The following is a 57,671-nucleotide window of genomic DNA, read 5'->3' as shown; positions in this document are numbered from 1 at the left end:
TTTAAATACATAGGCAAATACTTCATCTAATTTTTCACGCCCTACGTCGTTATATCCATAACCAGTAGTACCAGTGAAATGATAATCAGATACTTGGCATTCCTTAAAGGCTTCTAATACTTTTTTTGTATTGGCCAATGCAATAGGTTCAAATTTCTTAAATTCTGGTTCAGCCATTTCTAGGGCTTTACTGCGTATTTCTTCTAATGTCATGCTAATCCTTCTCTACGGATTAAATCCATAGCTTTATTAAATATAAAATCTTTAGATGTATTGCTATCAATATGTATCCATTCTATATATGGCATACGTTTATACCATGTAATTTGGCGCTTAGCAAAGTGACGTGTATTCTTCTTAATTAAGTCACGACACTCATCTAATGTTATATTGTCATTTATATAGTCTACAACCTCTTTATAGCCAATACCTTTAAAAGCTTGGCAATCTGGATTCACTCCAGATTTTATGAGTTGTTCCACCTCTTCAATCAAACCTGCATCAAACATCATATCAACGCGTAAATTGATGCGTTCATATAATTTATCACGATCTCTCATGAGACCGATAACAGGACCTTTATAGGATACACCATCTTTTGTCTGATTTCGCAACGAATCTACATCACCATGATGCAATATCTCAATAGCTCGATACAAACGATGTTTGTCGCTATATTGTATCTCTATATTATGCTCTTTACCTAATGTGAAAGCATATTCTCGTAAGCCTTCAATACCTTTTGTACTATAGAGCTCATCAAGTTCTGCTCGCAAATATTCGTCAGGTTTAACATCATTAAAGTTGTAGTTCTCCAATAATGATTGGACATACAGTCCTGTACCACCAGACAGAATAGGAAGAATATTTCTATCTTTTAATCTTGCAATTATTTCTTTAGCTTGATCTTGAAAAATAGATACCGAATATGAATCATTGGGTTCCAGTATATCGATGAGATAATGTTTCACCCGATTAAGTTCATCCACCGATGGTTTAGCGGTACCAATATTGAATTGTTTATAAACCTGGTAAGCATCACCAGAAATAACCTCAGCATGTAGCTGTTCTGCTAAGTCCAAGGTAAGATCTGTTTTGCCTACCGCAGTAGGTCCAACGATGGTTATTAAGGGATTCACAATAACTCCTTCATATATACTCCATAACCTATACGGCTATATTTTCCCCCCACCCATTGGTGAGGTGGATATTTCTGAAAGACAGAACTAAATGGTCGTTCTTTAATGATAACACCATAAGAGGCAACACGCATAGCTTCCTCCATAATTTTATCATCAATACGACTTTCCACAGTATGTCCACGAAGTGGTTTAAATTGAGGACTATCCTCTACAGGGACCTCAAACATAGGATCAAAATAAATAATATCTATACTTTCATCTGGTAGATTAGGTACATAGTTTTCAAAGGTATCATAACTTACCTCAATACGACGTAATGCGTCCGTCACACTTTTCACATTATGCGAATAATGAGCTAAACCATAAGATGTAGCAAGCCATATAGGTAAAGAACCTTCTAGACCTTTTATTTTAGCCTGAAGAAAAGCATAGCTCACGACGATACTGTCACTACCAAGACCAATTGTACAATCAAGAAACGAAAATTCTTCTTTATCAGTTATTTCATTAGTACTTAGTATTTTCTGAACAGCATTAATTAAATGATCTCCTTCTCCACGTTGCAAACGTAGTATACGTAATTGAGCCATGGATAAATGAAAGCTATGTTGCTGATTATCAGGAAAATGAATAGTTAAGCCATTACCAGAAAGAACAGCAATAAAATCACATGGATGAGCATTAAATAATGCTGGTATAGATAATTTTCCTCTTTTTATATAGGCCATATGCATAGAGGAAGCCAAAGCTTTGGCTTCCTCTTGAATGGCCTCATTAGATTTTTGAGCTGTAGTTAATATATTCATATTAAGACCGTAAGAATAATTTACCTAATTCATCAGGTGTAAATTTGATAATCGTAGGACGACCATGAGGACATACATATGGTTTTTCGGTACTAAATAAGTCCTCAATTAAGGTAGTCATTTGATACATATTTAAATTATGACCTGCCTTGATGGCCCCTCTACAAGATGCATAAGCTAACATTTCATGTCGTAATTGGGCCTTAGTAGGCTGTTGATGATCATGTAAGTAAGAGAATATATATTGCAGAATTTCAAATGCTTTTGACTCTACTAAATCTACTGGAGCCCCTACTAATTTTATCTTAGTAGGACCACCTAACTCTACATCAAATCCAAGATCAAGTAATGTTTCTCGTTCTTCCTCTACTAAATTCATTTCATCATCTGTGGCCTCACTATACTGAGGAACCAAAATAGATTGCATAGGAATCGATTCAGAAGACTTACACAACTTATCATAACGCACACGCTCATGTGCAGCATGTTGATCTATGATATATAGATCATCACCTTTTTTAGCTAATATATAACAAGATGCAACTTGACCCATTGGTAAAAAGCCCGAGTTTTGAATTGTACGATCTTCTATCTCTTCGTTACGAATATCGTGAGACAAGGATTTAAACTTCTCTACATCTTCCGAAGTATAACTAGTGTAAGCAGTAGGAACAGCTTCAAAACTTTTATCTACAAAAGAGGATTGTTCATAAGTAGCCTTAGGTGCAGGTGGTGTATACCCCTTTGTTTTAAGGTTTTCCACAAACTGCGAAGTTTCACCGCGCATGACTTCATAGCCTTTTGTACGGCGTCCACCAAAAACCTTATCATAATCTATAGCTGTTGCTATATGTTCAGCAGACTGCATTGAATCGTGTACAACAGTAGGTACTTGATAAGAATCATAAGTAGTATTACCAGCTAAGGATGTACTATTAGAACTAAACTTCTTAATATCACTATTACTATTACTAGCAATATCATTACCATATTTATCGGATATGTTAGCAACTGTACCAGTCATATAAGATGATGACTCTCGTTCGTATCTCTCATGGAGTGGATTATTTAAAGCATTTAAGATACCGTGATATACGGCTTTAAATATAATCTTATCATCTGAGAATTTAACTTCACTCTTGCGAGGATGTACGTTTATATCAACCATTCTCGCAGGCACAGTAATATTTAGTACCACTAAAGGATGACCATTTTTCGGCAATAGTGCATGGTATGCATTATCGATAGCCTTCATTATGGTTTTATCAGAAATCACGCGATTATTGACGATAATGGTCTGCCATATCCTTGTACTTTTAAGAAGTGTGGGCTTACTCACTACGCCATCGATATAGATAGAATCACTTTCATAAGCAACAGTAAAAATATCATCTTTGGTTTTATATCCATATAGCGTAGCTACAGTATCACTAATATCGCCATTTCCTGGTGTGATAATAGCTACCCGATCATCTATGATAAGCTTAAAAGAAATATGTGGATTACTTAGAGCTAATTTCCCTACAATATCTTGAATTTTAGAGGCTTCTGTACGCTCCGTTTTTAAGAATTTACGACGAGCCGGCGTATTATAAAATAAATCTTTAATTTCGATAGTTGTACCAGGTGCCGCACCATAAGGAATGCAATCGGTAAAAGTGCCGCCATCAACAGTAATACGAGTCCCCAAATCAGAGTCTGCTTTACGAGTAGTCAAAGAGAAATGAGATACAGAGGCAATACTAGCCAAAGCCTCCCCACGGAAGCCTAGGGACGCAATATCAAAGAGGTCCTCTACTTGTTGAATTTTAGAGGTTGCATGACGTAGAATCGCCAAACGAGCATCTTCCTCCGTCATACCGATACCATTATCAGTAATCCGCATATAGGCCACACCGCCTTCACCAATTTCAACCTCAATATTAGTGGCAGACGCATCAATAGAGTTTTCAATGAGCTCTTTAATAACTGATGCGGGACGTTCAACGACTTCACCGGCAGCTATCTTATTGATTGTCGTTTCATCCAATACGTGAATGGTTGCCATTATTTCCCGCCTCCTTTACGAGCCTCCTCTTGTAGTTCATATAATTTATTTAATGCTTCAATTGGAGTCATGCTCATTACATCGACTTCCAGTAAGCTATCTACTACGGAATGGCTAAATAAATTGCCTAGTGGAGAATCACTAACTTGCTTAACCGCTGGTTTTGCCACATTAGTAAGTTGAGCACCCATAACTCGATTATTTAAGTCACTTGCATCATGACTTTGATCTTCCAAGGATTCTAAAATCACTTCAGCTCGTTTTAATACAGAGTTAGGTAGGCCCGCCAGTCTGGCAACATGGATACCATAACTGCGATCTGCACCACCTTTAATGATACGACGCAAGAAAGCAACATCTTTCCCTTTTTCTTTAACTGCAACGGTATAATTTTTTAATTTACTATAGCTTTCTTCTAAGCAAATCAATTCATGGTAGTGCGTTGCAAATAAAGTCTTGCTATGAATATGCTTACAAATATGTTCCACTACGGCTTGTGCGATACTCAAACCATCAAAGGTACTCGTACCCCGACCAATTTCATCGAGAATAATTAAACTATTATGGGTAGCATTTTCTAAAATATACGCTACCTCTTTCATTTCTACCATGAACGTGCTTTGACCAGTAGAAATATCGTCGCTAGCACCGACACGTGTAAAAATACGATCCACAGGTGAGATAGATGCCTCACGAGCAGGGATAAAGGAACCAATCTGTGCCATAATCATTAAGATAGCCGCTTGACGCATGTAAGTAGATTTACCTGCCATATTAGGGCCTGTAATGAGTAAGAATTCCTCATCATCATGATTTAGAACGATATCATTTGGTACAAATACCTCTCGTTTTAAAAACTTTTCAATAACTGGATGACGACCATCACGAATATTGATTTGACCATTCATCACAATAGTTGGACAAATATAGTTTTCTTCGTATCCAACTAATGCTAATGAGCATAATACATCAAGGTCTGCAAGAGCACGAGCCGTTTCTTGCACATCTTTGATAACGAGTTTAATATCATTACGCAATTGTTGATATAGTTCGTGCTCTAAAGCGATGATTTTATCTTTTGCGCTGAGAATTTTAATTTCAAACTCTTTTAACTCAGGCGTAATATAGCGTTCAGCATTGGCCAGGGTTTGTTTTCGTATGAAATAGTCTGGTACTTGTTCTGATTTACTATGGGATACCTCGAAATAGTAGCCAAACACTTTATTATAACCAGTCTTAATTTTTGAAAGCCCTGTAGCTTCTTTAATATCCGCTTCCATCTTAGCAAGCCATTGCTCGCTATTAGTCGCTAAAGAACGTAGCTCATCTAAATCAGCATTAAATCCATCTTTAATAACACGACCGTCTTTTAATGTCAACGCTGGTTGCTCTGTAATAGCTCGACATAATAAGTCATAAATATCTTTATGATCTTGCATGCGCTCATTAATAGATGTTAAAGCTAGACTTGAACATGTACCTAATACATTCTTAATATCAGGTAGAACTGCTAATGACTCACGAAGAGCCGTTAAATCTCTGGGAGACACAGATCCGGTTTCAACACGACCAACGATGCGTTCAAAATCGTAAATACAATCTAAAAAGTTACGAATATGAGAACGTTCAGCACCGCGTGTAATAAGTTCTGAAACGGCTGCTTGACGACGTTGTATTTGATTTATATCAGTTAATGGACTTTCAAGCCATTGTTTTAAAAGGCGTGCCCCCATTGGTGTCAACGTACGATCTAGTACATCCAGTAAAGTACCTTTTTGTCCACCATCGCGTAAATTATGAGTAATTTCAAGGTGCCGCAAAGAAGATGTATCAAGAATAAGGCGATTACCTACACTTAATTGATGTACATAGTTGATATGAGAAATTTCAGATTTAATGATATCCTCTAAATATAAAAGCATATAACCTAATGCTTCCCATACATCCTCTTCCATAAGGCCTAAATCACCGAAATGAGTTACAGCTTTTTCAGCTACTTCACGTTGTGTATAGTATGTAGAAAAAGGAGAAAATACGACATTACTAAATTGATTTTCAATAAAATCCTGAATATCTTGCGGTAATATCGTTCCTTCAGGCAATATGATTTCACTTGGTCTATACATGCTGAGTGCATCGTACATATCACTGCGTTTTTCACAATCAGTAATGCGGTGCCAAATAACTTCCCCTGTAGATACATCAGAAAACACAAGAATCCACGTATCTTTTACCATATAAAATAATGATAAAAAGTTATTTGACCGTGCATCGTTACCATTTTCTGTCATCACTGTACCAGGAGTAACAACTTTAATGACATCGCGCTTAACAATGCCTTTAACTGCTTTAGGATCTTCTAGTTGTTCACAGATAGCAACTTTATATCCTTTTTTTACAAGCGTTTCTATGTAGCTTTCAGCCGCATGAAAAGGAACGCCACACATCGGTGTGCGTTCCTCATCTCCTGTAGGACGACCTGTTAAGGTAATATTAAGTTCACGTGATGCGACTAAAGCATCCTCATTAAATAATTCATAAAAATCACCTAATCGAAAGAACAATAATTCTTCAGAGTATCTAGATTTAATATCTAAATACTGCTCCATCATAGGTGTTTGCTTTTTACTCATATTCACCTCATATATTATGAGTCATATCACAGATTCCGCTTATATTCGTATATTCCCATACGATTATTAAACAAATATATAAACGGGTATAATAATTTATAAACAATAGGTGCTAAGGACAACATACTTCCTGTAAAATTAATCAATCCAGTCTGTTTAAGCTTAGGATTCATAACTACAATTTCATGACCGTCCTTAGTTCCCCACTGAAAAGAAACATTCATTTTACTAAGCATATCATGTTGTTTAGTGCGTTTCGCCACATATGGAGAAATCATATCAAGATATAACGTAAACTCTTCAAAAGAATCAGTCAGCAAGCCTAAAAACTGCTTCATTTCATCCAATGTAAGATACATAACTACACCTTCACTAACAAGCAGTAGTTTTCGTCCATTTATCTCAATATTTTTAGTCCACAATTCATCAGTTATAGAACTCACTAAATTATGGACTCGTTCATGAGGCTCAAAAAATTGTGTACGTGCTTCAATCACTCCGGCAAAATCGATATTATACCAATCAATATAACCGTTGTCGACTCGATAAAACATAGTATCTAAACCGGCACCTAATGATACGACGATACAATCTGGATATAGAGATATAAAGTTTCGTATCTCTTCATCGATTACTTTTGCTCGTCCTAAAATTCCATAATAAGACATCTTAACATCTTTAAATTGATCAAAATCATAATCAATATGCTTTAAAATATCCCAGGATTTCTGATCCTTTAATACAGATTGATCTGACTCATAATCTTTCGCTCTTGCATATAGTGTCAATAATGCCGTTTCGCCTACAGCGTTTAAATCAAGTTTCATAGTTACACCTTCTTTGTAAAAATACAAAATGTAAATGGTGTTCATACCTATGAATGTCTTCAATATACAACTTTTATATTATTTTATTATTATAACACATATGATTTCTAATCAGCATCTATGGTAAAAAAGAACATCGCCACCACATGTTTAGCAAACTAATTTTAGATAAAAATTCTAACCTTAGAGTTAACATAATAGTGACGAGTTCTTTTTGATTCTAATAGTTTATTTTACAATACTACCATAACAAACCCATGTTTGAGCTTTATCGATATGAGCTGGTACAGTTTGACCAATTGATAGGGAGTCATCCTTAGGGAATAAAACCATTTTATTACCAGATGTACGACCGAACCACATGTCTTCATCACGAGGACTTGGTCCCTCTACAATAATATCAAATACTTGTCCTTCCATAGGTTTATTTAATTCATAAGAGATTTCATTTTGTACATCCATCAATGTTTGTAAGCGAACGCGCTTAATCTCTTCTGGAATTTGATCATCCATAGTTGCTGCTGGCGTTCCAGATCGCTTAGAGTAGATAAACGTATACGCCATGTCATAGCGCACATCTTTTAATAATTGTAATGTAGCTTGAAAATCTTCCTCAGTTTCTCCTGGGAAACCTACAATAATATCCGTAGTCACCACCACATCTTTTATTTTTTCACGGCAATAAGAAAGTAATTCTTTATAATGCTCTACCGTGTAATGACGATTCATTTTCTTTAAAATACGATTGGAACCAGATTGAATAGGTAAATGTAAATGCGTCACAATATTGGATGACCTACCAAGAGCATCAATCATAGACTTACTCATATCTTGAGGATGACTTGTCATATAGCGAATACGTTCTATACCAGGAATACCATCAAGAGCATCAATTAATGTACCAAAATCTGTACCATCTTTAAAATCTAGGCCATAAGAGTTTACATTTTGCCCCAATAAAGTGATCTCTTTAAATCCTTTAACCCCTAGGTCTGTAACCTCTTTAACAATGGCCTCTACAGGACGGCTAATCTCTCTACCACGTACATGGGGAACAATACAATAGGTGCAAAATTTATTACAGCCATTCATAATAGGTACCCATGCATAAAAAGAGCCATTTGGTTTTGCCTCTAATTCAGGCAATACAGAGTTATCCATATCTACGCTGATTTGATGCGTATGTCCATGTTGTACTTCTTCAATCATCTCGTTAATATGTTGAATATTATGAGTACCCAATACAATATCAATATGAGGAGCTCGTTTAAACATTTCTGCTTGATTTTTTTGAGCCATACATCCTGTGACGGCGATAATCAAGTTTTTATTATTACGTTTTAGTCTTTTTAGCTCACCTATACGCCCATAAACTTTAGTTTCTGCATTTTCACGCACTGCACAAGTATTTAGCAGAATTAAATCTGCAGTTTCAACATTCTCTGTTGGTATATACCCAACAGATTCCAGCTGATGCGATAATCGCTCAGAGTCGGCGGTATTCATTTGACAACCATAGGTGTAAATATAATAAGACTTCATTCTAACTCCTACACTTTAACAATCTTACGTTTTGTTTCAATAATATTCTTAACTTTAATGGACATGCGTTCAATAGACATGCCGGTAATATATTCAATTTCATTGCGAACAGATTTTTGTACCTGTTGCATCAACGGTTTAACAGGATATCCATGTTCAATAACTACAGCCATATCAACAACAAGACCGTTTTGACCTTTGTCGCTTTTTTTAAAAGAAATTATACTGGTCTCATCGACACCAGCTACTTTTTTTAACCCATTTCTAATCAATTTAATAATTACTTCATCGTCAAAAGTGAGTCGACCATAGTAGCTAAAAGCAGGCCGTACAACAGAACGTTCAAATCCTTCAGAACCAATTTGACCTAAGGTATCTTGATCTTGTTTTTTCAAAGTCCTGCGGCGCCACATGGTTTTGATTGGATCAATCAAATACCCCCTAAAGTGTGGCTTTAATTCCATAGTCGGCACAGGAATTATATGTTTACCCTCTTTAAGACGTGCATGTTGTGCCTTTTCAATTTCCTTAGGTGTTGCAACATCTTCTATACGAATATATCGATCAGGTTCTTGTAAGCCTAAAGCTTTAGTAATCTTCTTAACCATATTATCAGAAGTGCCGATAATCATAAGCTTATTAGGTTTAATCTTATCTAATTGTTCTTGTACGGATTTAACTTGTACTTCGTCTTGAAAAATAGCACGACGAACAGCTTTTAAACGACTAGACTCTTTTTTTGCAGAAAAGCCAGCTACAATTTTATTATCATGAATCAAAATACCATCATCGATGATACATTCAATTTTATTTTCATGAGCAACTACGAGGGCACGATGACTTTTACCTGTGCCACTACTACCTACAAAAGCAACGACTTCCATAGCCTACCTCGTCATTTATAACAAACTAATAAATTCTGATACATCCTTACCAGATACTAAGTAATCACCAAATCTATCAGGTTTCTTGCCTACAATACCATGGTAATCAGAACCACCAGTAATAAATAGCTTATGCTTTTTAGCGAATTCTTTATATCGCTCCACATCATCATCATTATGCTTTGAGTGATATACCTCCATACCATCAAAATCATAATTTAACATTTCCAACACATATTCATCACTAGTAACCAATTTAGGATGAGCCATAACAGCAAGTCCTCCAGCTTTATGTATAATATCAATAATATAAGGAACCTCTACTTTTACCTTAGGAACATAGCAAGGACTATCTTTTCGAAGAATACCTTTAAATACATCATTAATATCCTTGGCATAACCACCATCAATTAAAAGTTTACCAATATGTGGGCGACCATAAGCTTTAGTATCAGGAAATTGTTTAATGAGCTCTTCTTTTGTAATATAATATCCTTCATTATTACAACGACGGATAATTTCATCGATACGTTCTTCACGTTTTCCTTTAAAAAACGTAATAAAATCGATTAAATCTTTATTATTTTCATCAAAACAATATCCTAAAATATGAATTGACTTATCTTTATAATCAGCACTAAATTCACAGCCATTTACGATTTTAATAGATTCATTAGGATCTAACTTCTTTTGAGCAGCACGCAATGCTTGAATGCCGTCTATTTCATCATGATCGGTTAAAGCCATCATAGATACATTACAGTCTATGGCATGTTGCAATAGATCTTTAGGTGTTTCAACACCATCTGAAAAGATGGAATGCATATGAAAATCTACAAGCATATAGCACCTCCATTCCAAATATTCTATCATTTAATTATGACTTATTTAATCTATTAATTCAAGTTTAGAAAGAAAAATTGCGACCCTAATGAACATTCACTAGAATCGCAATTCTATTATAAGTTTTGAAGCAATTCTGTTACTTTATCAGATACAGAATCAATAGCACATGGAAGAGCTTCTCCAGACTTACGGATTTGAATTTCTACTTCGTTATTCTCAAGAGTATTTTTACTTACTGTAATGCGAAGTGGATAACCAATCAAATCAGCATCTTTGAACTTAACACCTGCACGATCTTTACGATCATCTAACAATACATCTACACCAGCATTTTGTAATGCAGTATAAATAGTTTGACTAGTAGACATTAATGCTTCGTCTTTTGCATTAATTGGAACAATAACTGCTTCAAATGGAGCGATAGAACGTGGCCAAATAATACCATTTTCATCGTGATATTGCTCAATAGCAGCAGCTAGTGTACGAGATACACCGATACCATAGCAACCCATAATCATTGGATTAGGACGACCATTTTGATCTAAGAATGTAGCTTGTAATGCTTCAGAATACTTTGTACCCAATTTAAATACTTGACCCACTTCGATGCCTTTAGCATGTTCTAAAGCACCCCCACATTTAGGACACACATCGTCCTTCGTGATTAAACGAATTGGAGCAACAATAATATCTTCTACATTAAAGTCCCGTTTTGGATTGATATTAACGTAGTGAGCATCTTTTTTATTAGCGCCACCACAAACATTGTAAGTTTCCATAACAGATTCATCAACAACAATAGCAAATTCTTCTGTTTGTTTTAAACCAATAGGACTGATAAAACCAGCTATTAAACCTACTTTTTCCAATTCTTCAGGGGTGGCCATCTCAGGCTCTACAGCACCAAGAACGGCATGTTGTACAGCGACTTCATTTACTTCATGGTCACCACGAACAATGGCTAATACCACTTTACCATCAATAGAAAATACTACCGCTTTGATAGTTTTATGTAATGGTAAATTTAACATGTCTGCCACAGCTTCAATAGAACTTGCATTTGGTGTATCCACAACAGATAACTCATGAAGAACTTCTTCGTCTTGCTTCATGATACCAGGCTTGCCGATTTCAATGTTAGCTGCATAATCACACTTAGTACAATATACGATATCAGCTTCACCAGCTTCGGCAATGGCCATGAACTCATGCGTACCACTACCACCGATTGCACCACTATCAGCCTCTACTGGGCGGAATGTAAGACCACAACGTGTAAAAATACGTGTATATGCATCGTACATAGATTTATAGGATTCATCTAAACCCGCTTCATCTACATCAAAAGAATAAGCATCTTTCATAATGAATTCACGGCTACGCATCAAGCCATAACGTGGACGACGCTCATCACGGAATTTACTTTGAATTTGATATAAGTTGACTGGTAATTGACGATATGAGTTAATCTCATTTTTAACGAGGGTTGTAATCATCTCTTCATGTGTTGGTCCTAGACAAAACTCATTATCATGACGATCATTGATACGCATCATTTCTGCGCCATATGCGTTCCAACGGCCAGACTCTTTCCAAATTTCTGCAGGCTGTAAAATTGGCATCATAATTTCTTGAGCACTAGCACGATCCATTTCTTCACGTACAATAGCTTCAATCTTTTTAATACTTCTCCAACCTAATGGTAAAAAACTATATAAACCATTTGCAGTTTTACGCATAAAACCAGCGCGAAGCATAAGCTGTTGGCTTACTACATCAGCGTCAGATGGAACCTCACGCAATGTAGGTGCATATAATTTAGTGGCTAACATAAAGACTCCTCATCTAAATTTTCTAAATATTGGTCAATTTCTCTAAACAATGTATCTACTAATTCGGCTTCTGGTACAGTCTTAATAACTTTCCCTTTACGGAAAATAATACCTTGACCATCACCACCAGCAATACCAAAGTCGGCCTCACGCGCTTCCCCTGGACCATTTACAACACACCCCATAACGGCAACCTTAATAGGCGCTTTTATGGATGCTAGACGTTCTTCTACAATACCAGCCATATCAAATAAATTTACTTGGCAACGACCACATGTAGGACAAGATATCATAGTGGCCCCAAAATTTCTTAATCCTAAGCTACTTAAAATACTTCTACCTACTTCAATTTCGTGAATTGGATCTCCAGTTAAGGATACCCGTAATGTATCACCAATGCCATCGAGCAATAATGCACCAATCCCCATAGCAGATTTAATAGTGCCTTGTTTAATAGTACCAGCTTCTGTTACCCCTAAATGTAACGGATAAGGAATCTTATCAGATAACTTACGATATGCTTCCACCATTAGAGGTACTTCCGTGGCTTTAATGGATAATTTCATTTGACGATAATCGAGTTTTTCTAAAATTCTTACGTGTTCTAAAGCTGTTTCAACCATACCATCCGCTGTAGGATGTCCTCCATGAGCATCGAGAATATGCTTTGGTAAAGAGCCTGCATTAACACCAATGCGAATTGGGATTTGTTTAGGTTTTGCCTTTTCAATAACGGCTAAAACCTTATCTTCACCACCAATATTTCCTGGATTAATGCGCAATCCATCAACATTATTTTCAATAGCTTCTAAAGCTAATCTATAATCAAAGTGAATATCGGCGATCAAAGGAATTGAAATGCCCGCTCTAACAGCCTTTAAAGCCTTTGCAGATGCCATTGTAGGAACGGCGACACGAACCAGTTCACAACCAGCCTCTGCTAAATGATTAATTTCTGCAATTGCCTTCTCTGTATGTACTGGATCCGTAGTAATCATAGATTGAATACTTACCGGTGCATAATCGCCGATTTTAACTGTACCTACATAGATACCATTTGTTGGTTTACGTACAATCATTGTAATCTCCCATCTGTCTTATAGTAAACGGAAAATATCCTGCGTTGTTACATATAAGAATAATGCTACCATTAAGGCAACCCCAACCATTTGTATATACATAAGAGCTTTAGCAGGTAATCTACGGCCTGTTATAGCTTCCGCCAAGATAATAATCAAGTGACCACCATCTAAAACAGGTAATGGTAAAAGATTAATAACCCCTAAGTTAATACTAAGGAATGCAGCAAAACTTAATAGTGGTGCAAATCCTGATTGTGCAATAGTACCTGCCATTTGGGAAATTCCTACTGGACCAGATAATTCGGCTACTTGTGTGCCACGAATCATATCATAAATCCCACTGACCATAGCAACAATAGTTTGCCCCGTCCGACTAACAGCAAGGCTCAAAGATTCACCAATACTATAAGTTTCACGAGTAAAGCTAGGGTAGATGCCAATCTTAGGACTATCTTGTTCCATTTTAGGTATTACCGTAGTCTCTATAGTTTTTCCTTCACGCTCTACAACAACAGTTACACCATGGTTTGCTGTGCCTTGTAAACTAGGACGAATATCATCCCAAGTACTAATTTTTTTACCATCAATCGTAATAATTCTATCGTTAGCTTCTAAATGAGCCTGCTCTGCAGAACTACCCGCAATAATGTTACCAATTACAGGTTCATTTGTATATGTAAGATTTCCTACAGTCACATTTAGGCCAAAGAAAAGTACAATGGCTAATATAAAGTTAAATACAGCCCCTGCAGAAATAACAATAAATTTTTTCCACGCAGGTTTATTATAAAAGGAGCGCTCATTAAGAGGCTCGTCAGGTGTCATACCAGCAATACGATTAAATCCTCCAAGAGGAATTATACGAATAGAATATAAAGTTTCCCCTTTTTGTACTTTAAATATAGCTGGACCAAAACCTATAGCAAATTCATCAACTTGCATACCTGACATCTTAGCTGTAATAAAATGGCCTAATTCATGAATAAACACGATTAAACCAAATACAAATATTGTGGCTAATGCCGTAATCATATATTCTCCTATAACATCAACGATGTTGCCTTTTCACGGGCCCATCTATCGATGGATAATAAATTATCTAATGTAAAATCATCTTCTGGTCCCATAGATTCAAGAACAGAAGTAACGACTTTATAAATATCACCAAAGGCGATTTTATCTTCTAAAAAGGCATATACTGCCGTTTCATTAGCTGCATTAAATACAGCAGGTTTAAATCCACTAGCACGTCCCACCTCATACGCAAGTCGAAGTGCAGGAAAATCGTCATACCGTGGAGGTAAAAACTCCAATTGTAGTGCTTGACTAAAATCAAGATGATTCATACTTAAAACTTCACGTTTGGGATACGTCAAAGCATATTGAATGGGCTCGCGCATATCTGGATTACCCATTTGCGCTAATATCGCACCATCCTTCATACGTATCATAGAATGAACAATACTTTGAGGATGTACTACTACATCAATATGATCAAAATCAAAACCAAATAACCAATGAGCTTCTATTACCTCTAAGCCTTTATTGAATAAAGAGGCAGAGTCTATAGTTATTTTATTACCCATATTCCAGGTAGGATGTCGCAAACAATCTGCAGCAGTTGCAGTTTGAATTTTACTAGAATCCCATGTGCGTAAAGGTCCACCAGAAGCAGTGACAATTAAAGAATCAACATTGTCACGTTTCTGTCCTTCTAAGCACTGAAATATAGCACTATGTTCACTATCGATAGGTAGGATTTGTACGCCATGTTCTTTAGCTAAAGCCGTAATTAATGGACCTCCAGCAACAAGAGTTTCTTTATTAGCAAGACCTATAGTCTTCCCTTGTTTTATAGCTTCCACTGTAGGCTCAATTCCCGCAGCACCTACAATAGCAGTAACAATCATTGTTGCTTCTTGAATTGTAGCTGCTGCAATGAGGGCTTCCTTACCACCTATCAATTTTGTAGGACCTGTATAGCGTGCTTGTAATTCTTTAAAAGCACCTTCATCTACAAGACCAGCCACCAAAGGTTTATATTCTTTAATCTGATGTTCTAAGAGGTCAATATTATGATGTGCCACTAAGGCAACCACCTTGAATTGATCTGGATGTTGAGACACCACATCAAGCGTCTGTGTACCGATTGAGCCAGTACTGCCGATAATACTTAGGTATTTCATAAGTGTACCTCTATAAAATTAGTACGAAAATAGCAATATATATACTAATGTAATGGGAGCCGCAAATAATAAACTATCAAAGCGATCCAATACACCGCCATGACCTGGTAATAATGTACCAGAATCTTTTACATTACATAGTCGTTTAATCTTTGATTCAAACAAATCACCTAATGGTGCTAATATACCGCTAATCATACCTACATGGATTCCCATCCACCAAGGAATGCCAACGATATACGAAAATACTGCACCTGTAAGGATACAGCCGATAAATCCACCAATAAAACCTTCTAGTGTTTTATTAGGACTAATGGATGGTACTATTTTACGTTTACCAAAAGCTCGACCTGAAAAGTATGCAAAGGTATCGCTAGCCCAAGTAGTAAACAATAATAACCAAAGTGTAATAGTGCCCCAGTTATATAGTTCAAAAGGCATTGATAAATCCATGTAAATTGAGTCATGACGAATCAAGAGTAATGAAGTCATACCCATACCAATATATAATAAACCAAATACACTAAAGGATACACTAGACATCGAGTACTTAGTTTCACCAAATGTACACAACATATAATTGGCAAATAAACTTAATACTAAAATAGCTATAGCTATAATATACTGATGACATGCAAGAGCAATCATTAGCAATAAAATGCTAATATATCCCCATATAATGGATATCCGAACACGTTTAGCTTTACCAAGTAATACAAACTCACGCCACCCTAATAAAGCTAAAAGTGTAATTAGCACATCATATACTAATCCACCAAATGTAATGGCCCCTAAGGCAATAATAAAACCAATAACAGCGGTAATAACACGTGTTTTTAACATTTTTTATTCCTCATCACATAAGCCACCAAATCGGCGTTCTCGTTTCTGATATGCCGCCACAGCTTCAAGTAAAGTTTCCTTAGTAAAATCTGGCCAATGCAAATCGGTAAACCAAAATTCAGCATACGCTAGTTGCCATAACAAAAAATTACTAATTCTAAAATCACTACTAGGACGAATTAATAAATCTACATCACTAAACTCTTTAGTGAATAATTGAGAACTTACATATTCTTCAGTAATTTTGTCCATTGTAATAACGCCATCCGCAACGGATTTTACAATGTCGCGGATAGTTCTAACTATTTCATCACGCCCACCATAGTTAATCGCTAACTGTAATGTGAGGCCTGTATTATTCTGAGTTAATAATTCTGCATCTTGAATGATTTTTTGTAGGTTTTCTGAAAGCCCTCCAATAAAACCAATAAATCGAATGCGTACATTATGTTCATGCATATACTTAACATTATTATTTAAGTATTCTTTTATGAGAGACATAAGTAAAGAAACTTCCTGTTCAGGACGTTTCCAGTTCTCCGTGGAGAAACCATATACCGTAAGAGCTCTAATTCCGATCTCATCTGCGGCCATAACAATTTCTTTTAATACATCTGCACCAGCACGATGCCCCATGGAGCGCGGCATGCCTCTGCGTTTAGCCCATCGTCCATTACCATCCATAATAATAGCAACATGTTGTGGAATTATATTACGATCAATGACAGGCGTATCAGAACGTTTACGGTTAAATAATTTCTTTAGCATAGTCTACCTCGATAGAATTTCCGAAGTCGCTGGCAATCATTGGTCTATATAGTAGTATATGTAAACACTCATCAACCTTTGTAATACGTGCCACATAAAATCCTTTATCTGAAATTTCAAAGAAGCGATTAAAGGATCCACCAATCATTACCTTAAAAGGAATATGGGCAGCCTGCAAACGAGACTTTGCAAGCTGCCATGGTATTCCAATAAGGCTATTAGAATCAAACATTATACTTCTAATACGTCCTTTTCTTTTACTACTTTTAACTCATCGATTTGCTTAACTTTAGCATCGGTAAGCTTTTGGATTTGATCTAAACCGTCTTTAGCATCATCTTCAGTAATCGTTTTAGCTTTCTCTTCTTTTTTTAATGCTTCATTTACATCGCGACGAATGTTGCGCACTGCAACTTTTGCATCTTCAGCCTTTTTATGAACTACTTTAACGATTTCTTTACGACGTTCCTCAGTTAATTGAGGAATACTTAAACGAATTTGTGCACCATCATTACCAGGGTTCAAACCTAAATCAGATTGTAAAATTGCTTTTTCAATAGCACCAATCATTGTTTTATCCCAAGGTGCAATCACAATCATGCGAGGTTCAGGCACGGAGATATTCGCAACTTGATTAATGGGTGATGGACTTCCATAGTAATCAACCATTACTTTATCAAGTAGTGCTACACTAGCACGGCCTGTACGAATAGATGCGAATTCATGTTTTAAAGCCTCAATAGACTTATTCATGCGGTCTTCTGCTTGTTGTAACAATTCTTTAATTTCCATATGAATTATTCTCCTCGAACAATGGTCCCTATTTCTTCACCTTTAGCAGCTTTTGTAATATTACCAGGAATATCCATGCTAAATACAATAATAGGAATATTGTTATCTTTACATAAAGTTGTAGATGTAGCATCCATTACTTTTAATTCTTTTGTGATAATCTCGTTATATGTTAATTCATCAAATTTAACAGCATTAGGATTTGTCTTAGGGTCAGAATCATATACGCCATCTGCAAATTTCTTTGCCATTAAAATAGCATCGGCTTCAATTTCAGCGGCCCGTAATGCAGCTGTTGTATCTGTAGAGAAGTAAGGTTTACCAAGGCCAGCACCGAAGATAACGATACGTTTTTTTTCTAAATGACGAATAGCGCGACGACGAATATAAGGTTCTGCAATTTCTTGCATTTCAATAGCTGTTTGAACACGTGTATCTACACCAGCTTGCTCTAATGCATCTTGCAATGCTAAGGAGTTCATCACTGTTGCTAGCATCCCCATATAGTCAGCAGTAGCACGATCCATACCTTGATTGCTACCAGCTAAACCTCTCCATAGGTTACCGCCACCAACAACAATCGCGATTTCTAAATCAGTGGATTTTGCTAAAGCAGCAATTTCTTTTGCAAATTCTTCAACAACATCAGGATTAATACCAAAACCTTGTTCACCTGCTAATGCTTCACCACTCAACTTTAAAACAATACGTCGAAACTTTCTTTTTGCCATATTTTTACTCCTCTATTGCAAAATAAGAGAACACTGTACGGTGTTCTCTTATTGTTTATTAATTATTTACCAACAGATGCCATTACTTCTGCTACGAAGTCATCTTGGCGTTTTTCAATGCCTTCACCTAAACCATAGCGAACAAAACGACGTACGTTGATGTTTTCACCGATTTTTGCAATACTTTCATTAATGATGTCTGTAACAGTTTTATCGCCATCTTTAATGAATACTTGTTCTAATAGGCAATTTTCTTTATAGAATTTTTCAATACGACCTGCAACCATTTTTTCTAAAACAGCTTCAGGTTTTGGTTTACGACCAGCTTTAACGTCTTCTTCAGCTTCTACTTTAGCTTGTTCCAATAATACTTGTTTTTCGTGTTCAATTACTTCAGTAGGAACTTCTTCACGGTTCAAGTATGTAGGATTTACAGCTGCAATTTGCATTGCGATGTCGCGTGCTAAATTTTGGAAATCATCAGTTTTTGCAACGAAGTCAGTTTCACAGTTAACTTCCACTAAAACACCGATACGACCACCAGCATGAATGTAGGATTGTACTACACCTTCAGCTGCAATACGACCAGCTTTTTTAGCTGCCGCAGCCAAACCTTTTTCACGAAGAAGGTCAACCGCTTTATCGATATTACCGTCAGTTTCAACCAATGCTTTTTTAGCGTCCATCATACCTGCGCCAGTCATGTCGCGCAATTCTTTTACCAAAGCAGCAGTAATTGCCATTATTTTGTTCCTCCTAGTATTAATTAAGGTAAGGATATAGTCCTTACCCCAATTATATATGTTATAGATTTATCTTTCAAATGCTAATACGACAACGATTAAGCTTTACCGTCTCGAACCATTTCTGCGGAATCAGCTACCATGTTATCTAATGCTTCTTCAAAGGATTCGCCTTGACGACCTTCAAGAACAGCGTCAGCCATTTTACCAGCCAACAATTTAACAGCGCGAATAGCGTCATCATTTGCTGGGATTGGGAAATCAACTTCGTCTGGGTCGCAGTTAGTGTCAACTGTTGCAACTACAGGAATACCCAATTTTTTAGCTTCTGCAATAGCGATTTTTTCTTTTTTAGGATCTACTACGAAAAGAGCACCTGGCATTTTAGGCATATCTTTAATACCGCCAAGGTATTTTTCCAATTTATCCATTTCATGACGAAGACCGATAACTTCTTTTTTAGGCAATACTTCGAAAGTACCGTCTTCTGCCATAGCTTCCAATTGTTTTAAACGTTTAATACGAGTTTCAATTGTTTTGAAATTAGTCAACATACCGCCCAACCAACGTTCGTTAACGAAGAACATGTTAGCACGGATAGCTTCTTCTTTAATAGCTTCTTGAGCTTGTTTTTTAGTACCTACGAACAAGATTACTTCGCCTTGGGAAGCAACTTCACGCAAGAAATTGTAAGCTTCTTCTACTTTTTTAACTGTTTTAGACAAATCAATGATATAAATACCATTGCGTTCAGTGAAGATGAATTTCGCCATTTTAGGGTTCCATCTTCTAGTCTGATGACCAAAGTGTACACCAGCCTCTAATAATTGTTTCATTGATACTACTGCCATTGTGGCACCTCCTGTTAATTAACCTCCGCCGCTTCATCCTTCGGGTCACCCAAAATTAGGCACAGTACCGAAGTCCACTGACGTGCATATTTTTCATACCTAATAATTCTAACAAAAAATCATGGCAAAAGCAAGCAAGGAGTGAGGAATTCTTTAAGTATTCCTCACTCCTTATTTTAAATACATTCTCTTTCTTATTGATGTACGATCTTATGTTCAAATTTGAATTATAGAATATTATGAAAATATTTATTTAATTATTGCGAATGAATTCAATCATACTTGCACGATCTTCAGCACCAAATACTGCAGAACCAGCAACTAAAACTGTAGCCCCCGCTCTTTTAATCGGTACACAAGTAATATCGTTAATACCACCGTCCACCTCAATGACTGCCGTTGAATTGTCTACTTCTTCTAACAATATCTTAGCTTGTTTAACTTTTTTTATGGCATTTTTAATAAAAGATTGTCCTCCAAATCCTGGATTCACAGACATAATTAAAATCATATCTAAATCTGCAGCTACATCTTCTAGTAGAGATACAGGTGTACTAGGATTCAATGCTACACCAGCCTTCATCCCACACTGCTTGATATGTTGAATCAAACGATGCATATGAGGTACAGTTTCTTGATGAAAAGTAAAATATTCTACACCAATTTTTGCAAATTCTTCTACATAATCACCAGGATTAGTAACCATCAAATGCACATCAAATGGTAATTTTGTATATGGACGAATGGCTTTCACAATGGGAGCACCAAAGGTTAGATTAGGAACAAAGTGTCCATCCATGATGTCGATATGTAATAAATCAGCCCCCGCTGCTTCAATAGATTTTAATTCCTCGCTTAACACCGCAAAATTTGCGGAAAGCATAGATGGTGCAATTTTTATCATATTAAAACCTCTTTCGTTGACTTTCTATATCATTACGTATAGACATATAAGCATCATATCGTCCTTGATGAATATGACCAGCTTCTAGAGCAGCTTTAATCCCACAAATGGGTTCATGTTCATGATAGCAAGGATTAAATTTACAAGTATCAACATATTCACCAAATTCTGGGAATAATGTAGGCAATCTTTCAAGGGAAACATCATTAAATTCAATAGCACTAAATCCAGGTGTATCCATGATAAAAGAATCTGCATCTAAACTATATAAAGAAGCGTGACGAGTAGTATGTTTACCACGTTTAATCTTATCACTTACCTCCCCAGTCTGGAAGGCAAATTTGGGGTCTACCGCATTTAAAAGACTACTTTTACCAACACCAGATGGTCCTGCAAAAGCCGTTACCTTATGTTGAAGCACATGACGCAAATCATCAATGCCTGTCATATTATATGTGGATGTCATCAAAACCTCATAGCCGATTGATTTATAAAGATCAACCATAGCTTTCGTCTCTGAATCCATCAAGTCACATTTATTGATACATAGTACGATAGGTATATCCGCATGTTCAATCATAACGAGCATTTTATTGAGTAATAACTCATTAATATCTGGTTCATGGGCAGCCACAACTAATACAACTTGGTCAATATTAGCTACTGCAGGGCGAACCATCGAATTATGACGTTCATGGATGGATTCAACGAACCCATCCTCCGAAATCGTAACGCGGTCCCCTACAAGTAAACTATAGCGTCCTTGCTTAAGTCTGCCACGAACCTTACATTCATGAATGGTACCTGTATCATCTTGTACATAAAAGTACCCATTCATATTTTTGACAACAATGCCTGTAATCATAGTACCTCTTATAATGCAGTTTCTTGCACTAATGCACCATTGAGGTACACCTCAATACGTACATTACCTACACCAGACACTTTTTTAACAACACGATCTCCAGGTTTATTCGTATCATCATAGATTACGGCAGAACCTTCATCATCTTTTACGACAATTTTAAGTTCTTGATTTTTAGAACCAGCTGGTACAGTAACATCTATAGTACCAGTTGTTTTATTACCACTGTTTCCTTCTTTTTTATCGGATTTCTTTTTATCATCTTTGAACTCAGTCGTAAGATTTAATGTGGAACCTTCGTCAATTTCGTCGCCAGCTTTAATGCTTTGCTCTATAACCACAGATTTTTCTTCCACAGATCCAGATACTTGGTTTACACCTAGTTGAATATTACTCAATGTATCACGAGCATCTTTTAATGTCATACCAACAAGATTAGGTACTTTGACTTTCTTAGCCTTCGCTTTATTTACTACGAGATCAATTGTTGTCCCTTTAGACACTTTAGAATCTCCTGAAGGACTCTGAGCAATAATTACACCATCTTTTTTACCATCTACAGATTGTTGTGTTATTTTCCCCACAACTAAACCTAAATCTTTAAGTCGTTGACGGGCTTGATCGACAGTTAAATCAGTTAAATCTGGCACCGTAATATCGCCTACACCTTTAGAAACTACAAGGTGAATTGTCCGTTGCTCTTTAACCTTTTCTCCAGCCCCAGGTGTTTGAGAAATAACTTGACCAGCTGGCACATCAGGATTCGTAACTTCACTTGTAGACACACGCAAATGTTTATCTTCTAAGATATTTTTTGCTACAGAAACTTGTTTGCCTACCACATTAGGTACATCTACTGTTGTATTACTCCAGAAATTTCCGTAGCTTAAGAAAGCACCTAAAAATGCTACTAAAAAAATGACAGCAGCACCTAGAACGATGTATTTTTGTGGAATCGATGCAATTTTACTTAACATACTCTTCTTTTTACCCTCGTCTTTACGTTCTTCTTGAATAGTACTTAGATCTTCAAGTGCTTCAGGATCAACCGCAGGAATCATTTGTGTAGCAAAATCATATGGTTCATGACGTTGTGTTTTCCCCATTGTAAAACCTTGAGATAACCGCAAATCACTGATCATATCAGAGATAGAATCAAAGCGATCTGCAGGATTTTTAGATAATGCCTTCATAACAACAGCTTCTAAAAGCGGAGGGATTGATGGATTATATCGAGTTGGAGGTTCTACCTTCTCACGAACGTGTTTTAATGCTACTGCAATTGGCGTTTCCCCTTCAAATGGTACACGACCTGTAAGCATTTCATACAATACAACACCCAATGAATAGATATCTGTATTGCCGTCTACCGGTTTACCACTAGCTTGCTCTGGTGATAAATAGTGTGCTGAACCCAAAATCGAATTAGTATACATAACTGTGTTAGTTGCATTTATTGCACGAGCAATACCAAAGTCAGTTACTTTAACGCGCCCCGTATTGGTAATAATAACATTATGTGGTTTTATATCACAATGAACAATACCCATTGTATGAGCGTGTTCTAAGCCTTCAGCTATGGCAATAGTAAATTTAACAGCCTCATCTATAGACAATCTTCCATGACGAGTTATATATTTTTTTAAGGTTTCACCATCTACATATTCCATAACAATGTAATGTAAATTTTGGTCAAAACCTACATCATACATATTTACAATATTGGGATGATTTAATTTACCTGCCGCTTGTGCTTCTCGTTTAAATCGAGTCACAAATTCATCATCATTTGCAAAATTAGCATGCAATACTTTTATTGCTACTTGTCTACCTAGTAAGGTATCTTCTCCAAGGTATACATCAGCCATTCCACCAACGCCAATTTTATCAACAATACGGTAGCGGTTATCTAGAAGTATGCCTTTTATATTCATAGTACTCATTATTTCTCCATTTCTAGATTAGATTGTTCCCACCACAATGGTCACATTATCTCCTGCTCCGACTTCATATACAGCTTCCATCAATGATTCAATAACCAACATATCATCATCCGTTGATTGTAATGCAGAGGCAATTACATCATCAGATACATAGCCACTTAATCCATCAGTGCAAAGTAAAATACGATCACCGGGAAGAATAGACTCTACACCACTATCAACCTCTAAGATTTCATCAACACCGACTGCACGGGTTAATAAATTACGTTGAGGGTGATTTAGCATTTCATCCTTTGTAATCTCTCCAGCTGTTAATAATTCTTGTACCATAGAATGATCCGTAGTAATTTGTCGTAAATGACCATCTCTATATACATACAAACGACTATCACCAACACTTGCCCAGTAAAGTTGATTACCATTTATAGCTGTAACTACAGCGGTAGTACCCATACCAGCAAGTCGTTCTTCACAAGCAACGCGATTTACAATACGTTGATTAGCGTGAATGATAGCATCACATAAGTCTTGTTGACCTATCGTTTCAAGGGAGGACAAATATTCTTTTATTTCATCTACAGCATAGGTACTTGCAATTTCACCACCGCTATAACCACCCATGCCATCAGTAACAGCACAAATATGGCCATCAATGAAAAAACGGTCCTCGTTACGCTGGCGTACAAGCCCAATTTTACTTAAACCAACAAAATTATTCATGATTCTCCTTTTTCCGACCATGAGCAGCCTTTAACTGTCCACATGCGGCTTGGATTGCATCGCCCATTTCCTTTCGTACCGTTACTGATACGCCATAGGAACTAACGATGTCTTTAAATGTATTCATATTCGTAATAGATGGTTTATATAATTCAATATGTTCATTGCCATTAACTGGGATCAAGTTAACATGACAATTTGGGAAATCTTTACAGATTTTCCCCAAAGCATGAGCATCATCTATAGATGCATTTACAGAATCTATAAGAATATACTCAAAGGTAACACGACGCTGTGTCGTATTATAATAGTATTTTACCGCATCTAAGACTTCCGTCAATTCATAACGTGCCCCAACGGGCATAATACTACGACGAACTTCATTATTTGTAGCATGTAATGAAAGTGCTAAGGTTATTGGCAAACCTTCATCAGCTAATTTATAAATATTAGGAACCCAACCACAAGTGGAAATCGTCATCTTACGATAACTAATATTACAAATCATAGGATCATGTAGTAGTTGTAATGCTTGTAATACATTATCATAATTTTGTAACGGCTCCCCAGCGCCCATAACGACAACAGAGTGTATTTCCTCTTTAGTAAGAGCCCCAAATATGACAACTTGTCCAATAATCTCAGCGACTGTTAAATCTCTGTATAAGCCACCTTGTGTAGAAGCACAGAATACACATCCCATAGCACACCCCACTTGAGAGGAAACACATACAGAATACCCATAGTGTTGCTCCATCAAAACTGCTTCCACACGACTTTGATCTGACATCTCTACAAGTATTTTGCGAGTCTTTCCATCAGGGGCAATAGACTCTGTAATTAATGTAGGTAAAGAAATAACACAATTATCACCTAGCCATTGACGCAAGTCTTTCGGAAATTGTGTCATGTCTTCAAAATCAAAAATATATCTATGATAGATATAGTCAATTAACTGTTTCGCTCGAAACTTTTGTATATTATGGGTCTTAAAGATAGATTGTAATTCTTCTAAAGACTTACCCAATAATTCTATCATGGTGCTCCATTTCTTATATTATGATAAGCGTTTCATGCGAGCCATAAAGAAACCATCCATATGATCTCGCGGTGGATAGGTTGTAATCATACCATCTATAGCTTGTGGTGCCCCTTTATATGATACAGGATCGATGATAAAGTTCTTATGAATTGCCAAGAATTTATTTAGAACAGCTTCATTTTCACCACTATTCATAGTACATGTGGAATATACTAAATATCCATTAACCTTAACCATTTCAGAAGCTTTTTCTAATATTTCAAGTTGTAACGGCGGCAACTCAATAAGTAAAGACTCTGTTTTACGCCAACGCATGTCTAATTTCTTTTGTAATATACCTAGACCAGAACAAGGAGCATCAACTAAGACGCGATCAAATTGTTCTTTCCAATTATCAGGAAGATAACGACCATCTTGAAGCTTAGTAGAAATAATAGATACACCTAATCGCTCAGCATTTTGATTAATCAGTTCTAATTTATGGTCGTAAATATCACAACTCATAATAGCTCCTGTATTATTCATAAGACTTGCCATATGCATAGACTTGCCACCTGGTGCAGCACAACAGTCTAAGATAAGCTCTCCTGGTTGAGGATCTACCACATGGGCTACTAACATAGATGCTTTATCCATAAAAGTAATATGACCTTCTAAAACAGGTTTAGCTTTTTCTAAATGACCTTGATGTCCATCAATATAAACTACTTCAGGAATATATGTATCCTGTTCTACAATCCAATCTAAATCTTCTAATTCTTTTAAACAATCCTCAATAGATACTTTCACTGTATTTATGCGAGCCGTCAAACGAGGTTGTTCATTAAACCAAGAACAAAGATCTACGGTCTTATCTTTTCCCATTTCTTTTATCCATAAGTTGACAAGCCATAATGGTTGATTGTAGATAAAGGAAATTTCTTCAGCTTCGGACTTAGCTAGTTCACCGATAGAAATGCTATCACTTTCACGTAAAACCGAACGCAAAACAGCATTTACAAAACCAGATAAACCTCTAGTTAGCTTTTTGGCGAGTTTAACAGATTCGTTAACAGCCGCACTTTCAGGAACCTTATCCATATAGATAATTTGATAAATACCAAGTCTAAGGATTTCCACAACCATAGAAGATAGTTTCTTTAAGGGTCGCTTTGCAAAGTGAACAATAATAGCATCCAAGTAATTTTTTCTACGAATGACCCCATACACAAGTTCAGTAAAGAATCTTCGATCTAAATCGGATAGATGATATTTCTGTAAATACTCTTGCAACTTTATATTTGCATAAGCACCATTGCGATTAATTTCACTCAATGCTTTTACAGCGAGCAATCGAATATTTTGTTGTTGATTAGTCTTTACCTCTATCATTACTATTCCTACCAATCAATTGTTCTACTACTGCTCGAACACGTTCAGAATCGACTGTTGTATTACAACATGGCCCATTAGGACGTTCATTTAATACCCCAATAACTGGGATGGGAAATACATCAGCCATTCCACTTGCTAAATCTCGTTCGCAAGCTATTGCTACAATAGCTTTTGGGCGTGCTTCCTTTACCTTCATCCGCGCTAAGGTGCCTCCAGTGACAACTATAAATTGACAACCATAGTCCTTAGCCACTTGCAACAAATTACCAACCTGGCATCGCCCACACTGCTTACAATTATATACATCATGTGTAACCTTATGAACACACGAACTTTCTTGTAAACAGTGAGGAGTTAATAATAATATACGTTCTGGATCTACCGTATACATATCTAGCATTACTAAATGATTGATTAAATCAATCATAGACTGGCGGAGTTGATCCTTAGTAACCCCTCTCACCTTACCAATCGCCAAAGTTAATGGAAATAATCCATAAATAAACTGATTGGCTAGTCTTAAAACAATAGGATGTAACCTTATAATACCTGTGCTAGCAACAATTAAAGATAAGCACAAAATCCATATAATAGCAATAAGTATAGATATAACTACACTACTTATAATTGATGCAAATGGATGCAATTGTAAAAGTCCTGGTTCTAATATATACATTAGAAAGGCTAGTACTGCTGTGAGCAAAGCACATGTAATAGTTGATAAAATCAAGTATAACGGATACGTTTCGTACTGCTTATATTGAGTCCCCAAAAACGATACCTTCCTTTATTTGATGACCATTTATAAAATCAATTGCAGAAATGCGTTTTTTATTTTCTGGTTGGACTTCTGTTAATAGAATTATATTTCCATCACCACAAAATACACCTAAACCGGCTATTTTAGATACGATTGTACCAGGCACAGTTGTGGCTGATATAGCAATTGGTACATGTTTACCATGGACATCTATCAAACAGTGAGTCGTATCACTGGGAACCACTTCTCCAGACCATACTTTTAAACGTTTTCCATCGAGATATGTATAACATCCAGGTGCTGGATTAAGTCCTCTAATGAGATTTGCAATTTCATTAGCCGGCTTAGACCAGTCGATCTGCCCCATTTCCTTTGTAATCTTAGTAGTATGTGTAGCCATTGAATCATCTTGTGGTGTAGCCACAATTTCTCCATTAACCCAACGAGTTAATACAGGCACTATAGTTTCACCCCCCAGTACAGCTATACGTTCAAATAACTGTCCTGTCGTTTCACCGGGTAAAATATCTATCTCCACAATGTCAATGATATCACCTGTATCAAGGCCATCATCCATATGCATTATGGTAACACCCGTTTTAGAGTCTCCATTAAGAATTGCATAATGAATTGGCGCAGCGCCTCTATAACTAGGTAAAATAGAGGCATGAACATTAATACAACCATATTGCGGCAATCGAATAAGCCAAGGAGGTAATATTTTACCATACGCAATAACAATCACTACATCTGGTTGTAATGCTTCTAATTCGGCTCTCACTTGTTCATCACGCAAAGTGACTGGTTGATATACAGGCAAGTCATGCTCTAAAGCAGCTACTTTTACAGGGGGCATTTGAACTTGTTTACCACGCCCTTTTTGTTTATCAGGCTGGCAATACACACCGACAATAGAATGACCAGCTTGAATCAAAGCCTCTAAGGTAGGCACAGAAAAGTCTGGTGTCCCCATAAAAACGATGCGTAATTGTTTATTATCAGACAATTTCTTTCTCCTCTGGATGATCAGTAATTAATCGTAAGTTAGTTGCTTTTTCAATAAACAAATGACCTTCCAAGTGATCAATTTCATGTTGGAAAATACGCGCCAAAAAACCTTCAGCTTTTATAGTTACCTTCTTATTATGTGGATCAATACCTTTAACAGTGACTTTATTAAATCGTTCCACATCTCCGAAATATCCTGGCACACTTAAGCATCCTTCAGGTCCAACTTGAGAACCTTCAGCATGAGTGATTTCAGGGTTAATTAGCGCAATAAGACCACTACCAGATTGGTCATCTACAACGATAATACGTTTAGCTACAGCCACTTGAGGTGCTGCAAGACCAACCCCTTCAGTCTTATACATAGTTTCAGCCATATCATCGATAAGGGCTCTAAGTTTTTTATTAACATGTTCTACAGGTTCCGCCACTTGTTTTAAAACGGGATGACCTGCTTTCACAACATCTAATACAGCCATTGATACTCCTACACTACACGGGATCCACGTCAATCAGCAGTCCTTCTTGCGTGAAAATCCATGAGTTATATATATATTCTTTCAAATTCGTTAAATCTGTACCGCGAATCATAATAGCTAAACGATACATATCGCGCACTTTTTTTATAGGCGCTTCATAAGGACCATTAATCAAAATATCCTGATTTCCTTTATAAGACTCCAAGTCATCGACAATACGATTTGCTATAGACTCTAATGTTTTCATATCTTGATGACGCACAACCATATGAATCATTTCGCGAAATGGAGGATATCCTAAAGCTTTACGGTTTTGAATTTCTTCATTGTAAAAGCCTATATAATCATGAGCCTTACTCTTTATTATAGCATAATTTAAAGGATTATATGTTTGTATTACAACGCTACCCGGTTTTTCACCCCTACCGGCACGTCCAGAGGTTTGAGTAAGTAAATCAAAAGTTCGTTCTGAAGCTGTATAAACAGGAATATTCAAAACTGAATCGGCTGTTAAAATACCAACAGCTGTTACATCTTTAAAGTCATGTCCTTTAGATACCATTTGTGTTCCCAACAAAATATCATATTTATGAGCCCCAAAGTCATGTAAAATATCTTCTGCTAATTGCTTATTTTTTGTCACATCTTGATCAAGACGAGCAATGCGGGCCGATTTAAAGTGACGACGTAACTCTTCCTCTACCTTTTGTGTGCCTGAACCAAAAAACTTAATCCTCTTACTATTACATTTGGGACAAACAGTTGGAATTGGTTCATGATGTTCACAATAATGACAACGCAATTCTTCACCAGCTTGGTGATAAACCATAGCTACATCACAATGAGGACACATAATAGTTTCCCCACAATCCCGGCACATAACAAAAGTATTATAACCACGTCTATTTAACAGAATAATCATTTGATTATGCTCATCTAATGTATGTTGAATTAAGCGACTCATGGCATCAGAAAAAACGGAGTAATTTCCATGAAGAATTTCTTCCTTCATATCTACTATAGTAACCTTCGGCATAGATTGCTCAAAAATGCGATTTGGCAACTCTAGTAAATGATACTCCCCTTGCTTAGCTTTATAGTACGAAGTAACAGATGGTGTAGCAGAACCTAAAATAACGGGACAACCATGTGCCTCAGCACGCCACAATGCCACGTTACGTGCATGATATCGAACCATATCCTCTTGTTTATAAGATGTATCATGTTCTTCATCGACCACAATAAGGCCGATATCCTCAGCTGGCGCAAATACGGCAGAACGAGCGCCAATAATAATGTGACTATCCTTACGGCGCAAACGCTCCCAATTATTGTTCCGTTGTTGTACCGTCAATTTACTATGAAATACTACGACTTCGTCACCAAAAGTTTCTACAAATCGTTTCACAATTTGATCAGTCAATATAATTTCAGGTACTAAAATAATAGCCGTCTTATCCTGACTAATACATCTTGCTGTAGCACGTAAATATAATTGAGTCTTACCACTACCAGTGACACCATGAAGTAAAAAGGTTTTATGTTCATGGCTATTCATTGCATCTTGTATTGGTCCATATACAGCTTGTTGAGCTTCAGTAAGAGGAATATTAACTTCTTCTGTTAAAAGCTCATCAAATGTTGTTTTTGTGGCTTTAAAACGAGCTTCAACGACAATACCTTTAGCTTCACTCACTTGTTTAATGACCATACGAGAATAGCCTTTAGCTAGTAGTAATGCCTTAGATGCTCCGCCCACTTCAAGTAAGTATTTTGCTAATTCTCGTTGCTTCTTTTTTCGTTCACTAAATTGTGCCACCGAAAATTCTGGCATGACTACTAACCATTCTTCCTTTGGTGCCTCGTAAGATTTTAATGTCTTATTCACTGTAAACAATCGCAATGCATCGCCATAAGAGAATAAATAATACTCATTTAGACGGCGGGCCGTATCCATCATTTCCGGTGTAAACCAAGGTTCGCTATCTAATACTTGCACAATATTTCGTAAAGTGAACTCTGGTGGCTCAACTAACTCGTCGTAACCAATAAGAATGCCTTCTTCACGACTATGTCCTAAAGGAATGAGTACGCGCGTACCAGGTAAGACATTACCAAACTTTTCAGGCATTAAATAGCTCAAAGGTTTATGAAGTTGTTTGGCCGGTCTGTTAATTATAACTTGTGCTACGCGCATACATTTTTTCCTTTCGTTTATTATAAAAGGTCTCAGTAGAAATTCTACCAAGACCTTTTGTATTATAAGCCAGCTTCTTCTTTTAGAATTTGTGCTTTATCTGTACGTTCCCAAGGTAAATCCACATCAGTTCTACCAAAGTGACCATACGCTGCAGTTTTGCGATAATGAGGCTTTAACAAATCAAGCATTTCAATGATTCCTGCTGGACGAAGGTCGAAATGTTTTTTAACAAGCTCTTGAATTTTTGTTTCCTCTATGCGACCTGTACCAAAAGTATCAACTAAAATAGATACAGGATGAGCAACCCCAATTGCATAAGCAACTTGCACTTCACATTTATCAGCAAGACCTGCTGCTACAACATTTTTAGCTACATAACGCGCTGCGTATGCTGCAGAACGGTCCACCTTAGATGGATCCTTACCAGAAAATGCACCGCCACCATGACGGGCCATACCACCGTATGTATCTACAATAATTTTACGGCCAGTTAAACCAGCATCTCCATGAGGTCCTCCAATTACGAAACGACCAGTTGGATTGATGAAGTATTTAGTATTTTCATCAACGAATTCAGCAGGCAACGCTGCGTCAATTACATAACGCTTCAAATCGGCTTTAATTTGTTCTTGGGTAACTTCAGGGCTATGTTGCGTAGAAATAACAATTGTATCAATGCGCTTAGGTTTACCATCAACATATTCTACAGTAACTTGAGTCTTACCGTCTGGACGTAAGTAAGTTAAGGTCCCATCCTTACGAACTTCTGTAAGTCGACGAGATAAACGATGTGCCAAGGAAATTGGCAAAGGCATGAGTTCAGGTGTTTCATTAGATGCATAGCCAAACATCATACCTTGGTCACCAGCACCGATTTTATCAAGCACTTCACCATTGCCATCTTTTGATTCAAGTGCTTCATCAACACCCATGGCGATATCCGCAGATTGTTCATCGATGGATACAAGTACACCACAAGTATCACAATCAAAACCAAATTTTGCACGAGTATAACCAATTTCACGAATTGTATCACGTACGATGCGAGGAATATCTACATATGTGTGAGTAGAAATTTCACCTACTACATGAACTAAACCAGTAGTAACTAAAGTTTCACAAGCCACACGAGCAGTTGGATCCTTTTCAATAATCGCATCCAAAACAGCATCAGAAATTTGGTCAGCTATTTTATCTGGATGGCCTTCAGTAACAGATTCAGAAGTAAAAAACATATGTTTTTCAGCCATTTTATCCTCCTAATACGAAAAAAAGTCTCTCATGCACTCATGAGAGACCCTCCCATCTAACGACATTTGTCATAGGAATTAGCACCTTTTCCGCTTGGAATGGTTGCTGTAGCTTCACAGGGCCTATCCCTCCACTACTCTTGATGAGTTACAGAAATATTATAGTGTATTTACAGTGAGAAAGCAAGTCATTATTATACCTCTCTTGCCTCTTTTAAAGCTAAATCATGTTCAGCCTTATGAAGGGCACTTTCAAACTGACGATACATATGATGACGGCCCAGAATATCCAAGAAATCAGATTTATACATCTCTCTACGTATATCGTAACTCACATCACTAAGCAAAACTTCTATGCCTCTTTTTTGAAGTTCTTCAATAATACCTCGTAAAATACGTAAACCCGTTAAATCTACAAATGGTACTTTTACAAAACGAATGATTAAATATTTAGGATCTTTATGTATAGAGTTTAACGCTCTATCAAATGCACTTATAGCACCAAAGAATAATGGGCCTTCTACAGTGTATACCATTATTTCTGGATGGATTGTAATCTCATGCCTAATCTGTGCTGATAATTCGGCACTACTTGCTTCATGCACATCAATTGTATTAACCATTTTGCGCATAAACTGCAACACTGCAAGTACTACACCTACATTTACAGCTACTACTAAATCCGTAAAAATAGTCAGGAAAAAGGTAAGCAATAATATTATTTGATCTGGACGAGGTGCGAGAATAAGCATTCGTATAAAACGTGGTACATCACTCATATTGTAGGCTACTACAAATAATATGGCTGCCATAGATGCCAACGGAATATACACTGCATATGGGGCTAAAAATAAAAGAATGGCACCTAATGTAATGGCATGAACAATACCTGCCACCGGAGAATTACCACCTTGACGAATATTTGTAGCAGTTCGCGCAATAGCACCGGTTGATGCAATTCCACCAAACAATGGCGCAAATATATTAGCTAATCCTTGTCCAAATAATTCAGTATTAGATTCATGCTTGGTGCCACTCATACCATCAGCAACAACTGCAGACAATAAGGATTCAATAGCGCCTAGCATGGCAATTGTAAAAGCCGGCCCGATTAAGGATAAGATTTTATCAAAACTCAATTTTGGTACAGAAAATTCTGGCAAACCTTGAGGTATGCCACCAAATGCACTACCAATGGTTAAAACCGTAGGAAATTGGTAGATAGCTTGAATAACCGTAGCAACAATCATAGCTACAATGGGAGCTGGAACTTTATTAATATATGGGATTTTAGGTAAAACTAACAGTAGACTTAAGCTTAAGAGCGCAATCCCCAATGTAGGTAAGTCAGAGTATGGTAAGGACTGAATCATAGCCCATAATTTTTCATGGAAATGAGCCATATAAGGCAACGGTGGAAATCCAAAGAAATATGGCCATTGCCCTACCCAGATCGTAACACCAATACCTGCTGTAAAACCCATAATAACAGGTGTCGGTATAAACCGAATGACTGTCCCTAACTTTGCAACGCTCATTAAAACCAGAATAATCCCTGCCATCATGGTCGCAATTTGTAAACCTTCAAAGCCATAATTGACAACGATACTGCTCAATAGAACGATAAATGCCCCTGTAGGGCCCGCAATCTGAACAGGGGAGCCACCAAACAAGGATACAAATATACCTGCAATGATTGCCGTATAAATGCCCGCTTGCGGTGTAACTCCACTAGCAATAGCAAAGGCCATTGCTAGAGGCAGAGCCACAACCCCTACGACCAATCCGGCGATAATATTATTACTCCATTTTCCCTTTCCTAAGGAGCCCTCTAAATACGCTTTTTGTATAGCAAACATATAACAAAAACACACCCTTCTTAAAAGAACACACACAAGAATTAATTTATGTTAGCTATGTTTGTTTGCTACTAAGTCAATAACTTCTCTAAGGATATGTCGAGCAAGGTCAGATTTTTTCATATTAAGCATTTCTTTAGGCTCTTTATCAGGATATAAAAAATAGCCTTCATTCGTATCTACATTAAAACCTGCATTCGATTTGCTTACATCATTGGCCACAAGCATATCTAGATTTTTTTTAGCCACTTTATCCTGACCATACTTGATTACATGTTCTGTTTCTGCCGCAAAACCAACAAGAATTTGATGACTTTTTTTAGAGCCCAACCCTTGTAGAATATCTGGATTTTTTACAAGTTCTATGGTCATAGACTCCATTTTTTTTATTTTTTGCTCTGCTTTATGAAGGACTCTAAAGTCAGAAACAGCGGCAGCCATAATAACTACATTAACATCATTATAACGAGCTTCAACAGCCTCCTGCATAGATACCGCAGAATCTACAGAAATAAAGTCTACGCCACTTGGTATAGGCAAGGATGTGGGAGCACTTACTAATATCACCTTAGCCCCCATGTGTGCAGCCTGTTCTGCAATGGCATATCCCATCTTACCGCTAGAACGATTTCCAATATACCGAACAGGATCAATACTCTCCTGTGTTCCGCCAGCTGTAACAAGTATAGTAGTACCTTCAAGCTCATTGGTGCTGCACATTTTAGCTTCTAGCCAATCCACAATTGCTTCGGGCTCCGGTAAACGTCCTACACCAGTAATACCACAAGCTAACCAGCCTTCTGCAGGGTCCATAATATGGTACCCCAAAGAACGTAATCCTTCTAAATTGCGTTGAGTAATAGGATTATTATACATTTCTGTATTCATAGCAGGACAAAGATACTTAGGTGCTGTGGTAGCCATAATTGTTGTAGTTAACATATCATCAGCAATGCCTGCATAAATTTTTCCGATCACATTTGCTGTTGCAGGCACAACTACATATGCATCTGCCCAAGTGGCCAGTGCAATATGTTCTACATCCCACTGATGAACTTGTTCAAACATGTCTAGAGCTACAGGATGTCCACTGATTTCGCCAAATGTTAAAGGTGACGCAATATACGTTGCATTTTGTGTCATTACAACCTTTACTTCAGCCCCTTTTTTACGAAGTCTGCTTACCACTTCAATTGCCTTATACGCTGCAATACCTGCAGATACTGCGACAATGATATGTTTTCCGCGCATGTTCTTCTCCTTTTAAAAATTCCTTGTATCAATGATACAAGGAATTGATTTTTTATTTAATGCCTTCTTTAGTGCGTTTATATGTCACTTCACCTTCAGCAATTTCATAAAATGCCAAAGATACAGGCTTGTCAGTCGCATGTGTAGATTCTGCTAAGCAAGGTTCGCCATCTGTTAATTCGCGAGCGCGTTTAGCCGCTAAAGTCACCAATGTATATTTGCTATCTACTTGGCTTTCCAATTTTTTTAATGGAGGTTTTACCATCATACTATCACTTCTCCTTAGACTCTTGATATTGTTTATAAATATATTGAATTTGCTCTTTATTACGACTAATCTTACAAGACTCAGCTCGCAAGATAGAGGCAACCTTTTCAGAAGCCTCTGCTAAATCATCATTTACGACGATATAGTCATAACGATGAGCTAAGGCCAATTCTGAACAAGCCAATGACAATCGTTTATCAATGACTTCTTTAGCATCTGTGCCACGATTATGTAAACGTTCAGATAACTCAGATAGTGAAGGCGGTACAATGTAAATAAATACAGCATCGCTAAAACGTTCCTTAACCTGCATAGCGCCTTGAATATCGATTTCTAATAGTACACTTTTTCCATCATCTAATAAATCCATTACATGTTGTTTTGGAGTACCATAGTAATTATCATATACCTTAGCATATTCTAAGAATGCGTCTTCACTAAGTAAAGACTCAAATTCCTCTTTAGAGCGGAAGAAATAGTTAATTCCTTCCTTTTCACCCACACGTGGAGCACGGGTTGTCATAGAAACGGAATAAACTAAATTAGGCATTTCTTTACGAATATTCGCACAAATCGTACCCTTACCTGCGCCAGATGGCCCGGATATAACGATTAATAATCCTCTGTCTGACATATGCACTCCTATGATTCCACTGTATCTACATCCACATCATGTTGCACAAGTCGATGTGCTACGGTTTCAGGTTGAATTGCAGATAATACAATTTGACCACTATCCATAACTAATACAGCACGTGTCTTACGACCATATGTGGCATCAATGAGCAATCCCTTGTCTCTAGCATCTTGAACCATCCGCTTTATAGGGGCGGATTCAGGACTAATAATAGCCATAACACGGTTAGCAGATACCATATTACCAAAGCCTATATTCAGTAATTGAATACTCATTCATAGACCTCCTATTACTCTACATTCTGTACTTGTTCTCTAATTTTCTCTAACTCACATTTAAGTTGAACCACAAGCTCAGTAATAATCGAATCCATTGCTTTGGAGCCGATTGTATTTACCTCACGATTCATTTCTTGCAAAATAAAATCGACCTTACGACCGATTGAGTTTGTATCTGCAAGTGTATTTTTTAATTGTACCACATGAGAGGTAAATCGGACAATCTCTTCCGTAATATCCGTCTTATCAGCTAATAGAGCAATCTCTTGTATAAAACGATCCTCACTAATACTCGCTTCTAAAGAAACTAAATATTCCTGAATTTTAGTTTTTATGTGTTCGCGATATGCTTCTACAGCACCAGATTTATTAGTGTCAATTTTAGTAATGATCATTTCAAGTGTATCGATACGATCTAATAAATCCTGCTTGATATGTTGACCTTCCGCAGTTCGCATTGCTATTAAAGCATCTAATGCTTGAGTCGTTGCTTCTTTTACAATATCTGATAGAACATCTTCTCCAATTGGTGTATCTTGTTGTTGAACCCATTCGGTAGAAATCGAATTTACAGCTTGTAAAGGTACCTTTTTAGAATCATCATAGAATTCTTCTTGTACCAACAACTCTTGTATTTGTTTTCTCAATACACTATTAATAGTAAAAGTTTTAGGTCGCTCCCCTGTATCTAAAATAGAAACTGATACCTCAACCTTACCACGAGTAATACGATCTTGTATCATTCCACGAATAGTACTTTCAAAAGGATTCATTTGTTTTGGACTACGAATAAACAGATCCAAGAAGCGAGCGTTTACGGACTTAATTTCTACCGTACAGGTAATGCCATCTTTGGTTGCTGTGCCAGAACCAAAACCGGTCATACTTTTCATAAATCATCCTCCTTAGTAGTTTTTATTATTGTACCACGAATTACACAATCCGTGTTTAAATACTAAGAATTATATGTACACTATGGTATACTAAACTATACTTCTAAATATATTTGAAAGGAGTACTATGAATTTAGACGGACTTACCATGTCTGTACTCGCTAAAGAATTAAACGAGCGACTACAAACAGGTCAAATACAAAAACTATATCAAATAGATAAAACTACATTATTATTTAAAGTTCGAGCACTTAACGAAGACCAAAACTTAATTATTACCGTAGGTGCCACACCAGCAATGTATCTTAGCCAACCACTTCAAGATCTACCAAAAGAACCAAGCTCACTTTGCATGTTCTTACGAAAGCATATTGAAGGTAGCCGCATCGTAAAGGTGGAACAAATCAACGGCGACCGTATCATGTGTATCCAAACGGATAAACTAGAAATGGATGGTTCTATTACGAGTACATATATTTATATTGAATTAATGGGCAAATATTCCAACTGTATCTTCGTACAAGACGGTATTATTTTAGAGTCCTTAATTCACGTTTCCCCTCTCATGAACCGTGAACGTATTATTAGTCCAAAATTACAGTATGATTTACCACCTAATGCTAATCGCGTAAGTTTAATGGACTTTGATAATAATGAAATAAAAAATCTACTTACTTCCTTTGGTAATGGCTCTGTGCAGCAATCTATTCGAGCTATCTTTAATGGTTTTGGTAAACCTTTATTGGATGAACTTTTATATATTTCCAAATTAAGTGGTGAGGAAATCATAACTGATTTAGATACTTCTCAACTAGATACACTTGCTAAAGCCTTGTACAACCTCAAGGTAAAACTCGAAAATAGCAAAGGTTTGTTTACTTTAGTCAACGATAACAATAAAAAAGCTTACGCAAGTATTTTATTACATAACTATAAGGTATTAAAAGAATACAACACTATTTCTGAAGCCTTAGAGGAATCCATTCATAATACAAAAGCAATTCATACAGCTGATAAAGAGTTAGAAAAAATCTTAACAGCAGCCATCAAAAAGGAAGAAGGTCGCCATCAAAAGATTAAAGATGAATTAGAAGATACTAAGAAAATGGAAACCTATAAATTATATGGTGATCTTCTAATGATAAATGCACACCTTCAAGTGCAATATGAGCCTTCTATTGAATTACAAAATCTGCTCTCTGAAGAAAATGAAATGTTAACGATTCCTTTAAAGCCAAACTTAACGATTGTGGAAAATGCACAATGGTATTATAAGCTTTATACAAAACTAAAAAATCGTATGGTTAGTGGCGAGTTCCAACTCAATGCTAGTACTACAAAACTAGCATACTTACAATCTATTCTGTACAGCATCTCTTTAGCCACAACTCGTGAAAGCTTAGAAGAAATACGCAAAGAATGCATGGATGCAGGTATCATAAAAAAATCAAAAAAACCACTATCTTACAAGCTTGGCAAATCTAACTACATTCACTTAACAATTGATGAAGGTGAAATATTCATCGGTCGTAACAATCAACAAAACGAATATTTAACACACCGATTTGCAAAGCCAACTGACATTTGGTTCCATACACAGGATATCCAAGGTTCGCACCTTATTTTAAGACTCAATGTTGAGCCAGACGATATGATTCTATCTAAAGTAGCTCAATATGCAGCCTACTTCAGTAAAGCTCGTGATACTAGTAAGGTCCCAGTAGATTATACATACATTAAAAATATCAAAAAGCCACCTGGATCTCCTTTGGGATTTGTTATTTTTAATACCCATCAAACTATGATTGTGGAGCCTAAAAAGCCAGAAAACTATAATGAATGATAAAAAGCGAAGGTATCCCTTCGCTTTTATTTTTGGTTTATTATTTCGCTCACATTATTTTTTACATATTTATCTGAAAATTGATATTACTTATCTTAAGTTTTCTATGGAATTTAAAATATAAAAAAAGAGGCTAGATATAATATGATATCTAGCCTTTGTTTAAACTATTGGTTTTCTTCTGTACGTTGTTCAGTTTGTTTCAAACTTTCACGATTTTGACGCAAACTTTCCAATGTTTTTTCCAAGTTGTTTTCAACATATTTAAGAACATCACCAGCATATTGAATAGAACTAGCTTTCAACTCATCAGAGGATTGATTTGCTGCATTAATAATTTGATTCGCTTGTTCTTGAGCTTGTTTTACAAGTTCACTTTCAGCTGTCAATTTAGCAATGTAGTCTTTAGCTTGATCGATCAAAGTTTCAGCCTGACGTTGAGCATCAGCTAACACTTTATCTTTATCTGCTACAATACGACGAGATTCTTCAAGTTCCAAAGGTAAGGATTCCTGAATAGAATCAATAATACGCATAATTTCGTCTTCCTCAACCATACGTTTTGTAGTCATAGGAATACGGCTGCTAGATTCAATAAGAACCTCTAAATCTTCTAATAATTTTTCTGTTTTCATACAATTCACCCCTATTTATTATGGACCGTATTAAAGCGTTCTTCAAGTTTTTCCTTAACATCATCCGGAACAAGACCATCTAGCTTACCACCAAATTTAGCTAGTTCACGAATACCCGTGGAGCTGACAAAAGAGTATTTGTTATTTGTCATAATAAATACTGTTTCAATGTCATCATCCAAATATTTTGCAAATAATGCGCGCTGAAATTCATATTCAAAGTCGCTCAATGCACGTAATCCTCGAATAATAATAGTAGCATTCTTGGATTTAACATACTCATTGAGTAAGCCACCTGTACAATCAATTTCAACATTAGGAATATGTTTGACAGAATTTCGAATCATCTCAACCCGTTCTTCCATAGAAAATAAGGAATTTTTATTCGGATTTGAGCTGACAGCAATGATTAATTTATCAACCAATCGGCTGCCCCGTTCAAAAATATCAACATGTCCATTAGTAACTGGGTCAAAACTACCCGGACATACACCTATACGCACAGGTTTAGCTCCTTTCAGCTGTCTTTACAAAATAGGAAACCAACGTATAACCAAATTTCTGTTCTTTTATACATTCCCATGATTCTGGTAAGGTAAAAACCTCATCCTTATGATGTTCTAATAATAAAACACCTTCAGGTTTTAACAAATCATAGTTCACAACCAAATCTATAGTATCTTGTATAAATCCATTTTCATATGGCGGGTCAGAAAATATATAATCGAACTGTCGCCCTACTATATAATTTTTTAATTGTGAAAGTTTCCTCGGAATAATTTCTAACCGATCATCCACACGACAATGTTTAGCATTCTCTAAAATTAGTTTTCCCGTTTTAAAGTCCACTGCTACTGCATGTGCTGCACCACGACTTAAGGCTTCAATTGCTACTGCACCAGTGCCAGAAAATATATCTAGTATATCAGAACCAAATATACCTCTATTTGCTAATACATTAAATACACTTTCACGAACACGATCAAGTGTAGGTCTAGTATCTAATCCTTTAGGTGCTTTTATAGCATGTCCCTTAGCAGTTCCGCCAATAATTCGCATACAACCCTCACAAGATTATACTCATTAATTATAGTATATAAATAACCAAATTAAAAGTATCTTTTATTTATGATACTTCAATTTTAATATCACGCCCCATCAACTCAGCTAATGCTATGGATGGAGATTTTTTTTCGTATAAAACCTCATATAAAGCCTTCGTTATAGGCATTTCAATTTGATGTTTACAAGCCATTGTATAAATAATTTCTGTTGCGAAAAATCCTTCTACAACCATATTAGTATGATTAACAATAAAATCCATAGTCTTACCCTCGGCTAGTTTTTGACCAGCCGCACGGTTACGACCATGTGGGCTCATACAAGTAGCAATCAAATCCCCCATACCAGCAAGACCAGCATAGGTTTCTTTTTGGGCCCCTAAGGCCACCCCAAAGCGAGTCATCTCATGAAGACCACGTGTTAATAGTAAAGCCTTACAATTATCCCCTAAAGCTAAACCATCTGCAATACCAGCTGCAAGGGCAATGATGTTTTTCGTGGCTCCTGCTAGTTCAACACCAATCATATCAGTATTTGCATAAATTCTAAAATTTTGACTACATAATGCCTTTTGCAATGTTGTAGCTACCTCTAGGCTTTCAGTACTCAGCACAGATGCAGCAGGTAAGTTGCGACCAACCTCTTCTGCATGATTAGGTCCAGACAAAACCGCTAAATTACACCCTATGGTAGCAAGAACCTCTTTCATCACAGTCGTCAAAAGTTTGCCACTGGTTCGTTCTACACCTTTTGAACATAGAATATAGGCTTGATTTTTATGAGCATACGGTTTAATAGCCTCTAAACTGGTACGTACATGTACAGAAGGAGTAACCATTAATACCACTTCGGCATTACTAATACAGGCCTCTAAATCAGAACTATATTGTAATTCTTCTGGAAGTTTTACACCTGGTAAATAGTCTTTATTCTCTAAGTCTTTTGCAAGTTTATCTGCAAATTCTGGACGACGACAATATATAGTTGTAGTATTTCCAGCTAAAACGGATTTAATAGCAAGGGCCGTCCCCCAACTACCAGAGCCGATAACAACAACATTCATTCTTTAATCCTTTTTAATGCGCTCTACTTTTAACTCATTTCCAGCAAGTAGACGCTTAATATTATCCCAGTGACGTACAATGACAAACAAAGCTGCTAATCCGCCAAAGCCAACAAACCAGAAGGATTCTCCAGTGAAATACATCAGTACTGGTACTAATGCAGCGGCAATGATAGAGCCTAAAGATACAAGTTTAGTGAAGTATACGATAACACCCCATACCAAAAAGCAAATCAATGCTACTATTGGTGAAAGAGCAATAAGTACACCTAAACCCGTAGCAACGCCACGACCACCTTTAAAGCCCAGAAAAACAGACCAGTTATGCCCCATCATTCCAAGAATACCACCTAAGATCATAAACATAGGCCCATAGGGTGAGAGTAGCACTACTCCTACTGCCCCTTTTAAAGCATCACATAGAAATACAGGTAAGGCTGCTTTAAGACCTATAACACGATATGTATTAGTAGCGCCAATATTTTTAGAGCCATATTGCCGTACATCTGTATTAAAGAAAAACTTACCTATAATTAATCCACTAGGAATCGAACCGATAAGATATGATAATACAGCATATACAATAATCATAATATCCATTAGTCTTCATCATCCCGTTTCTTGCCACGTAATACTAAACGAATCGGTGTTCCTTCAAAACCAAAGGATTCACGCAATCGATTCTCTAAGAAACGCATATAAGAGAAGTGAATTAGCTCTGGTTCATTTACAAATAAAATGAATGTAGGCGGCTTAACACTAGCTTGCGTCATATAATAGATTTTTGGAATTCTACCATTGCGAGACGGCACAGGATTTACGGTTTGTGCATCTTGTAATAATTGATTTAACGTCCCTGTAGATACACGACGGTATTGTTGTTCAGATACGAACTTCAACATATCAGCTAAACGATGAATACGTTGCTTAGTTAAAGCAGAAGCAAACAGGATAGGTGCAAACTGCAAGAAACCTAATTCATCATAAATATCTTCAGTAAAACGCAATGTTGTTTTGTCATCTTTTTCAACAAGATCCCATTTATTTACAACAATCACTACACCCTTGCCAGCTTCGTAAGCGTAACCTGCAATTTTTTTATCTTGTTCTGTAACACCATCTTGAGCATCTAGTACAAGGACTACAATATCAGCACGATCTACTGATCGCAAAGAACGAACAATACTATATCGTTCAACGGCTTCTTCGATTTTAGACTTACGACGCATACCTGCTGTATCAATAAGTACAAACTTTTGATTCTCATGAGTCCAATACGTATCAATAGAGTCTCGAGTAGTACCTGCTACATCAGATACAATTACACGATCTTGTCCTAACAATGCGTTAGTCAAAGAAGATTTACCCACATTTGGACGACCTATAATAGCAACATGAATAGTATCTTCATCATCTACATTAGTACCTACTGGAGGAAAATGTTTTACAGTATCATCCAATAGATCACCTAAATTCATAAGATTTTTAGCGGAAATACCAATGGGGTCCCCCAAACCAAGATTGTAAAATTCATAAATATTCGGTTCTTGATTTACACTATCAATCTTATTAACTACGAGTACAACAGGTTTTCCACTAGCTCTAAGAATATTTGCGACCTCTTCATCAGCAGGTACAATACCTTGTTTACCATCAACGACAAATAGAATTACATCTGCTTCTTCAATTGCTAATTCCGCTTGTAGTCGCATCATCTTAGGAATAACATGACTATTGTCAGTAATGAACTCGATACCACCAGTATCGATCATTGTAAACTCACGATTTAACCACTCTGCATCGAAGTAAATACGGTCCCTTGTCACACCAGGAATATCTTCAACGATAGAGATACGTTTATTAACAATGGCATTAAAAAGTGTAGATTTACCTACGTTTGGACGGCCTACAACAGCCACTAATGGTTTTGCCATAGTTTCACCTCATTATCTAATCTAATACATTACTATATTTTATCATATACTAAGTAAAGTACGCAAAAAGGCTAACCAAGGAAACCTTGGCTAGCCTTATATTAGACAATGAATTATTCAGCGTCTTCTGCAGTTTCTTTTGATTCCATCAATTCAGTCAAAGCCAAACCCAATTTCTTTTCATCTTTGTTAAGAGAAATGATTTTAACTTCAACTTCTTGACCACGATTCAAGTAATCTTCAACTTTCGCATTACGTTGTTTTGTAATTTGAGAAATGTGAAGTAAACCTTGGATGTCGTCATTAACAGCTACGAATGCACCGTAAGCTACTAAACGAACAACTTTGCCTTTAATAACATCGCCAACATGCAATGTTTCTTCAGCAACGTCCCATGGGCTCTTAGATAAAGCTTTTAAGGACAAGGATAATTTATTGCTTTCAGCGTCGAAAGATTGTAATTTAACTTCGATTTCTTGGCCAACGGAAAGAACATCTTCCACTTTTTTGATTTTTTGCCAAGAAATATCGGAAATGTGAAGTAAACCTTCAATACCGCCGATATCTACGAATGCACCATAAGGCATAATTTTACGAACGATACCTTTATAGTTTTCGCCAACGTTGATATTTTTCAATGCTTCAGCTAATTTAGCTTGACGTTCCACTTCCAATACTGCACGACGAGAAAGAACCAAACGGTTTTTCTTTTCATCGATTTCAAGTACTTTAGCTTCAAATTCTGTACCAACCAAGTTGTCCAAGGATTTCACGAAATGAACATCACCTTGGGACAATGGAATGAAACCACGAAGAGATTTAACTGTTACTACTAAACCTGCTGGGATAGCATCAATACCTTTACATACGATAGCTTCATCTTTTTCTTGTGCTTCGATAACATATTGCCAATCTTCATCTTTAGCCAAGCGAGTCATGGAAAGATAAATAGGATTATCTTCTTTGATGTGATTCATGATAACTGCTTTAATTTCATCACCATTTTTTAACACATCTTTGGCAGATTCTGGTGCTGGATAAGAAATTTCAGTTCTGTTCAAAATGGCTTCAGTTTTGTAGCCAAAAGATACATAAGCTCGTTCATCTTCGACTTGAACTACTGTACCTTCTACAACGTTCCCTTTCTTAAATTCTTCTTGACCTTCGGCTGCTAATAATTCTGCAAAATCTTTCATTGTCTCAATGACCTCCTTAATAATCCAGTCGGGAGTCGATGCTCCTGCTGTTACTCCTACCGTCTGTACTCGGTTAAACCATTCCAGTTGTAATTCAGTAGAAGTTTCAATGTGATACGTTGTACATCCAACGTCACGACAAACCTCTGCCAATCGGTTTGTGTTGCCGCTGTTCTTACCGCCTATCACTATCATAAGATCTACATTACGTGCTAAATCAACGGCAGAATTCTGTCGTTCTTGCGTTGCATTGCATATCGTTTTGAAAACCTTAAGATTCTTAGATTTTTTCTCTAATATGTCTATTATACTGTTAAATTTGAATTGTGAAAAGGTTGTTTGTACAACAACGCCCATTTTTTCCACAACTTGTAGTTTTTGGGCGGATTCTTCATCTTCGATGATTATTCCTTCGTTATTTGCCCATAAATTAATGCTTTTGACCTCAGGATGGTTTTTTTCTCCCAAAATCACCAAAGTCATACCATCATCTATAACAGACTTTGCATCTTGCTGTGCTTTTTTTACATGTGGACATGTGGCATCCACAACATGTAATCCTTTTTCTTCTGCCTCTTCATAAATAGCAGGGCCTACACCATGAGAGCGAATAATCATTGTGCCTTCAGCGATATCAGACACTTCTTGAACAGGGCTTACCCCTTTATCTTCAAGACGACCTACAACTTGAGGATTGTGAATAATAGGTCCTAATGTATAGCTTTTACCATCGCTATTTGCAGCTTCATTTGCCATTTCGACAGCCCGTTTTACACCATAGCAAAAACCATGGTTTTCAGCCAAAATTATTTCCATAAAGTCTCCTCTATACAATTATTATGATAAGAATCTATCATTCGTTGGATTTCACTTTTAACACTATCATTTACTTTTTGAATTGCTTCTGGAGTTGCTTTAGCTTTTTCAACTGGGATTGGTTTACCAATAATACAAGCCACTTTATTACGTTCCATATTGTGAGAGCCAATGATAGCAACAGGCACTATGCTAACACCTGTTCTAAGAGCAATTGATGCTGCACCATCATGGAATTTACCAAGTTTACCACTTTTTTGACGGTTTCCTTCTGCAAATATGCCTAAAACCTTATTGTCTTTAAGTAGTCCCATGGCATGACGAATAGCAACTTTATCAATAGCACCGCGATTTAACGGAAATGCACCAAGCCATGTACAAAAAAAACGTGAAATGGGATTCACAAATAATTCTTGTTTAGCCATAAAGTGTACATGTCTAGGCAAAGCATAGCCACAGATAGGGGGATCGTTATTACTTAAATGATTAGGCACAACGATAACAGGCCCTTCCATTGGAAAATTATCGCGACCATATACTTTCAACCCATACCCTACCTTATAGCGAAGCCAAAAAGCGGTACGCCATAACCAGGTAGAAAATTTATTCATGATTGATTGTCTCCTGTACTAAATTCAATATATATGCCACAGTTTCATCGAAATTCATATTACTAGAGTCTACAACTACTGCATCTTCAACGCATACAAGTGGAGACTCTTCACGATTTTTATCCATTTCATCACGACTAACAACATTCTTTTTAATTTCGTCTAGTGTTTGCTCGTTTGATGTACCTTGTACTTCTAACCATCTACGTTTTGCACGCGCATCTACAGAAGCGGTTAAATAAATTTTTAGCTCTGCATTAGGTAATACGACAGAACCGATATCACGTCCATCTAATATAACTCCCCCAACGGCGGCCATCTCTTGTTGGCGTTCTACCAAATATTGTCGAACCCCTTTATAAGAAGCTATAGTCGATACATTATCATTAATTTGCTGCTGGCGAATTAATGATGTAACATCTTTTCCTTTAATATAGACCTTGCATGCTGTTGCAGTAGGCTCTAAAGTCAAATTTAAAGAAGGTAATAAAGCTTCTACAGCAGCTTGATCCTTAACATCAATTTGACTATCAAGAACTGCCCATGTAACACCGCGATACATGGAACCTGTATCGATATATAAATACTCTAACTCATTGGCCACTACTTTAGAAATGCTACTTTTACCAGCCCCAGCAGGACCATCAATAGCAATGGCAATTTTTTTAGTGTTCATAATAACCTCTATTCTTCATCACCGTGTACGGCATGCATGGCCGCCACATAGCCTGTGGAAAAGGCAGCTTGTAAATTATAGCCTCCTGTAAAAGCATCTATGTCTAGTACTTCACCAGCACCATATAAACCACTAATCAATTTAGACTCCATAGTTTTAGGATTAAATTCTTTTAATGAAATACCACCTGCTGTAACAATAGCTTCCGCTACAGGTCGTAATTCTTTAACAGTTACTGTCATATGTTGCAATACATGGCATAAGCGCAAACGCTCTTCCTTTGTAATTTGATTAATTGGTTTAGCCGGATTTAACTCAGCAAGCTTTATAACAATGGGAATAAGATTTACAGGTAGTAAATCCTTCATCCCATTAGACAATTGTTTTTTAGAATATAAATCAAAATCCTTTTGCAAGCGCTTATCCAATACTTCTGCAGTTAAAGCAGGTTTAAGATTAATTTCAATGGTAATTTGAGGATTTTTCTTACGAAGCAACTTACCTACCGTGTGACTTAATGATAAAATTGTAGGCCCCGTAAGACCAAAATGAGTAAACATCATTTCCCCAAATTGTTTTGCTTGTACCTTACTTTTAGAAATTACGGAAACCTCAACATTACGAAGACTAAGCCCCATAATTTCCTTTACCCACGTTTCGTTTGTAACGATAGGAACCAAGGATGGACGAATATCAGTAATAGTATGTCCCACTTTTTCGGCTAAAACGTAACCATCACCAGTAGAGCCTGTCAATGGATAAGATGCACCACCAGTACAAATAATAGCAGCATCACAAGCATATTGTTCCTTATCCGTTGTAACACCAACTACACGATTTTCCTGTACAGTAATCGATGTAACAGGTTCATTTAAATGAACTTGAACATTATACTTTTTTAGGATTTTCATAAAGATATTGCGAACTTCTAATGCAGAATCGGATTCAGGAAACACTCGTCCCCCACGTTCTACTTTAGTTTTTAACCCCCAACTATGCAAAAGGTCCAGAAGATCTTCATTACTAAAGCGTTCATAGGCACCGTACAAGAACTTACCATTACCAGGCGTATTTTTTATAAATTCGGTCATATCTGCACTATTCGTAATATTACAGCGACCTTTACCGGTAATGCCCATTTTCTTGCCAACCATATTCATTTTTTCCAATAAGATGACGCGTGCTCCTTCACGGCCTGCTATAACAGCTGCCATTAGACCTGCCGCACCACCGCCAATGACTATGATTTGCTTCATGCCTTATCTGTCCCCAATGCTTTTAGCGCTTTTACTTCACGAATTGTTAGTTGACGAGAAGCGCCTCGTTTCACACCACCTAAAGTAAGACCAGCATACGCAATACGTTTTAAATTATGAATACGATAGCCAAAGTGTTCAAACATACGACGAACTTGACGATTACGACCTTCATGAATTGTAATTTCTACTTCATGTACACCATTATGATCATCAAAACCTAAATCTACAATTGTTGCAGGTGCAGTTATACCATCTTCAAGCTCTACACCATTTGCAATAATTTGTAAATCATCATCGCGAACACGACCTTTGATACGAACTTCATAAGTCTTTTCAATGCCTTTAGATGGATGTGTTAGATTTTGTGCCAACTCTCCATCATTCGTAAGCAGTAACAAACCTTCTGTATATAAATCGAGACGACCAATAGGGTAAATTCTTTTCGTTTCATTTTTTATATAATCTAAAACTGTTTCTCGACCTTGAGGGTCAGACACAGATGTAATGACACCCTTTGGTTTATTTAACAAATAATATACTGGTTTCTCTTGAGCCAATAATTGGCCATTAACCTTAACCTTATCTTTTTGTGGATTAATTTTGACCCCTAATTCGGTTACCTTGCGACCATTGACCTGTACTTTACCTTCTGTAATTAGTTCTTCTGCCTTACGCCGTGATGCAATACCACAACTGGCAATATATTTTTGTAATCGTTCCATGCTATCCTTCTGTTTCCGAAACTTCTTGATGTAAGGCTTCTATCGATTCTACACCAGCACTTCTCAAAAATTCATCAGTCGTGCCATATAGAATCGGTCTACCTACAGTATCCTTATGACCTAATTCAGCTATAAGAGATCGAGTTAATAATTGTTTTATAATTTTATCGCTATTTACACCGCGCACCTCTTCGATTTCAGCCTTTGTAATAGGCTGCTTATAGGCGATAACAGCTAATGTTTCCATAGCCGCATTAGATAATTTATCTTCTCTTTTACGAATATGCCCAACATAATCAGCACATTCAACAGCGCTTACTAATTCAACACCAGCTCCAGATATACGTATTCGAATACCTCGATTCTGTTCTTCTAGTTCTCGTTGTAATTCTTCTATATATTTTTGTGTCGCCTCTGTGGAAAGCCCAAACACTTCTGCTAACATATCTATCGATATAGGCTTTGCCGATGAAAACAAAACGGCTTCTAAATGCATCGTTGGTAAGCTCATATGGCCCCCTTTCTACACGGCCCTCTCTAAGGTAGCAGTGAATATAATATCATCATCTTCATAGCGCATTTCCATAACTTGTTGTTTTAATAATTCTAAAACAGCCATAAAGATAGTTACCATACCACTTTTCGTTTCAATTGCTACTAATAACTCCCTAAAATATAGACATTCGCCACGATGTATACGACTAGACAAGGATATAATCATGTCCTCTAAACTATACGTATCCTTTTCAACCTTTACCTCACGAATTGTCTCTTCTTCTGGTAACTCTTTAGCCCGTTTTATAGTTTGATAAAAAATTTGATATAACTGTGAAAGTTCCAAATTATATACACTATCTAATCCAAGCACACTCGTTTCTTCAGGACGACTAAATATATTCGCAGATACAGCGGTACGCTCCATTAATAGAGATGTAATATCCTTAATTTTCTTAAATTCTACTAATTTTGCTACCAACTCGTCACGTGGATCCTCTGCTTCATCAGGCTCAGGTTCAGCCTTAGGTAATAACATGCGTGATTTAATCTGTAATAAGGTAGATGCCATAACAAGAAATTCACTACTATAATGAATATCAAAATGGTTCCAATTGTCTAGATATGCCAAGTATTGACTCGTTATTTCAACGATAGGAATATCGGTAATTTCTATTTTATGTTTTTCAATGAGATGCAAGAGCAGATCAAGGGGACCTTCAAAAACGTCCAACTTGTAGTTATAATCTCCCATAAAACCCAATCCTCAGAAAAAATGTTTTTAACTATATAATTATAAAGCATTTATAGTAGTACTTTCAAATAATTGTTTTTTTTACACTCATCTGCTATCTTTATTATTGTAATTATTTTATATTAAAAAAAGATACGTTATTGTGTATTCCTTTTAGAGAGGATTTATTATGTCATCGAGTGTGAGACAAATTGGGCGAAATCCAATTTTTCGCTTTGGTATTATAGGTATTGTTTTATATATCATCTTATTTTTAATTTATGAGCCCATAACCTTAGGGCTTGATGTAGAGGATATTACGATTTTAGCTGTACCAACAATTGTAGGTACCTTTTTATTTCAATATTTTATGGGGTGTACCGTTTTCCACAGGCCTTTTTTAGGGTATGGCCTAGTCGGAATCTTATGGGCACTTACCTTTCCTCTTTTATTCCATTGGTCCTATGTGAAGCCATTATACTTCTATGAATTTGCTAATGATTTTTTATTTGGCTTATTAATTTTCATGGGATTATCAGGCATTCAGTTTTTACTGAACCAAACAAATCGCTTCCATAAAACAACATCCTTAATCATGGCTATCATTTCCATGATCTTGAGCTTAATACCATTCTTACAAATTGGCTATTACATGACTACTTGGCATTGCTTAACGCCAGCCAGTCTGCTAGCCGTATATATGACCAATCCAGAAGAAGCATTTGGTTTTTTAAAGAATGCAGCTGGAATACCTGGTCTTATAGCAATAAGTATTGGTCTTATCTTATGGACTTATTTATTGTACTGGTCTAACTTAGGGATGAAAGCAGTAGTAAACTTAAATACTACACGCCCTATGCGCTCAGCTATGCTTATCGCATCCCTTGTAGCTTTTTTAGTATATGTACCATTCTTCTTGTTCCCACAAACCTGTATTGTGGCGAACTGGATTGCTGCAGGCGATTATGTAAAACAAATGCAACAATATAATGATAATCACCACTTAGTATTTGATTCCTTTAATTTAGACACAAAGGAAACAGCGGTGAACAAAACACCTGGTACTATTATTCTAGTCATTGGAGAATCTAGTTCTCGAGATTATATGAAAGTATATAATCCAAACTTCCCATATGACGATACTCCATGGCAAGGCAATATGCGTTCGGACAATAAAGACTTTGTCTTCTTTGATAATGCCTATTCATCGTACGTACAAACAGTACCAACCTTGGAGCGTGCACTATCTGAACGAAATCAATATGATGATAAACCATTTCTTGATTCAGCCAATATCTTAGATATTGCTAAAAAAGCGGGATACACGACTTCTTGGTTTAGCAATCAAGGTGTATTCGGTGAATATGATACAGCTATTTCATTAATGGCTAAAACTGCAGACACAACAAAATGGGCCCATGAATCTTATGCATTCTCAGATCGATATGATGAAGCTCTATTGCCATTATTAGAAACTGTAGATCCTACCAAAAACAACTTTATCGTTATACATATTATGGGTAGTCATATTTATTACAATGACCGTTACCCTCATGAATTTAGCAAGTGGAAACAAGGTCCGTATCCTGATGGTCAAGAAGCATATGCTAACAGCCAATTATACACAGACTGGTTATTACAACAAATTTACAATTATGGCAAAGACAAATTAAACTTACAAGCCATGGTGTATTTCTCCGATCACGGTGAAAGTTTAGACAAATCGCATAACCCTGATACATTTGATTTTGTTATGACACATATTCCATTCTGGGTATACCTATCTCCACAATATCGCTCAACCTATCCACAGACTGCTGAGGTACTTGCAAAACACGAGCATCAATTCTTTACTAATGATTTGCTATACGATACATTAGTTGGTCTCATGCATGCTCCAAGTCAACGATATGATGCAACACGAGATTTTAGTAATGCTCAATATCGATTTAATCTACATAACTTAACTACATTACTTGGTGAACAACCATTAGCAAATGATCCTGTTAATGCAAACAAGTAGTCTTTAATTAATATTGTAGCCATTATTTTTCTATTATATTGAGTTATTTTACCAGTAAAATAACTTGATATAATCAAAAAGAGATGAGTTAAACTCATCTCTTTTTTTCTGCAAGTAAAAGCTCTATATCATTTTCAGTATAAATTGTTATATTCTTTTCAAGTAGAGCCTCTACAGTACATCCATGGCCATTTTTCATTGTTCTAGTAAAAGTTCCATCATAAATGCGCTTATATCCACAGCTAGGACTTTTCGCCTTCATCAAAGCTTGCTTGCAACCATATTTTAGTGCAATATCAACTGTTAATTGAGCACCTCTTACAAACTCATCGGTAACATCAGCTCCATTAACAGTACATATACGTTCACCCTGCCGCTCCGCAGGATCACGAGGCGTACTAAGTCCCCCTAACACTTCCGGACATACAGGTACTAATTCATAATATTCCTTTAAAGCCTCTATCGTTTCTATATAATTGTCTTTGCCATCATATCGACAAGGTACACCAAATAGGCATTCACTAATTAATAACTTAGGTTTCTTATTCATAGATTTATCTATCTCTTATATATTCATACGTAACTTATAGTAATAATTTTCACAAATCGTTTTAATTGTATATAAGAAAAAAAGACTAACCCAAAGTTAGTCTTAATTGGTGCCGAGGACCGGAATCGAACCGGTACGGTTGTTTCCAACCGACGGATTTTAAGTCCGTTGCGTCTGCCTGTTCCGCCACCCCGGCATGGGTAACGATTGTGGAGGCGGCACCCAGAATCGAACTGGGGAATAAAGGTTTTGCAGACCTCTGCCTTACCGCTTGGCTATGCCGCCATATAAAATTGGAGCGGGAAACGAGATTCGAACTCGCGACCCCCGCCTTGGCAAGGCGGTGCTCTACCGCTGAGCTATTCCCGCATATAAATGGTGCCTCAGGACAGAATCGAACTGTCGACACACGGATTTTCAGTCCGTTGCTCTACCAACTGAGCTACCGAGGCATAAATGGCGACCCCGATCAGATTTGAACTGACGATCTTCGCCGTGACAGGGCGACATGTTAACCGCTACACCACGGGGCCGTAACCAAAGTACTTGCTTAGTATATCGGTTATCAGGACTTTTGTCAACACTATACTACAATATTTTTAATAAATTCTTCCTCATTTTTTAATATGGTAGATTCCCTATGTCCTGGCTCAACAATCAAATCCTTGGACAAGGTTAAAAGATATTTCAAACTCTTAATCAAATCAGCTGGATCACTTTTATAATTATCTGTATTTCCCACATTTTGCTTAAATAAGGTATCACCAGTAAATAGATAACCTTCAATTTCTAAACAAACCGATCCCGCACTATGCCCAGGTGTATGATGAACTACTATATCAAAAGGATCTAAATTTAATTGCCCCTCTACTAAATCATTACAATGTGTATACATTTTTTTCTTATATACACTTGGTCTCCGTCGAATTAACTGTAACAACTCTTGATCTAAAGGATGTAAATAAGCGGGAATATTATAATGTGTACACACTTCATCCAAGGCTGACACATGATCACAATGACCATGTGTCAATAAAACTGCTATGGGCTCAGAATCTGCAACCATATCAATAATGTGGTTACAATGAAAGCCCGGATCAATGATTATAGATTTTCCCTCTTTGATAAGCACATAACAATTTGCTTTATAAAGCCCTAGAGGACGTTTTATAACTTCCATATAGTTCCCGCCCTTCTATAGAATACGATATCGTTTAGGAACCTCTTTTTTAATAAAATACCCTTCCCAAAACTGAGGGTGAAGCATAACTAAAATCGTAAATAACTCCAAACGACCTAGTAACATGTCTACAATAGCAATACATTTAGCAGTATTTGGCATAACACTAAAGGAGTCAGTAGGACCAAAGCCACCAAACCCTAGTCCTACATTGCTAAGAAAGGCCGTAACCACTTGCATAGAATCATATGTATTAAGACCAGTACAAGTCATTAGAAAAACAGATACCACATAAATCATTAAATATAAAAATAAAAATTGATGTGTCATCTGGATCCATTTAGTAGGCATCGGTTTGCCATTAATACGTACTACTTGAACCATATCAGGATGAATTGATTTTCGCAGATAAATTATAGAACTCTTAATCAAAATAATAAGTCGTATAATTTTTACACCGCCCGTTGTAGAACCACTACAACCACCAAAAAATGTACAAATAAATAACATCATCTGTGCTGCAGCAGGCCACAAATCATAATCACTAATAGCAAAACCACTACCAGTTTGAAGAGATACCAAATTAAAGGCAGCATTTCTAACAATCTCTAAAGGACTAGAATAGATAGATTGTAATGCTAGAGATATTGATACAATGGCAATACCAATAAACACTACAAGCCAGTACATACGTGTTTCAAAATCATTAATTAAAACGCGAATTCCTTTTTGAATTGCATTGTAATACACAGAGAAATTGCCACCAGCAAGAAACATAAAGAATATAAATACGAAACAAATATAATTACTTTGTTCATAAATAAAAGCCCCTGCTGATGTCGGTGCAAATCCACCCGTGGCAATAATAGAAAAGGCATAGTTTAACGCATCAAAAGGTTCAATGCCGCCAGCCCACAGCATAAGAAAGCAAAGAGCAGTAAAGGCAATATACAACTGCCAAAGCTTGGTGGCCATTGATTGAATACGAGGCATTACAACACCGGGCTTTGGTACAGATGCCTCTGCATTAAAGAAATGTGCTGCATCGGCGCCTAAATTCTTTAAAAATGATAGGATAAGAACGATAATCCCCATCCCGCCAACCCAGTGCATAAGGCCACGCCATAATACAAATGTGTGTGGTAACTCATCAACACTATAAATAATAGTTGCACCAGTTGCAGTAATACCCGAAGTGGCTTCAAATAGAGCATCAAAAACATTCGTCAATATGCCACTCCCCAAAAAAGGTAAAGCCCCCAAAATAACCGTGAATATCCAAGTAGAGGATACAACTAAGAACCCATCACGTATACTAAAGCTTTGACTTTCACAACCGTAATAAGATAAAAGAGTCCCCAAAACTAAAGAAAGGCTTGTAGTTATAAGGAATGACCAATATGCAGTTTCAAATACAACACTGTATATAAAAGGGATTAAAGTAAAAACCCCAAATATATAGAGTAGTCGACCCACTAAGGACATAACGATTTGAATTCGCATAGCCCCTCCTTACTAAGTAAGATATTTAAGCAATTTGCTTACCGATTCAGGTAATGTAAAGAGAACAATATGATCACCATCTAAAATTTGAGTATTACCACGCGGTACGATAGCTTCATTTTCCCGTAAAATTACACCTACCAAGGCCTTCCCAGGTAAACGAATATCTTTTAATTGTTTACCTGCTACAGGTGATTCATTGGTAATTTCAATCTCGATAGATTCGGCTTTACCACCTTCAAAGGTGGAAATAGATACAACCCCTTCTCCACTTCGTACAAAGCGCAAAATTTGACTTGCTGTTAATAAACGTGGAGAAAATACAACGTCAATACCTACTTGCTCCATCAGCATAATATATTCTGGCCGTCCCACGCGAACAACAGTTTTTGGGATGCCCATATGCTTACCGACAAGTGCTACTAGTAAATTAAGTTTATCATCATCAGTTAGAGCAATAATTACATCGCTATCAGCAATTTCCTCAGCTTCGAGCAAATCAAAGTCAGTGCCATCTCCATTGATAACCATGGCTTTATCCACTTGATTTGCCAGGTTCTCACAACGGTCAAAGTCTTTTTCAATAACCTTCACAGAAAAACCAGCTTTTTCTAGTAATACAGTTAAGTTCCGACCTAAGAGACCTGCCCCAATAATGACAGCCCGTTTATAGAATGTATTATAATTATGAAACCAAAGGTTCTCCACTTCAGAAACGGACTCTTTCAAACCTAGGAAAAATACACTATCATCAGCCTGTAGGCGACTTTCACCATGTGGAATAATCATTTCACCATAGCGTAAAATACCAACTAACAGAACACCTTCAGGAAAACGAATTTCTTTTAATGGCTGTCCTAATAGAGGAAATTCATTATTCAATTTGAATTCCATAAGGCGTACAGCACCCTGTCCGAACTCCTCAACATCTATAGCTGATGGTGTTTCTAAAATTCGTAATAACTCTTGAGCTGTAACCATTTCAGGATTGATGAAGAGATCAACACCTAATTGAGCTCGTATCTCCTCATCCATATGTTCCGCCACACTATTATCGCGAACGCGTGCAATAGTCGTAGGAACA

The 57,671-nt window shown here is 36.7% G+C and carries 56 protein-coding genes, 5 tRNA genes and 1 riboswitch (2 of these 62 running past the window's edge); of the genes, 2 read left to right on the top strand and 59 right to left on the bottom strand.

Annotation, left to right across the window (positions count from 1 at the left end; genetic code table 11):
* The 37 genes from HMPREF0873_RS01360 to HMPREF0873_RS01180 all read right to left on the bottom strand — a co-directional run.
* On the bottom strand, nucleotides 1-213 hold the start of the coding sequence (locus tag HMPREF0873_RS01360) for a methionine gamma-lyase family protein (RefSeq protein WP_008713866.1). It extends 1,026 nt beyond the left edge of the window; 213 of the gene's 1,239 nt are visible here — the first part of the coding sequence; its start codon is at nucleotides 211-213; its stop codon lies off the left edge, out of view.
* Nucleotides 210-1,139, bottom strand: coding sequence for a tRNA (adenosine(37)-N6)-dimethylallyltransferase MiaA (miaA, locus tag HMPREF0873_RS01355; protein ID WP_008713864.1), 930 nt, complete (start codon nucleotides 1,137-1,139; stop codon nucleotides 210-212). Before miaA ends, HMPREF0873_RS01360 begins: the two co-directional genes overlap by 4 nt.
* Entirely contained in the window at nucleotides 1,136-1,948 is an 813-nt protein-coding gene (locus HMPREF0873_RS01350) for a class I SAM-dependent methyltransferase (protein WP_008713862.1), read from the bottom strand. Before HMPREF0873_RS01350 ends, miaA begins: the two co-directional genes overlap by 4 nt.
* A gap of 1 nt (nucleotide 1,949) precedes the next feature.
* Entirely contained in the window at nucleotides 1,950-3,995 is a 2,046-nt protein-coding gene (gene mutL, locus HMPREF0873_RS01345; RefSeq protein ID WP_008713861.1) for a DNA mismatch repair endonuclease MutL, read from the bottom strand.
* The gene (gene mutS / locus HMPREF0873_RS01340) at nucleotides 3,995-6,628 is read right to left on the bottom strand and encodes a DNA mismatch repair protein MutS (RefSeq protein ID WP_008713859.1); all 2,634 of its coding nucleotides are present in this window, start codon (nucleotides 6,626-6,628) and stop codon (nucleotides 3,995-3,997) included. Before mutS ends, mutL begins: the two co-directional genes overlap by 1 nt.
* Before the next feature lie 26 nt (nucleotides 6,629-6,654).
* The gene (locus HMPREF0873_RS01335; RefSeq protein ID WP_004697379.1) at nucleotides 6,655-7,455 is read right to left on the bottom strand and encodes a class I SAM-dependent methyltransferase; all 801 of its coding nucleotides are present in this window, start codon (nucleotides 7,453-7,455) and stop codon (nucleotides 6,655-6,657) included.
* A gap of 228 nt (nucleotides 7,456-7,683) precedes the next feature.
* Nucleotides 7,684-8,997: a tRNA (N6-isopentenyl adenosine(37)-C2)-methylthiotransferase MiaB gene (miaB, locus tag HMPREF0873_RS01330; protein WP_004697437.1), complete on the bottom strand. Its 1,314-nt coding sequence runs from the start codon at nucleotides 8,995-8,997 to the stop codon at nucleotides 7,684-7,686.
* Nucleotides 8,998-9,005: 8 nt separating this feature from the next.
* Nucleotides 9,006-9,881, bottom strand: a complete 876-nt coding sequence (locus HMPREF0873_RS01325; protein WP_008713857.1) for an Asp23/Gls24 family envelope stress response protein — start codon at nucleotides 9,879-9,881, stop codon at nucleotides 9,006-9,008.
* A gap of 15 nt (nucleotides 9,882-9,896) precedes the next feature.
* Complete coding sequence (locus HMPREF0873_RS01320; RefSeq protein ID WP_004695708.1) at nucleotides 9,897-10,724, bottom strand: PHP domain-containing protein; 828 nt, start codon at nucleotides 10,722-10,724, stop codon at nucleotides 9,897-9,899.
* A 116-nt stretch (nucleotides 10,725-10,840) separates the two neighbouring features.
* Nucleotides 10,841-12,559: a proline--tRNA ligase gene (locus HMPREF0873_RS01315; protein WP_008600855.1), complete on the bottom strand. Its 1,719-nt coding sequence runs from the start codon at nucleotides 12,557-12,559 to the stop codon at nucleotides 10,841-10,843.
* Entirely contained in the window at nucleotides 12,553-13,638 is a 1,086-nt protein-coding gene (gene ispG / locus HMPREF0873_RS01310; protein ID WP_004695704.1) for a flavodoxin-dependent (E)-4-hydroxy-3-methylbut-2-enyl-diphosphate synthase, read from the bottom strand. The genes HMPREF0873_RS01315 and ispG overlap by 7 nt, the downstream gene beginning before the upstream one ends.
* An 18-nt stretch (nucleotides 13,639-13,656) precedes the next feature.
* The gene (gene rseP, locus HMPREF0873_RS01305; protein WP_008713854.1) at nucleotides 13,657-14,673 is read right to left on the bottom strand and encodes an RIP metalloprotease RseP; all 1,017 of its coding nucleotides are present in this window, start codon (nucleotides 14,671-14,673) and stop codon (nucleotides 13,657-13,659) included.
* Between the two features lie 8 nt (nucleotides 14,674-14,681).
* The gene (locus HMPREF0873_RS01300; RefSeq protein WP_008713852.1) at nucleotides 14,682-15,827 is read right to left on the bottom strand and encodes a 1-deoxy-D-xylulose-5-phosphate reductoisomerase; all 1,146 of its coding nucleotides are present in this window, start codon (nucleotides 15,825-15,827) and stop codon (nucleotides 14,682-14,684) included.
* 18 nt (nucleotides 15,828-15,845) lie between these two features.
* Nucleotides 15,846-16,670, bottom strand: coding sequence for a phosphatidate cytidylyltransferase (locus tag HMPREF0873_RS01295; protein ID WP_008713850.1), 825 nt, complete (start codon nucleotides 16,668-16,670; stop codon nucleotides 15,846-15,848).
* 3 nt (nucleotides 16,671-16,673) lie between these two features.
* A complete protein-coding gene (locus HMPREF0873_RS01290; RefSeq protein WP_008713849.1) occupies nucleotides 16,674-17,438 on the bottom strand; it encodes an isoprenyl transferase in 765 nt (254 codons plus the stop codon).
* A complete protein-coding gene (locus tag HMPREF0873_RS01285) occupies nucleotides 17,419-17,670 on the bottom strand; it encodes a hypothetical protein (protein ID WP_004697100.1) in 252 nt (83 codons plus the stop codon). Before HMPREF0873_RS01285 ends, HMPREF0873_RS01290 begins: the two co-directional genes overlap by 20 nt.
* Entirely contained in the window at nucleotides 17,670-18,230 is a 561-nt protein-coding gene (gene frr, locus HMPREF0873_RS01280; RefSeq protein ID WP_008713847.1) for a ribosome recycling factor, read from the bottom strand. The genes HMPREF0873_RS01285 and frr overlap by 1 nt, the downstream gene beginning before the upstream one ends.
* Before the next feature lie 5 nt (nucleotides 18,231-18,235).
* On the bottom strand, nucleotides 18,236-18,961 hold the full coding sequence (pyrH, locus tag HMPREF0873_RS01275) for a UMP kinase (protein ID WP_008713845.1): 726 nt from the start codon (nucleotides 18,959-18,961) through the stop codon (nucleotides 18,236-18,238).
* A gap of 62 nt (nucleotides 18,962-19,023) precedes the next feature.
* Nucleotides 19,024-19,704, bottom strand: coding sequence for a translation elongation factor Ts (gene tsf / locus HMPREF0873_RS01270; RefSeq protein ID WP_004695689.1), 681 nt, complete (start codon nucleotides 19,702-19,704; stop codon nucleotides 19,024-19,026).
* 98 nt (nucleotides 19,705-19,802) lie between these two features.
* The gene (gene rpsB / locus HMPREF0873_RS01265; RefSeq protein WP_004695687.1) at nucleotides 19,803-20,555 is read right to left on the bottom strand and encodes a 30S ribosomal protein S2; all 753 of its coding nucleotides are present in this window, start codon (nucleotides 20,553-20,555) and stop codon (nucleotides 19,803-19,805) included.
* Between the two features lie 253 nt (nucleotides 20,556-20,808).
* Nucleotides 20,809-21,459 carry a ribulose-phosphate 3-epimerase gene (gene rpe / locus HMPREF0873_RS01260; protein WP_008713843.1) on the bottom strand — a complete coding sequence of 217 codons (651 nt, stop codon included), beginning with the start codon at nucleotides 21,457-21,459 and terminating at the stop codon, nucleotides 20,809-20,811.
* Between the two features lies 1 nt (nucleotide 21,460).
* Entirely contained in the window at nucleotides 21,461-22,324 is an 864-nt protein-coding gene (gene rsgA, locus HMPREF0873_RS01255) for a ribosome small subunit-dependent GTPase A (RefSeq protein WP_004696976.1), read from the bottom strand.
* A gap of 8 nt (nucleotides 22,325-22,332) precedes the next feature.
* Nucleotides 22,333-24,258: a Stk1 family PASTA domain-containing Ser/Thr kinase gene (gene pknB / locus HMPREF0873_RS01250; protein WP_008600842.1), complete on the bottom strand. Its 1,926-nt coding sequence runs from the start codon at nucleotides 24,256-24,258 to the stop codon at nucleotides 22,333-22,335.
* A 27-nt stretch (nucleotides 24,259-24,285) separates the two neighbouring features.
* A complete protein-coding gene (locus HMPREF0873_RS01245) occupies nucleotides 24,286-24,987 on the bottom strand; it encodes a Stp1/IreP family PP2C-type Ser/Thr phosphatase (protein WP_004697417.1) in 702 nt (233 codons plus the stop codon).
* A complete protein-coding gene (rlmN, locus tag HMPREF0873_RS01240; protein ID WP_004695677.1) occupies nucleotides 24,980-26,026 on the bottom strand; it encodes a 23S rRNA (adenine(2503)-C(2))-methyltransferase RlmN in 1,047 nt (348 codons plus the stop codon). The genes HMPREF0873_RS01245 and rlmN overlap by 8 nt, the downstream gene beginning before the upstream one ends.
* A gap of 18 nt (nucleotides 26,027-26,044) precedes the next feature.
* Nucleotides 26,045-27,400 carry a 16S rRNA (cytosine(967)-C(5))-methyltransferase RsmB gene (rsmB, locus tag HMPREF0873_RS01235; protein ID WP_004695675.1) on the bottom strand — a complete coding sequence of 452 codons (1,356 nt, stop codon included), beginning with the start codon at nucleotides 27,398-27,400 and terminating at the stop codon, nucleotides 26,045-26,047.
* Nucleotides 27,381-28,175, bottom strand: a complete 795-nt coding sequence (locus tag HMPREF0873_RS01230) for a DUF116 domain-containing protein (protein WP_004695673.1) — start codon at nucleotides 28,173-28,175, stop codon at nucleotides 27,381-27,383. The genes rsmB and HMPREF0873_RS01230 overlap by 20 nt, the downstream gene beginning before the upstream one ends.
* A complete protein-coding gene (gene fmt, locus HMPREF0873_RS01225; RefSeq protein WP_004695671.1) occupies nucleotides 28,159-29,169 on the bottom strand; it encodes a methionyl-tRNA formyltransferase in 1,011 nt (336 codons plus the stop codon). The genes HMPREF0873_RS01230 and fmt overlap by 17 nt, the downstream gene beginning before the upstream one ends.
* Nucleotides 29,162-29,650, bottom strand: coding sequence for a peptide deformylase (gene def / locus HMPREF0873_RS01220; protein WP_004695669.1), 489 nt, complete (start codon nucleotides 29,648-29,650; stop codon nucleotides 29,162-29,164). The genes fmt and def overlap by 8 nt, the downstream gene beginning before the upstream one ends.
* 13 nt (nucleotides 29,651-29,663) lie before the next feature.
* Nucleotides 29,664-31,847 carry a primosomal protein N' gene (gene priA, locus HMPREF0873_RS01215; protein ID WP_008713839.1) on the bottom strand — a complete coding sequence of 728 codons (2,184 nt, stop codon included), beginning with the start codon at nucleotides 31,845-31,847 and terminating at the stop codon, nucleotides 29,664-29,666.
* Between the two features lie 62 nt (nucleotides 31,848-31,909).
* Complete coding sequence (gene metK / locus HMPREF0873_RS01210) at nucleotides 31,910-33,100, bottom strand: methionine adenosyltransferase (RefSeq protein ID WP_004695665.1); 1,191 nt, start codon at nucleotides 33,098-33,100, stop codon at nucleotides 31,910-31,912.
* 49 nt (nucleotides 33,101-33,149) lie between these two features.
* A riboswitch (SAM riboswitch) is annotated at nucleotides 33,150-33,250 on the bottom strand.
* Between the two features lie 44 nt (nucleotides 33,251-33,294).
* Entirely contained in the window at nucleotides 33,295-34,959 is a 1,665-nt protein-coding gene (locus HMPREF0873_RS01205; protein ID WP_038125349.1) for a SulP family inorganic anion transporter, read from the bottom strand.
* Between the two features lie 51 nt (nucleotides 34,960-35,010).
* Nucleotides 35,011-36,210: a bifunctional phosphopantothenoylcysteine decarboxylase/phosphopantothenate--cysteine ligase CoaBC gene (gene coaBC / locus HMPREF0873_RS01200; protein ID WP_008713835.1), complete on the bottom strand. Its 1,200-nt coding sequence runs from the start codon at nucleotides 36,208-36,210 to the stop codon at nucleotides 35,011-35,013.
* A 52-nt stretch (nucleotides 36,211-36,262) separates the two neighbouring features.
* Nucleotides 36,263-36,478 (bottom strand): DNA-directed RNA polymerase subunit omega, encoded by a 216-nt coding sequence (gene rpoZ, locus HMPREF0873_RS01195; protein WP_004695660.1) that lies wholly within the window; start codon nucleotides 36,476-36,478, stop codon nucleotides 36,263-36,265.
* A gap of 4 nt (nucleotides 36,479-36,482) precedes the next feature.
* Nucleotides 36,483-37,112, bottom strand: a complete 630-nt coding sequence (gene gmk, locus HMPREF0873_RS01190) for a guanylate kinase (RefSeq protein ID WP_004695659.1) — start codon at nucleotides 37,110-37,112, stop codon at nucleotides 36,483-36,485.
* Between the two features lie 8 nt (nucleotides 37,113-37,120).
* Nucleotides 37,121-37,390 carry an extracellular matrix/biofilm regulator RemA gene (gene remA, locus HMPREF0873_RS01185; protein ID WP_004695657.1) on the bottom strand — a complete coding sequence of 90 codons (270 nt, stop codon included), beginning with the start codon at nucleotides 37,388-37,390 and terminating at the stop codon, nucleotides 37,121-37,123.
* Nucleotides 37,391-37,404: 14 nt separating this feature from the next.
* A complete protein-coding gene (locus HMPREF0873_RS01180; protein ID WP_008713833.1) occupies nucleotides 37,405-38,286 on the bottom strand; it encodes a YicC/YloC family endoribonuclease in 882 nt (293 codons plus the stop codon).
* 127 nt (nucleotides 38,287-38,413) lie between these two features.
* Between HMPREF0873_RS01180 and HMPREF0873_RS01175 the strand changes: the two genes are divergently transcribed.
* Nucleotides 38,414-40,129, top strand: a complete 1,716-nt coding sequence (locus tag HMPREF0873_RS01175) for an NFACT family protein (protein WP_008713830.1) — start codon at nucleotides 38,414-38,416, stop codon at nucleotides 40,127-40,129.
* Between the two features lie 167 nt (nucleotides 40,130-40,296).
* Here HMPREF0873_RS01175 and HMPREF0873_RS01170 read toward each other — a convergent pair whose 3' ends face one another.
* The 13 genes from HMPREF0873_RS01170 to HMPREF0873_RS01110 all read right to left on the bottom strand — a co-directional run bounded on the left by HMPREF0873_RS01170 (nucleotide 40,297) and on the right by HMPREF0873_RS01110 (nucleotide 51,352).
* Nucleotides 40,297-40,764 carry a hypothetical protein gene (locus tag HMPREF0873_RS01170; RefSeq protein WP_004693228.1) on the bottom strand — a complete coding sequence of 156 codons (468 nt, stop codon included), beginning with the start codon at nucleotides 40,762-40,764 and terminating at the stop codon, nucleotides 40,297-40,299.
* An 11-nt stretch (nucleotides 40,765-40,775) separates the two neighbouring features.
* Nucleotides 40,776-41,267, bottom strand: coding sequence for a pantetheine-phosphate adenylyltransferase (gene coaD, locus HMPREF0873_RS01165; RefSeq protein WP_004693226.1), 492 nt, complete (start codon nucleotides 41,265-41,267; stop codon nucleotides 40,776-40,778).
* A 4-nt stretch (nucleotides 41,268-41,271) separates the two neighbouring features.
* Nucleotides 41,272-41,823 carry a 16S rRNA (guanine(966)-N(2))-methyltransferase RsmD gene (rsmD, locus tag HMPREF0873_RS01160; RefSeq protein WP_008713828.1) on the bottom strand — a complete coding sequence of 184 codons (552 nt, stop codon included), beginning with the start codon at nucleotides 41,821-41,823 and terminating at the stop codon, nucleotides 41,272-41,274.
* 67 nt (nucleotides 41,824-41,890) lie between these two features.
* Nucleotides 41,891-42,889, bottom strand: a complete 999-nt coding sequence (locus HMPREF0873_RS01155) for an NAD(P)H-dependent glycerol-3-phosphate dehydrogenase (protein ID WP_004693223.1) — start codon at nucleotides 42,887-42,889, stop codon at nucleotides 41,891-41,893.
* Between the two features lie 3 nt (nucleotides 42,890-42,892).
* A complete protein-coding gene (gene plsY, locus HMPREF0873_RS01150; protein WP_008713826.1) occupies nucleotides 42,893-43,489 on the bottom strand; it encodes a glycerol-3-phosphate 1-O-acyltransferase PlsY in 597 nt (198 codons plus the stop codon).
* On the bottom strand, nucleotides 43,489-44,823 hold the full coding sequence (der, locus tag HMPREF0873_RS01145; RefSeq protein WP_008600817.1) for a ribosome biogenesis GTPase Der: 1,335 nt from the start codon (nucleotides 44,821-44,823) through the stop codon (nucleotides 43,489-43,491). The genes plsY and der overlap by 1 nt, the downstream gene beginning before the upstream one ends.
* 113 nt (nucleotides 44,824-44,936) lie before the next feature.
* Nucleotides 44,937-46,835: a bifunctional 4-hydroxy-3-methylbut-2-enyl diphosphate reductase/30S ribosomal protein S1 gene (locus tag HMPREF0873_RS01140; protein WP_008713824.1), complete on the bottom strand. Its 1,899-nt coding sequence runs from the start codon at nucleotides 46,833-46,835 to the stop codon at nucleotides 44,937-44,939.
* Nucleotides 46,826-47,446 carry a 1-acyl-sn-glycerol-3-phosphate acyltransferase gene (locus HMPREF0873_RS01135; protein ID WP_004693215.1) on the bottom strand — a complete coding sequence of 207 codons (621 nt, stop codon included), beginning with the start codon at nucleotides 47,444-47,446 and terminating at the stop codon, nucleotides 46,826-46,828. The genes HMPREF0873_RS01140 and HMPREF0873_RS01135 overlap by 10 nt, the downstream gene beginning before the upstream one ends.
* Nucleotides 47,439-48,122, bottom strand: coding sequence for a (d)CMP kinase (gene cmk, locus HMPREF0873_RS01130; protein ID WP_008713822.1), 684 nt, complete (start codon nucleotides 48,120-48,122; stop codon nucleotides 47,439-47,441). The genes HMPREF0873_RS01135 and cmk overlap by 8 nt, the downstream gene beginning before the upstream one ends.
* An 8-nt stretch (nucleotides 48,123-48,130) precedes the next feature.
* The gene (locus HMPREF0873_RS01125) at nucleotides 48,131-49,378 is read right to left on the bottom strand and encodes an NAD(P)/FAD-dependent oxidoreductase (RefSeq protein WP_008713820.1); all 1,248 of its coding nucleotides are present in this window, start codon (nucleotides 49,376-49,378) and stop codon (nucleotides 48,131-48,133) included.
* Nucleotides 49,375-50,103 carry a pseudouridine synthase gene (locus HMPREF0873_RS01120; protein WP_004693208.1) on the bottom strand — a complete coding sequence of 243 codons (729 nt, stop codon included), beginning with the start codon at nucleotides 50,101-50,103 and terminating at the stop codon, nucleotides 49,375-49,377. Before HMPREF0873_RS01120 ends, HMPREF0873_RS01125 begins: the two co-directional genes overlap by 4 nt.
* Nucleotide 50,104: 1 nt before the next feature.
* The gene (scpB, locus tag HMPREF0873_RS01115) at nucleotides 50,105-50,614 is read right to left on the bottom strand and encodes an SMC-Scp complex subunit ScpB (RefSeq protein ID WP_004693207.1); all 510 of its coding nucleotides are present in this window, start codon (nucleotides 50,612-50,614) and stop codon (nucleotides 50,105-50,107) included.
* Nucleotides 50,615-50,626: 12 nt separating this feature from the next.
* Nucleotides 50,627-51,352: a ScpA family protein gene (locus tag HMPREF0873_RS01110; protein ID WP_004693204.1), complete on the bottom strand. Its 726-nt coding sequence runs from the start codon at nucleotides 51,350-51,352 to the stop codon at nucleotides 50,627-50,629.
* Nucleotides 51,353-51,521: 169 nt separating this feature from the next.
* Here HMPREF0873_RS01110 and HMPREF0873_RS01105 point away from each other — a divergent pair, with 169 nt between their 5' ends.
* Nucleotides 51,522-53,354: a phosphoethanolamine transferase gene (locus HMPREF0873_RS01105; protein ID WP_004693202.1), complete on the top strand. Its 1,833-nt coding sequence runs from the start codon at nucleotides 51,522-51,524 to the stop codon at nucleotides 53,352-53,354.
* A gap of 94 nt (nucleotides 53,355-53,448) precedes the next feature.
* On the opposite strand, the gene HMPREF0873_RS01100 is transcribed toward HMPREF0873_RS01105, so the two are convergent.
* From HMPREF0873_RS01100 to trkA, 9 genes are all read right to left on the bottom strand, one after another.
* Nucleotides 53,449-53,904 (bottom strand): DUF523 domain-containing protein, encoded by a 456-nt coding sequence (locus HMPREF0873_RS01100; protein ID WP_004693200.1) that lies wholly within the window; start codon nucleotides 53,902-53,904, stop codon nucleotides 53,449-53,451.
* A gap of 107 nt (nucleotides 53,905-54,011) precedes the next feature.
* Nucleotides 54,012-54,100, bottom strand: a tRNA-Leu gene (locus HMPREF0873_RS01095).
* 14 nt (nucleotides 54,101-54,114) lie between these two features.
* Nucleotides 54,115-54,189, bottom strand: a tRNA-Cys gene (locus HMPREF0873_RS01090).
* Nucleotides 54,190-54,198: 9 nt separating this feature from the next.
* Nucleotides 54,199-54,273 (bottom strand) — tRNA-Gly (locus tag HMPREF0873_RS01085).
* A 7-nt stretch (nucleotides 54,274-54,280) separates the two neighbouring features.
* A tRNA-Phe gene (locus tag HMPREF0873_RS01080) sits at nucleotides 54,281-54,356 on the bottom strand.
* 5 nt (nucleotides 54,357-54,361) lie between these two features.
* A tRNA-Asp gene (locus HMPREF0873_RS01075) sits at nucleotides 54,362-54,437 on the bottom strand.
* A gap of 50 nt (nucleotides 54,438-54,487) precedes the next feature.
* Nucleotides 54,488-55,084 (bottom strand): MBL fold metallo-hydrolase, encoded by a 597-nt coding sequence (locus tag HMPREF0873_RS01070; RefSeq protein ID WP_008713815.1) that lies wholly within the window; start codon nucleotides 55,082-55,084, stop codon nucleotides 54,488-54,490.
* A gap of 15 nt (nucleotides 55,085-55,099) precedes the next feature.
* Entirely contained in the window at nucleotides 55,100-56,587 is a 1,488-nt protein-coding gene (locus HMPREF0873_RS01065) for a TrkH family potassium uptake protein (RefSeq protein WP_008713812.1), read from the bottom strand.
* A 12-nt stretch (nucleotides 56,588-56,599) separates the two neighbouring features.
* Nucleotides 56,600-57,671 carry the 3' portion of a Trk system potassium transporter TrkA gene (gene trkA, locus HMPREF0873_RS01060; protein WP_008713810.1) on the bottom strand. Its footprint extends 269 nt past the window's final position, so the window shows 1,072 of its 1,341 coding nt (coding positions 270-1,341); the start codon falls outside the window, past its right edge; it ends in the stop codon at nucleotides 56,600-56,602.

It is taken from the genome of Veillonella sp. 3_1_44, from assembly GCF_000163715.1.
Lineage (GTDB): Bacteria > Bacillota > Negativicutes > Veillonellales > Veillonellaceae > Veillonella > Veillonella parvula_A.
This window is presented reverse-complemented; position numbering and strand designations above follow the sequence as displayed.

Bases quoted from the DNA above. Each gene is read 5' to 3' on its own strand.
- HMPREF0873_RS01120 (WP_004693208.1), bottom strand. From the start codon at position 50,103: ATGGAACGATTACAAAAATATATTGCCAGTTGTGGTATTGCATCACGG.
- plsY (WP_008713826.1), bottom strand. From the start codon at position 43,489: ATGGATATTATGATTATTGTATATGCTGTATTATCATATCTTATCGGT.
- der (WP_008600817.1), bottom strand. From the start codon at position 44,823: ATGGCAAAACCATTAGTGGCTGTTGTAGGCCGTCCAAACGTAGGTAAA.
- gmk (WP_004695659.1), bottom strand. From the start codon at position 37,112: ATGTCAGACAGAGGATTATTAATCGTTATATCCGGGCCATCTGGCGCA.
- HMPREF0873_RS01290 (WP_008713849.1), bottom strand. From the start codon at position 17,438: ATGCTAAAGAAATTATTTAACCGTAAACGTTCTGATACGCCTGTCATT.
- HMPREF0873_RS01105 (WP_004693202.1), top strand. From the start codon at position 51,522: ATGTCATCGAGTGTGAGACAAATTGGGCGAAATCCAATTTTTCGCTTT.
- cmk (WP_008713822.1), bottom strand. From the start codon at position 48,122: ATGAACACTAAAAAAATTGCCATTGCTATTGATGGTCCTGCTGGGGCT.
- HMPREF0873_RS01170 (WP_004693228.1), bottom strand. From the start codon at position 40,764: ATGAAAACAGAAAAATTATTAGAAGATTTAGAGGTTCTTATTGAATCT.
- rseP (WP_008713854.1), bottom strand. From the start codon at position 14,673: ATGATTACGGCATTAGCCACAATATTTGTATTTGGTTTAATCGTGTTT.
- rpe (WP_008713843.1), bottom strand. From the start codon at position 21,459: ATGATAAAAATTGCACCATCTATGCTTTCCGCAAATTTTGCGGTGTTA.
- HMPREF0873_RS01070 (WP_008713815.1), bottom strand. From the start codon at position 55,084: ATGGAAGTTATAAAACGTCCTCTAGGGCTTTATAAAGCAAATTGTTAT.
- rsmB (WP_004695675.1), bottom strand. From the start codon at position 27,400: ATGATAGAGGTAAAGACTAATCAACAACAAAATATTCGATTGCTCGCT.
- mutL (WP_008713861.1), bottom strand. From the start codon at position 3,995: ATGGCAACCATTCACGTATTGGATGAAACGACAATCAATAAGATAGCT.
- priA (WP_008713839.1), bottom strand. From the start codon at position 31,847: ATGCGCGTAGCACAAGTTATAATTAACAGACCGGCCAAACAACTTCAT.
- metK (WP_004695665.1), bottom strand. From the start codon at position 33,100: ATGGCTGAAAAACATATGTTTTTTACTTCTGAATCTGTTACTGAAGGC.
- pyrH (WP_008713845.1), bottom strand. From the start codon at position 18,961: ATGGCAAAAAGAAAGTTTCGACGTATTGTTTTAAAGTTGAGTGGTGAA.
- HMPREF0873_RS01140 (WP_008713824.1), bottom strand. From the start codon at position 46,835: ATGGAAATAATTTTGGCTGAAAACCATGGTTTTTGCTATGGTGTAAAA.
- miaB (WP_004697437.1), bottom strand. From the start codon at position 8,997: ATGAAGTCTTATTATATTTACACCTATGGTTGTCAAATGAATACCGCC.
- HMPREF0873_RS01175 (WP_008713830.1), top strand. From the start codon at position 38,414: ATGAATTTAGACGGACTTACCATGTCTGTACTCGCTAAAGAATTAAAC.
- HMPREF0873_RS01300 (WP_008713852.1), bottom strand. From the start codon at position 15,827: ATGAAATACCTAAGTATTATCGGCAGTACTGGCTCAATCGGTACACAG.
- rsgA (WP_004696976.1), bottom strand. From the start codon at position 22,324: ATGATTACAGGCATTGTTGTCAAAAATATGAATGGGTACTTTTATGTA.
- ispG (WP_004695704.1), bottom strand. From the start codon at position 13,638: ATGATTGTACGTAAACCAACAAATGGTATCTATGTAGGTACAGTTAAA.
- HMPREF0873_RS01065 (WP_008713812.1), bottom strand. From the start codon at position 56,587: ATGCGAATTCAAATCGTTATGTCCTTAGTGGGTCGACTACTCTATATA.
- scpB (WP_004693207.1), bottom strand. From the start codon at position 50,614: ATGAGCTTACCAACGATGCATTTAGAAGCCGTTTTGTTTTCATCGGCA.
- HMPREF0873_RS01135 (WP_004693215.1), bottom strand. From the start codon at position 47,446: ATGAATAAATTTTCTACCTGGTTATGGCGTACCGCTTTTTGGCTTCGC.
- rlmN (WP_004695677.1), bottom strand. From the start codon at position 26,026: ATGATAGAATTATTGGGTAAGTCTTTAGAAGAATTACAATCTATCTTT.
- HMPREF0873_RS01125 (WP_008713820.1), bottom strand. From the start codon at position 49,378: ATGAAGCAAATCATAGTCATTGGCGGTGGTGCGGCAGGTCTAATGGCA.
- remA (WP_004695657.1), bottom strand. From the start codon at position 37,390: ATGAGTATTCAATTACTGAATATAGGCTTTGGTAATATGGTATCTGCT.
- mutS (WP_008713859.1), bottom strand. From the start codon at position 6,628: ATGAGTAAAAAGCAAACACCTATGATGGAGCAGTATTTAGATATTAAA.
- pknB (WP_008600842.1), bottom strand. From the start codon at position 24,258: ATGAATATAAAAGGCATACTTCTAGATAACCGCTACCGTATTGTTGAT.
- HMPREF0873_RS01100 (WP_004693200.1), bottom strand. From the start codon at position 53,904: ATGAATAAGAAACCTAAGTTATTAATTAGTGAATGCCTATTTGGTGTA.
- HMPREF0873_RS01245 (WP_004697417.1), bottom strand. From the start codon at position 24,987: ATGAATAATTTTGTTGGTTTAAGTAAAATTGGGCTTGTACGCCAGCGT.
- HMPREF0873_RS01295 (WP_008713850.1), bottom strand. From the start codon at position 16,670: ATGTTAAAAACACGTGTTATTACCGCTGTTATTGGTTTTATTATTGCC.
- HMPREF0873_RS01180 (WP_008713833.1), bottom strand. From the start codon at position 38,286: ATGAAAAGTATGACCGGTTTTGGTTCTGGCACAGCAACCAAAGATGGC.
- HMPREF0873_RS01350 (WP_008713862.1), bottom strand. From the start codon at position 1,948: ATGAATATATTAACTACAGCTCAAAAATCTAATGAGGCCATTCAAGAG.
- HMPREF0873_RS01335 (WP_004697379.1), bottom strand. From the start codon at position 7,455: ATGAAACTTGATTTAAACGCTGTAGGCGAAACGGCATTATTGACACTA.
- def (WP_004695669.1), bottom strand. From the start codon at position 29,650: ATGGCTGTATTAGATGTTGTGAAAGCAGGTCATCCCGTTTTAAAACAA.
- HMPREF0873_RS01285 (WP_004697100.1), bottom strand. From the start codon at position 17,670: ATGTTTGATTCTAATAGCCTTATTGGAATACCATGGCAGCTTGCAAAG.
- coaBC (WP_008713835.1), bottom strand. From the start codon at position 36,210: ATGCGCGGAAAACATATCATTGTCGCAGTATCTGCAGGTATTGCAGCG.
- rpsB (WP_004695687.1), bottom strand. From the start codon at position 20,555: ATGGCAGTAGTATCAATGAAACAATTATTAGAGGCTGGTGTACACTTT.
- HMPREF0873_RS01110 (WP_004693204.1), bottom strand. From the start codon at position 51,352: ATGGGAGATTATAACTACAAGTTGGACGTTTTTGAAGGTCCCCTTGAT.
- HMPREF0873_RS01205 (WP_038125349.1), bottom strand. From the start codon at position 34,959: ATGTTTGCTATACAAAAAGCGTATTTAGAGGGCTCCTTAGGAAAGGGA.
- rsmD (WP_008713828.1), bottom strand. From the start codon at position 41,823: ATGCGAATTATTGGCGGAACTGCTAAGGGACATGCTATAAAAGCACCT.
- HMPREF0873_RS01315 (WP_008600855.1), bottom strand. From the start codon at position 12,559: ATGTTAGCCACTAAATTATATGCACCTACATTGCGTGAGGTTCCATCT.
- tsf (WP_004695689.1), bottom strand. From the start codon at position 19,704: ATGGCAATTACTGCTGCTTTGGTAAAAGAATTGCGCGACATGACTGGC.
- frr (WP_008713847.1), bottom strand. From the start codon at position 18,230: ATGGAAATTAAAGAATTGTTACAACAAGCAGAAGACCGCATGAATAAG.
- rpoZ (WP_004695660.1), bottom strand. From the start codon at position 36,478: ATGATGGTAAAACCTCCATTAAAAAAATTGGAAAGCCAAGTAGATAGC.
- HMPREF0873_RS01155 (WP_004693223.1), bottom strand. From the start codon at position 42,889: ATGAATGTTGTTGTTATCGGCTCTGGTAGTTGGGGGACGGCCCTTGCT.
- HMPREF0873_RS01325 (WP_008713857.1), bottom strand. From the start codon at position 9,881: ATGGAAGTCGTTGCTTTTGTAGGTAGTAGTGGCACAGGTAAAAGTCAT.
- HMPREF0873_RS01320 (WP_004695708.1), bottom strand. From the start codon at position 10,724: ATGCTTGTAGATTTTCATATGCATTCCATCTTTTCAGATGGTGTTGAA.